At 60.7% G+C, this 41,464-nt stretch carries 38 protein-coding genes and 1 pseudogene; 16 read left to right on the top strand and 23 right to left on the bottom strand.

What is annotated here, in order from left to right; all coding sequences use genetic code 11:
- The 6 genes and pseudogenes from NKJ76_RS29620 to NKJ76_RS29595 all read right to left on the bottom strand — a co-directional run.
- On the bottom strand, window positions 1-434 hold a 434-nt coding region (locus tag NKJ76_RS29620), incomplete at its 3' end, for a Gfo/Idh/MocA family protein (protein WP_352539017.1).
- Between the two features lie 35 nt (window positions 435-469).
- Window positions 470-1,531, bottom strand: coding sequence for an ABC transporter ATP-binding protein (locus tag NKJ76_RS29615; RefSeq protein WP_352539016.1), 1,062 nt, complete (start codon window positions 1,529-1,531; stop codon window positions 470-472).
- 1 nt (window position 1,532) lies between these two features.
- A complete protein-coding gene (locus tag NKJ76_RS29610) occupies window positions 1,533-2,624 on the bottom strand; it encodes an ABC transporter ATP-binding protein (protein WP_352539015.1) in 1,092 nt (363 codons plus the stop codon).
- Window positions 2,621-3,577 (bottom strand): carbohydrate ABC transporter permease, encoded by a 957-nt coding sequence (locus tag NKJ76_RS29605; RefSeq protein WP_352539014.1) that lies wholly within the window; start codon window positions 3,575-3,577, stop codon window positions 2,621-2,623. Before NKJ76_RS29605 ends, NKJ76_RS29610 begins: the two co-directional genes overlap by 4 nt.
- A complete protein-coding gene (locus NKJ76_RS29600; RefSeq protein WP_352539013.1) occupies window positions 3,574-4,146 on the bottom strand; it encodes a carbohydrate ABC transporter permease in 573 nt (190 codons plus the stop codon). The genes NKJ76_RS29605 and NKJ76_RS29600 overlap by 4 nt, the downstream gene beginning before the upstream one ends.
- A 787-nt stretch (window positions 4,147-4,933) precedes the next feature.
- Window positions 4,934-5,989, bottom strand: a pseudogene (locus NKJ76_RS29595) (ABC transporter substrate-binding protein); the annotation flags it as partial.
- 492 nt (window positions 5,990-6,481) lie between these two features.
- On the opposite strand from NKJ76_RS29595, the gene NKJ76_RS29590 reads away from it, so the two are divergent.
- The 3 genes from NKJ76_RS29590 to NKJ76_RS29580 all read left to right on the top strand — a co-directional run bounded on the left by NKJ76_RS29590 (window position 6,482) and on the right by NKJ76_RS29580 (window position 10,089).
- A complete protein-coding gene (locus NKJ76_RS29590; RefSeq protein WP_023669472.1) occupies window positions 6,482-7,510 on the top strand; it encodes a LacI family DNA-binding transcriptional regulator in 1,029 nt (342 codons plus the stop codon).
- 419 nt (window positions 7,511-7,929) lie between these two features.
- A complete protein-coding gene (locus NKJ76_RS29585; protein WP_352539012.1) occupies window positions 7,930-8,820 on the top strand; it encodes an adenylate/guanylate cyclase domain-containing protein in 891 nt (296 codons plus the stop codon).
- A 1,008-nt stretch (window positions 8,821-9,828) separates the two neighbouring features.
- On the top strand, window positions 9,829-10,089 hold the full coding sequence (locus NKJ76_RS29580; RefSeq protein ID WP_245260004.1) for a hypothetical protein: 261 nt from the start codon (window positions 9,829-9,831) through the stop codon (window positions 10,087-10,089).
- A 276-nt stretch (window positions 10,090-10,365) separates the two neighbouring features.
- Here the strand turns inward: NKJ76_RS29580 and NKJ76_RS29575 are convergent, their stop codons facing one another.
- The gene (locus NKJ76_RS29575) at window positions 10,366-11,337 is read right to left on the bottom strand and encodes a DMT family transporter (RefSeq protein ID WP_023805137.1); all 972 of its coding nucleotides are present in this window, start codon (window positions 11,335-11,337) and stop codon (window positions 10,366-10,368) included.
- Here NKJ76_RS29575 and NKJ76_RS29570 point away from each other — a divergent pair.
- From NKJ76_RS29570 to NKJ76_RS29550, 5 genes are all read left to right on the top strand, one after another.
- On the top strand, window positions 11,324-12,088 hold the full coding sequence (locus NKJ76_RS29570) for a CGNR zinc finger domain-containing protein (RefSeq protein ID WP_156940987.1): 765 nt from the start codon (window positions 11,324-11,326) through the stop codon (window positions 12,086-12,088). The genes NKJ76_RS29575 and NKJ76_RS29570 overlap by 14 nt on opposite strands.
- 273 nt (window positions 12,089-12,361) lie before the next feature.
- Window positions 12,362-12,565: a CsbD family protein gene (locus NKJ76_RS29565; RefSeq protein ID WP_023669466.1), complete on the top strand. Its 204-nt coding sequence runs from the start codon at window positions 12,362-12,364 to the stop codon at window positions 12,563-12,565.
- 174 nt (window positions 12,566-12,739) lie between these two features.
- Window positions 12,740-14,227: an ATPase domain-containing protein gene (locus NKJ76_RS29560; protein WP_023669465.1), complete on the top strand. Its 1,488-nt coding sequence runs from the start codon at window positions 12,740-12,742 to the stop codon at window positions 14,225-14,227.
- Window positions 14,224-15,264, top strand: coding sequence for a sensor histidine kinase (locus NKJ76_RS29555; protein ID WP_023669464.1), 1,041 nt, complete (start codon window positions 14,224-14,226; stop codon window positions 15,262-15,264). Before NKJ76_RS29560 ends, NKJ76_RS29555 begins: the two co-directional genes overlap by 4 nt.
- 578 nt (window positions 15,265-15,842) lie before the next feature.
- On the top strand, window positions 15,843-16,034 hold the full coding sequence (locus NKJ76_RS29550; protein ID WP_023715431.1) for a DUF3606 domain-containing protein: 192 nt from the start codon (window positions 15,843-15,845) through the stop codon (window positions 16,032-16,034).
- Window positions 16,035-16,047: 13 nt separating this feature from the next.
- Here NKJ76_RS29550 and ligD read toward each other — a convergent pair whose 3' ends face one another.
- The 13 genes from ligD to nanR all read right to left on the bottom strand — a co-directional run bounded on the left by ligD (window position 16,048) and on the right by nanR (window position 28,892).
- Entirely contained in the window at window positions 16,048-17,817 is a 1,770-nt protein-coding gene (gene ligD, locus NKJ76_RS29545) for a DNA ligase D (RefSeq protein ID WP_023805135.1), read from the bottom strand.
- A 96-nt stretch (window positions 17,818-17,913) separates the two neighbouring features.
- Window positions 17,914-18,273 (bottom strand): DUF4112 domain-containing protein, encoded by a 360-nt coding sequence (locus NKJ76_RS29540; RefSeq protein ID WP_032905106.1) that lies wholly within the window; start codon window positions 18,271-18,273, stop codon window positions 17,914-17,916.
- Window positions 18,274-18,328: 55 nt separating this feature from the next.
- Window positions 18,329-18,823: a YidB family protein gene (locus NKJ76_RS29535; protein WP_023682271.1), complete on the bottom strand. Its 495-nt coding sequence runs from the start codon at window positions 18,821-18,823 to the stop codon at window positions 18,329-18,331.
- A 36-nt stretch (window positions 18,824-18,859) separates the two neighbouring features.
- The gene (locus NKJ76_RS29530; protein ID WP_023689441.1) at window positions 18,860-19,165 is read right to left on the bottom strand and encodes a DUF6894 family protein; all 306 of its coding nucleotides are present in this window, start codon (window positions 19,163-19,165) and stop codon (window positions 18,860-18,862) included.
- A gap of 97 nt (window positions 19,166-19,262) precedes the next feature.
- Window positions 19,263-21,236 (bottom strand): D-apionate lactonase family protein, encoded by a 1,974-nt coding sequence (locus tag NKJ76_RS29525; protein WP_023689442.1) that lies wholly within the window; start codon window positions 21,234-21,236, stop codon window positions 19,263-19,265.
- A complete protein-coding gene (locus NKJ76_RS29520; RefSeq protein WP_023669457.1) occupies window positions 21,233-22,327 on the bottom strand; it encodes an ABC transporter ATP-binding protein in 1,095 nt (364 codons plus the stop codon). The genes NKJ76_RS29525 and NKJ76_RS29520 overlap by 4 nt, the downstream gene beginning before the upstream one ends.
- A gap of 12 nt (window positions 22,328-22,339) precedes the next feature.
- Entirely contained in the window at window positions 22,340-23,188 is an 849-nt protein-coding gene (locus NKJ76_RS29515; RefSeq protein ID WP_031203317.1) for a carbohydrate ABC transporter permease, read from the bottom strand.
- Window positions 23,188-24,129, bottom strand: a complete 942-nt coding sequence (locus NKJ76_RS29510; RefSeq protein ID WP_352539011.1) for a carbohydrate ABC transporter permease — start codon at window positions 24,127-24,129, stop codon at window positions 23,188-23,190. The genes NKJ76_RS29515 and NKJ76_RS29510 overlap by 1 nt, the downstream gene beginning before the upstream one ends.
- A gap of 83 nt (window positions 24,130-24,212) precedes the next feature.
- Window positions 24,213-25,868 (bottom strand): extracellular solute-binding protein, encoded by a 1,656-nt coding sequence (locus NKJ76_RS29505; protein ID WP_023689443.1) that lies wholly within the window; start codon window positions 25,866-25,868, stop codon window positions 24,213-24,215.
- 120 nt (window positions 25,869-25,988) lie between these two features.
- Entirely contained in the window at window positions 25,989-27,041 is a 1,053-nt protein-coding gene (locus NKJ76_RS29500; protein WP_352539010.1) for an NAD(P)-dependent oxidoreductase, read from the bottom strand.
- 14 nt (window positions 27,042-27,055) lie between these two features.
- Window positions 27,056-27,832 (bottom strand): HpcH/HpaI aldolase family protein, encoded by a 777-nt coding sequence (locus NKJ76_RS29495; RefSeq protein ID WP_023807875.1) that lies wholly within the window; start codon window positions 27,830-27,832, stop codon window positions 27,056-27,058.
- A gap of 47 nt (window positions 27,833-27,879) precedes the next feature.
- Complete coding sequence (locus NKJ76_RS29490; protein WP_023669450.1) at window positions 27,880-28,185, bottom strand: putative quinol monooxygenase; 306 nt, start codon at window positions 28,183-28,185, stop codon at window positions 27,880-27,882.
- Window positions 28,185-28,892 carry a transcriptional regulator NanR gene (gene nanR / locus NKJ76_RS29485; RefSeq protein WP_023682279.1) on the bottom strand — a complete coding sequence of 236 codons (708 nt, stop codon included), beginning with the start codon at window positions 28,890-28,892 and terminating at the stop codon, window positions 28,185-28,187. The genes NKJ76_RS29490 and nanR overlap by 1 nt, the downstream gene beginning before the upstream one ends.
- A 575-nt stretch (window positions 28,893-29,467) precedes the next feature.
- On the opposite strand from nanR, the gene NKJ76_RS29480 reads away from it, so the two are divergent.
- The 8 genes from NKJ76_RS29480 (at window position 29,468) to NKJ76_RS29445 (ending at window position 38,404) form a co-directional block, all read left to right on the top strand.
- Window positions 29,468-29,650, top strand: coding sequence for a hypothetical protein (locus NKJ76_RS29480; protein WP_156936023.1), 183 nt, complete (start codon window positions 29,468-29,470; stop codon window positions 29,648-29,650).
- A gap of 353 nt (window positions 29,651-30,003) precedes the next feature.
- Window positions 30,004-31,641, top strand: a complete 1,638-nt coding sequence (locus NKJ76_RS29475) for a methyl-accepting chemotaxis protein (RefSeq protein ID WP_023689447.1) — start codon at window positions 30,004-30,006, stop codon at window positions 31,639-31,641.
- Window positions 31,642-31,664: 23 nt separating this feature from the next.
- The gene (locus tag NKJ76_RS29470) at window positions 31,665-32,132 is read left to right on the top strand and encodes a chemotaxis protein CheW (RefSeq protein WP_352539009.1); all 468 of its coding nucleotides are present in this window, start codon (window positions 31,665-31,667) and stop codon (window positions 32,130-32,132) included.
- Window positions 32,129-33,370 (top strand): CheR family methyltransferase, encoded by a 1,242-nt coding sequence (locus tag NKJ76_RS29465; RefSeq protein WP_352539008.1) that lies wholly within the window; start codon window positions 32,129-32,131, stop codon window positions 33,368-33,370. The genes NKJ76_RS29470 and NKJ76_RS29465 overlap by 4 nt, the downstream gene beginning before the upstream one ends.
- Window positions 33,370-34,074, top strand: a complete 705-nt coding sequence (locus NKJ76_RS29460; RefSeq protein ID WP_023705671.1) for a chemotaxis protein CheW — start codon at window positions 33,370-33,372, stop codon at window positions 34,072-34,074. The genes NKJ76_RS29465 and NKJ76_RS29460 overlap by 1 nt, the downstream gene beginning before the upstream one ends.
- Window positions 34,071-36,344, top strand: coding sequence for a hybrid sensor histidine kinase/response regulator (locus tag NKJ76_RS29455; RefSeq protein WP_352539007.1), 2,274 nt, complete (start codon window positions 34,071-34,073; stop codon window positions 36,342-36,344). Before NKJ76_RS29460 ends, NKJ76_RS29455 begins: the two co-directional genes overlap by 4 nt.
- 22 nt (window positions 36,345-36,366) lie before the next feature.
- Window positions 36,367-37,386, top strand: a complete 1,020-nt coding sequence (locus NKJ76_RS29450) for a chemotaxis response regulator protein-glutamate methylesterase (RefSeq protein ID WP_352539006.1) — start codon at window positions 36,367-36,369, stop codon at window positions 37,384-37,386.
- A 64-nt stretch (window positions 37,387-37,450) separates the two neighbouring features.
- A complete protein-coding gene (locus NKJ76_RS29445) occupies window positions 37,451-38,404 on the top strand; it encodes a response regulator (RefSeq protein ID WP_023669440.1) in 954 nt (317 codons plus the stop codon).
- A gap of 13 nt (window positions 38,405-38,417) precedes the next feature.
- On the opposite strand, the gene NKJ76_RS29440 is transcribed toward NKJ76_RS29445, so the two are convergent.
- The 3 genes from NKJ76_RS29440 to NKJ76_RS29430 all read right to left on the bottom strand — a co-directional run bounded on the left by NKJ76_RS29440 (window position 38,418) and on the right by NKJ76_RS29430 (window position 41,246).
- Window positions 38,418-39,107, bottom strand: a complete 690-nt coding sequence (locus NKJ76_RS29440) for an RraA family protein (RefSeq protein WP_023682289.1) — start codon at window positions 39,105-39,107, stop codon at window positions 38,418-38,420.
- Window positions 39,100-40,272 carry an alpha-hydroxy acid oxidase gene (locus tag NKJ76_RS29435; protein ID WP_352539005.1) on the bottom strand — a complete coding sequence of 391 codons (1,173 nt, stop codon included), beginning with the start codon at window positions 40,270-40,272 and terminating at the stop codon, window positions 39,100-39,102. Before NKJ76_RS29435 ends, NKJ76_RS29440 begins: the two co-directional genes overlap by 8 nt.
- A gap of 68 nt (window positions 40,273-40,340) precedes the next feature.
- Window positions 40,341-41,246 carry an SMP-30/gluconolactonase/LRE family protein gene (locus tag NKJ76_RS29430; RefSeq protein WP_023693321.1) on the bottom strand — a complete coding sequence of 302 codons (906 nt, stop codon included), beginning with the start codon at window positions 41,244-41,246 and terminating at the stop codon, window positions 40,341-40,343.
- Between the last annotated feature and the right edge of the window lie 218 nt (window positions 41,247-41,464).

Here is a 41,464-nt window from a genome sequence, read left to right as displayed (position 1 = left end):
GACTGGTCGTAGCGCATGTTCTGGTTGACCGAGAGGATCTTGCCGGACTTTGATGCTTCGTCGCGCAGCTTCACGGCTTCATCGACCGACAGCGCCAGTGGCTTCTGCGCCAGGATCGCCTTGATGTGAGGCTGCTTCAGCGCATGGCGGATCAGCGCCGGCTGCTGGTCGGGCGGAAAGGCAAGGTCGACGATCTCGACCTCAGAATCCTCGATCAGCTGTTCCGGCGTGTCGTGCACGGTCGGGATGTCCCAACGCGTGGCGACCTTCTGCGCATTGGAACGGGTCCGCGAGGCGATCGCCATCACGTTGAACCCCGCTTCGCGATAGGCTGCCAGATGGCACTCGGCCATGATCATGCCGGCGCCGATGCAGCCGATACGGTATTCTTTCGTGCGGACCTTCACGTCCGGCTCGAAGCCTTCGCTCGCCATGTCTTCCTCCCGCAATTCTGTTTTCGCAGCCGCGATCATCTCGCCAACGCGCCTCCGTCCTGCCCGAAATAATGCACCCGGGCCGGCTCGCAGGATATCGCTACCGCCGCATCCGGCCTGATGTCGGGCTGGCCGCGCAGCAGCGCCTTCAGCCGCGCCTCTCCGGCGGCGAGCGTTACCACCGTGTAGCCGCCAAGCGGCTCGACCTCGAACACGCGTGCCGGGCGGCCAACGCCCCCGTCGACCCAGGGCCGGACCTTGATGTCCTCCGGCCTCAGCCCGATTTCGATCGCGTCGGCCGGAGCAGCGCGATCGTCGATGCTGACCGCGCCTTCGGCGGCCTCGATGCCACCGTCGCCGCGAACGGATTTAAGGATGTTCATCATCGGCGAACCAAGCAGTCGCGCCACATAGGTGTTCGCCGGGCGGTCGTAGATCTCGGACGGGGCGCCGATCTGTCGGATCCTCCCATTCTCCAGAATCGCGATGCGGTCGGCGATCGACATCGCCTCTTCCTGGTCATGGGTGACGTAGATCAGCGTCTTGCCGAGTTCGCGCTGGATGCGCTTGAGCTCGACGCGCGTTTCCTCGCGCAGCCGCGCATCGAGCGCAGAGATCGGGTCGTCCATCAGATAGGCGTTCGGGTCGCGCACCAGGGCGCGGGCTATGGCCACGCGCTGCCGCTCGCCACCGGAAAGCTGCGCCGGCGGCTTGTGCAGGATATGGCCGATGTGGAGCTTGGCGGCCACGTCGGCGACACGCTTCTCGATCTGGGCCTCGGCGACCTTGCGCTCGACCAGCGGGAAACGCACATTTTCGCGCGCGCTCATATGGGGGAACAGCGCCAGGTTCTGGAACACCATGGCGACATTGCGCTCGGCCGGAGAGACGGTGTTGACCGGTTTGCCGCCGATCAGGATCTCTCCGGCGTCAGGCGTCTCCAGCCCGAGCACCAGGCGCAGGATTGTCGATTTGCCCGACAGCGGCGGCCCGAAGAAGCAGAAGAATTCGTTGTCATTGACGGTGAACGACGCGTCGTCGACGGCGAGCGTCGTGCCGTAACGCTTGCTGACATTGCGAAAGACGATATCGGCCATGTCAACCTGCCTTCATCGCAATGCCGCTGCGGGCATCGAAGACACGCACGGACGATGCCATGGGGGCGACGACGGCAAGCTCGCCGATCGACAGTCCGACAGCATTGTCGAACACCGCCTTCACGGCGGTCTCGCCATCGCCGAGATGGACGATGGTCCTCGCGCCGATCCGCTCGACGAAGCTCACCGGCATGGCGAAGCCCTGCCCGCTCTGCACCAGCGACACCTGTTCGGGCCGGAAGCCGTAAAGCACCTCAGAGCGCGATCCGCGCAAGGTGGCGGCCAGCGCATCCGGCAGCGTCGGCGTGACCCCCAGTGGCCCGAGATCGACCACCAGGCCCAGGTCGCTCTCCGCCGGCCTTCCCTTCAGCAGGTTCATGCCCGGAGCGCCGATGAAGCGGGCGACGAAGACATTGGCTGGATTGTTGTAGACTTCCAGCGGCGTTCCCACCTGCTGCAGCACGCCGTGATCCATGACGGCAATGCGGTCGGCCATGGTCATGGCCTCGAGCTGGTCATGGGTGACGTAGACCATCGTCTGCCTGAACTGGCGCTGCAGCTGCTTGAGCTCGGTCCGCATTACCGCCCGGAAGGCGGCGTCGACATTGGACAGCGGCTCGTCGAGCAGGAAGATGGCCGGCTCCATGATCGCCGAGCGTCCGATTGCCACCCGCTGCAGGATGTTGACCGAGAGCCGGTCGGCCTTGCGGTCGAGCAGCGGCGTCAACTGCAGCAGCTCGGCGGTGGCGCCGACGCGGCGGTCGATCTCAGCTTTCGCCGCACCACGCATCCGCGGCCCATAGGCAAGGTTCTGGCGCACCGTCATATGGGTGAAGATGGCATAGTTCTGGAAAACGAAGCCGACGCCGCGGCGGCCCATGGGCACGCCGGCCATGTCGCGCTCGCCAAACAGGATCTTGCCGCTGGTCGGCTCCTCCATGCCGGCTATCATGTTCATCGTTGTCGACTTGCCGCAGCCCGAAGGCCCGAGCAGCGCCATGAACTCGCCATCGGCGATGTCGAGGTCCATGGTCTTCAGCGCCGTGAACTCGCCAAAGGTCTTGACCAGGTTGCGCAGCTGGATCGCACTCATGCCGGCACCAGCCTTGCGCGCGCCATGCGCTTCATGGCGAATACGGCAACGATCGAAAGCACGACCAGGATGGCCAGTGCGATCGCCGCCACATAGCCCCAGATCAGGTCCTGCGTCGTGACCTTGTAGATGTAGACGGAGATCGTCTCCGTGGCGACGCCGGGGCCGCCGCCGGTCATGATGTAGAGCGTGTCGAAGATCTTGAAGTTCTCGATGACACGGATCGCCAGCGCGATGATGATGATCGTCTTCATCTTCGGCAGCACGATGGTGACGAAGCGCTGCCACGGATTGGCGCCGAGCAGGGTCGCCGCCTTGATCTGGTCCTGCGGCACGCCGACCAGGCCGGCAAGCAGAATCAGGAACATCAGCGGCGTCCATTGCCAGATATCGGCGATGATCACCGCGATCAGCGCCAGTGTGGGGTCAGACAGCCAGGCGATGGTGACGCGGGAACCGCTGAGTGCCGACAGGATGTCGTTCAGCGGCCCGCCCGACTGGAACAGCATGAAGAACATGTAGCCGGCCACCGCCGGAACCACCATCATCGGCATCAGCAGGATCGAATAGAAGATCCGCTTGCCCGGAAAATCGTCCGCGAACAGCGTCGCCAATGCCAGGCCAAGCAGGAATTCGACAGGCACGCACACGACCATGACGATGGCCGTGCGCCTCAGCGCGCTCCAGAAGCGCGCATCGGCGGCAAGGTCGGTGTAGTTGGCGAAGCTGTTCCACATCTCCCATGCGTTCCACCAGCCCAGGCCGGAGAGGGGCGACCAGTCGGTGACGCTGATGTAGAGCTGCATCAGCAGCGGGAAGGCGGAGATGAAGAGCACCAGGATCTGCGCCGGCAGCGTCAGCCGGAATCCCAGCCGCACTCCCTCGTCCCGCAGCGCGGGCTTGCCAAGCGCGGCCTTTGCGTCCTTTGAGACAGTCACGGTCACCGCGCTCATTGCTTGAGCGCGCCGAACGTCAGCCCGCGCACCAGATGGCGCTGGATGGCAATGCCCATGATGACCGGCGGCACCGCGGCCATAAGACCGAGCGCGGCCTTGGCGCCATAGAGCTGCCCGGTCATCGAGGAGGACAGCGAGGCCATGTAGACGGGGATCGTCACCCATTCACGCGTCGTCAGCAGCAGCGCGATCAGATAGTCCGACCAGTTGAGGATGAAGACGAAGAGGGCGGCGCTGGCCAGCGGTGCGCGCATCATCGGCAGCGTGATGCGCGTGAAGACGCGCAGCCGCGAACAACCTTCGACAAGCGCCGCTTCCTCGATCTCGCGCGGCATGTCGTCGAAGAAGGTCTTCATGAGCCAGAAAGCGAACGGCAGGGTGACGATGCCGTAGATCAGCGCCAGGCCAAACCAGCTGTCGGTGAAGTTCAGGAAGGCCCACATGATCATGACCGGGATCATCACCGCCATTGGCGGAAACAGCCTGAGCTGGATCAGCGCCAGCGGCAGGTTCTGGCCCGAGCCGAAACGCGACAGCCCGTAGGCCGCAGCCGTGCCCGCCGACATTGCGATCGCCGTGCCGAACACCGAAGACAGCAGCGACGACAGGATCGGCTTCAGCGCGGTGCGGTCGAGCGCCACGATCAGATTGTTGTTGGACTCGCCGAAGACGAACTGGAAATTGCCCAGCGTCGGGTTCTTCGGCCACCATGTCAGGTCGGCGCCGGTCGCCGACCATTCGGCGATCGGCTTGAAGGCCATCGACACCATCCACAGGATCGGTACCAGCGTCACCGCCATCGCCGCGAAGATCGCGGCGTAGCGGAATATCTCGAAGGGGACGGAACGCTTCATCTGGCTGCTTTGCTGGTGGCGTTGACTGCGGCGGGGAGGAACAGATGCTCCTCCCCTCCAGCGCTGATCCAGGGAGACGGATCAGCTGATCGGGTCGAGAACCGTCGGCCAGGCCTCCTTGTTCGTCCTGATGGCTTCGAGCAATTTTGTCCTCGCCGATGCGGCGGGCGATCTTCTTCCACTCCGCTTCCGTGTCGGCCATCGCCTGTTCCGCTGTCTTGGCCTTGGTCAGCGACGCCATCAGATTTTCGTCCAATGCGTTGTGGAAGGCGGTGGCGCCGGGATAGTTGATCGTCGGCACCGTGCGGGCGACGGTCTCGCGCACCACGTCGATGTGGTAGGCGTGGTAGGTCTGGCGCACCAGCGGATCGGAGAAATCCGAGAGCCGGAACGGATCGAGATAGCCGCCCGGATTGGCGCTCATCCAGGCATAGATGCGGGCGGAGCCCAGCCACTGCAGCAAAAGGTAGGCGACCTCCTGGTTTTTCGACTGAGACGAGACCATGCCGGTCAGCGAGAACCACAGCACGGAACGGCTGATCAGCTTGCCGTCGACTTCGCGGCCGGGCGGCAGCATCGAGCCGATCTTGCCGGTGACGGCGGAATCCTTGTTGCCGGCATTGTCGAGGAATTTCGGCAGGTTCGAGAAGGCGCAGGTCATCGCCGCGCCGCCCTTGGCGAAATTTCCATACTGCTCCGGCCAGCCCCAGGAGATCGCGTCCGGCGAGTGATGAACGAGCGAGCCGACATATTCGTTGGTGGCGGCAATGCCGTGCTCGGAATTGATCAGCGGCTTGCCGTCGTCGCCGAACAGGAACTGGTTGGGCGATGCCATCGAGACATAGCGCTGATACCAGTTGGTGTAGCCCCAGCCCTGGTTGCGCAGGTCGGTGGAGCCGAACAGGCCCTTGTCGGGGCGCTGGAAGAAGCCCGCGATGTCACTGTGCTGCTTCCAGGTCTTCGGCGGCGCCAGATCGTAGCCGAATTTGTCCTTGAACGCCTTCTGCTCGGCAGCGTCGCCGAACAGGTCGGTGCGGTAGACCCAGGTCTGGAAGTCGCCGTCCAGCGACACGCCATAGTTGGACCCGCGATATCTGTTGAGCAGCGACACGCCTTTGGCGCCGTCGACATAGCCGGTCTTGGGATCGTCCCATTCGGGCTTGTACTGGGCGACGAAGTCGTCGAGCTTGGCGATGCCGCCGGTCTCGGCAAGGTCGCCGAGGCGGTTCCATTCCGTCGAGTAGATGTCATAGGCCCCACCCTTGGTGGAGATGTCCTGCATCGTCTTCGTGAATTCCTGGCCGTTCGGCAGGCCGACGATCTCAATCTGGATGCCGGTTTCCTTTTCCCACAGCTCCTTGATCGACGGCGCACCCGCCGGGAAAGGCTGTGTGAGTTGACCAATCGAGCCATCCGACAGGCCAAGCACGATCTTGGCCGGCGCCTTGCCTGCTCCCTTCAAGGCCTTGGCCGCCTCAACGGCACGGCCTTCCGGCGTGTCGGCGCCATATTGATAGCGCTCGGCGCCCTCGAAACCGGTGGGGCCGCCTACCATGCCTGGCGCCAGCGCGTCGGCCGCAACGGCACGGCCGGGACGGATGAATTGCGGTGCGATACCAGCCGCAGCCACGAACGCCGCCGCCTTTCCTCCGGACGCCAACAAGCCGCGTCGCGATATGCGGATCAAATCAGACATTGGAATTCCTCCCTCAGGCCCGATGTTTCCTCCACGAGCCCATCTGAGGGATATTGACGGCAGCACCGGAAGGCTGTCAACATCATAAATACTCAAAATACATCGTAACACCGCAACTGCGGAGAAAATACGTCATGCAAAGGTCGACACACCGGCTCAATGCCTCGATTTGATGGGAAATCTGCATTCGTAGCACGGGACGTATCACGACGCGATTTAGCCCAACCTCCTTGCGCATCGGCTAAGGCTGGATACATCATTTTCCATCAGAATCGCTGATGGCTGGCAGCTGTGGCCGTCGGACGGGCTAGCGGCATTGTGCGATCTGATGCATTGAGGAGATGAAAGACGGTGCGTTCCACCTTGACTGACATAGCCCGGGAAGCCGGCGTTTCCGCCGCCACCGTCGACCGCGTGCTCAACAACAGGCCCGGTGTGCGGGCGCGCACGCGTGAGATAGTGCTCGAAATGGCGCAGCGCCTCGGCTACATCGCGGAGGGCCCGAACGGAGCGCCGCCCAGGCCCTCACCTGGAGAGGTCATCCGTCTCGACTTCGCTCTGCCGGCCGGTACCAATTCCTTCATCAAGATGCTGCATCGACACATCGAGGCGCAGGCCCTAGCGCGCCCCGATCTCGACGTCCACATCGCCACCATAGAGGGCTTCAACCCCGACCGGCTCGCCCGCCTGCTGCAAGAATTGCGTGGACAGACACAAGGCGTCGGCGTGATCGCGCTCGATCATCCAACGGTGCGCGAGGCGATCCGCTCGCTGTCGGCCAATGACGTCAAGGTGGTGACCATCGCCTCCGACATCCTGCATGTTCCGAGAGTGGCCTATATCGGCATCGACAACCGCGCCGCGGGGCGGCTGGCCGGCTATCTGCTCAACCGCTTCATGGGATCGGAACGCCCAAGCAAGGTGGCGCTGTTCGCCGGTTCGCTGTCCTACCGCGGCCATGAGGAACGCGAGATGGGATTCCGGCACATCTTGACCGAGGAGTCGCCCAATCTCAAGATCGTCGAGATGCGCGAAATGCTGGATGACCGAGAGAAGGCTTATTCAGAAGCATCGGCGCTTCTGGACCGGCACCCCGATCTTGCCGCGATCTACAATGTCGGCGCCGGCAACACCGGCATCGCTCGGGCGCTCAAGGAGCGTGGACGCGCCAAAGACATTCTCTTTCTCGGCCACGAGGTGACAGACGGCACCAAGGAACTTTTGTTGGATGGGACGCTCGATGCGGTCATAGATCAAAATCCGCGCGTCGAGGCGCGGGAAGCGCTCAACATTTTAAGCCACTCTGTCAGGCACCTGAACTATGAACCGCATCAACCACGACTTCAGGTCATCTTCAAAGAGAATATACCTGAAATCTGATCAATGGATCCGTGATCGTATCGCAAAGCACAGCGTTGGCGTCGCCACCGGTCCCAAATACGAACGAGAGCCCGAATGATCTCGTCAAAGCCGCCGATCTGGCACTATTCCGTGCGAAGTCGGAGGGCCGAGATCGGGTCGTGGTTGATGGTGCATGAGAAGGCCGTCGCCCGTTGCAACTCGGTCAGCCTTTCCGAACCTAAAAAGACCAAGTCCACTCATAGCACCGAAGTCGCGAACGATTGGGGCGAAGACGGTTCTGGATGTCGCCGGCACGAAGCCGACGAATGGCATACGCCCGTCCGTCCGCCACGATCACCTGAAGCATCGCCCCGATCAAAGGCGCTCGAGCAGATATGTTGCAGGCGACCTCGTGTGTTATACACGCACGCTGAGTTTTCGGGTCGGACACGAGATCGATGGATCAGGAGACGCTTCTTGCCGCAGTCCTCTTAGCTGATGTCGTGGGCAGCACGCCGCTCTATGAGCGGATCGGAGACGATGCCGCTCTACAGCAGGTCTCGGATTGCCTGGACACGATGCGCGAGATCGTCGCCAAGCACGGTGGTGATTTCATTTACTCGAAAGGCGATGACATACTCAGCCTCTTCGAGAGCCCGGAAATGGCGCTGAGGGCCGTCTGCCAAATTACCCATCAACTGACTAAAGGTCCGTTAAGCGCCCGTATCGGATTGCATTTCGGGGCGGTCATTCGCGCGCGGGGCGCGATATTCGGTGACGTTGTCAATGTCACCGCAAGGTTGTCCACCACGGCGAACCCCGGAGAGGTGCTGATCAGCCAGAGCTTCTGCGAAGCCCTTTCCCCGAGAAGCCGCAAGGGCCTGCGGCTCCTCGACAAAATGGCCTTGAAGGGGAAGCAAGAGTTCTTCGATGTCTATACCCTGTGGAGCGACGATGAGGCCCCCGGTACGCAGATCACCAGCCATGGCGCCACTACAGATAGACGCTCGGTCCTGCCGCGGCAGATTCATATGGTCATCCGCTACAGAGATCAGCTGCGATCCTGTCGAAACGGCGAATCCGTGACAATCGGCAGATCGGCGGAATGCGACATCATCGTCGAGCGGCCCTGGGTATCGAGGCGCCACGCCGCCTTCACCATATTGAATGGCAGAGCTCGGCTTCTCGAACGAAGCTCTTCGGGCACATTTGTGTCCATGGGACTCGGCCATGAAGTATTCGTACGCCGTGAAGATATTATCCTCTTCGGCTCCGGCGTCATCTCGCCTGGAGTGAAGTCGGCACTCGACGAAGCCCAGCTTCTTCACTACGAAATTGTCTCGGATTGACCCGGCCCGGCTACTAGCTCGACCGGTTTAGAGCTGGTTCGCTGGCGCCCTCAATGTCGCGCCGTACTCTTTGACAGCCATTGGAATCGACCGTTCATAAATGTGCCAAGGCCAATCCAGGAACGCTCTCGAAGTTGGGCTGCGAAGAGCTGACTTCCGTTTCCCTCGCTGAGTTCGACGGAGCCGCGGCCGGTGCATCTCCCTCGCAGGATGCGGAGTTCTACCTGCTCCTAGGCGACATTCTGCAGGTGGATGGCTTCGGCAGCAAGCTGGCCCGCTCGATCGGTGACGCGATAGGTCTTGCCGCGAGGGGATTGTGCTGGACTGTCGGCCAGACAATGAGCTGGCGACGGGAGCGGCCGGCTGAAGCGGGATGCCCGGACCATCCCTGCCCTGTGTCGCCTCGATATCCCCAGGTGCTGAAGGTCAGCACAGGCTGTTGCAGCCCGGGGTCGACGAACGCTTCATCAGACCATTGCGCCGCAATAGCTCCTCGACCACCTGCGAAGGCTCGCGATTGGGCTACCGTCACGAAATTGGCGCAGAAGCGCAGACCACTGACATATCGCGACGTCGAGATGGAGCTCGATGCCACCGTGTTTGCAGCACCGGGGAGATTCCTCTTGGGCCGATCGAGTTCAAGTTGCTGCGCCACATGCTCGACAATCCTGAAAGGTGATCAGCCGTGATGAATTCATCGCAGCTGGCTGCTCGCAGAAAGCCAGTGTGAGCGCCCAGGTGGTCGACGTTCACATGAGCCAGTCGCGAAAGTTGTTGAAGCAGTCGTCGCAGAGTTGCCATTCGCACCCTGCGGCTTGCCGGCTATTCTCTCGAAGACACTGCGGGCTGACGATCTCGGCGATTGGGTTCAGAAAGGTCGCTGCGTGAGGCCGCAAGGGGACCGACCCAATGGGAAAGGTCTTGGCAGCTAGGGGACTTAACGCGACCGACATTGCAGCCGGGCGCTGCTCTAATCGAGAGAAAGTCTGGGCGTATAGAACAAGCGACATGAGCGTGTCGGATTGTTTGCATTCAAACGACCTTTGCGACGTTATCCGTGCCTTCGCCTTGCTGGTGCCGGAGGAAATCATGACGTCGCCCGACAATTCGGTCGAACTCGTTCGCGACAAGAAGTGGACGGTCCGCATCACCGCCTACGGCAGCACCCTGACGTTTCCGTTCGAAGCAGAAAGCTATGCACGTTCTTATGCCGATGGTCAGGCATTCCGTCTCGGCGTTCAGGTGGCGGAACTGAAGCGATGCGGCTGACAGTTTGTCGACGCGTTGGCGGATAGCCTGCATCGCCATCGGAACGAATAAGTCGCTGATTGCAGCCTCGCGATTTTTCCATCAAATCCCGCCTGCAATCTTGACAGCAACTCGGCAAAATCCCTCGCCGACTAGTGTTGTCGTATGGGCTGGAGCTTTCCTCGCCGCCGGTGGTAGGCGGGATACGCTGCCGGGAGAGCCCTCTTTTCGCATAGACGCGAACCTTGTGCTTTTCCATCTCAAGGCTGATTGGCGGCTGGATGCGCGCGCCGTCTTTCATATTCTGCCATCAGCCCGCGCGGAGCGTGGAATCAACGGCGGGGAAGCGGATGATGTTTCCTGTTTGCGCTCGCGTAGCGCAAGAAACGCTGCGAAGAGCATGATAGCCATGCCGATGATGTCGATCAGGCTAACCTCCTCGCCGTAGGTGATGATGCCAAGCACGACGGCAATGACGGGTGAGACGAAGGCAAATGCTCCGGCGCGCGAGGCGCCGATTTCGTGCAGGAGCCGGATAAATAGAGTGTAGCCTATGAACGAACCAAACAGCACGAGGAACAGCCACCCGACCCAGGCCGGCCAGCCCCAATTGCCTTTTAGAGCCGCGGTCGCGCCTGGCTCCACAACGAGTGAGATGAGAATTAGGAATGCGCCCCCGAAAAGGGTGGTGAAGCCGGCGATGAAGTCCGATGAATATACCTCAAGAAGCGGCCGCGCGAGCACCGAACCCCATGCATAGATTAAAGCTGCCGACGCCACCGCTGTCATCGCCAGCAGCCGGAGCCCCCTGCCCTGCTGGTCTGCGTGTGTCCAACTAGCATAGGCTTCGGGCCCGAACAGGACGCACAGACCGGCCGCACCGAGCAAAATCGCAAAGAGCCTGCGGCCGTCATAGCGTTCGTCCCCCAGAAGCAACGCAAACCCAAGCAGCGTGACGGGGGTCAGCGAAAGCTCAAGAACAGCCGCGGTGCCCGTATCGACGTAGAGCATGCCCCAAAAGAGTGGGCCATAGCAAAGCGGAATCATGAACAACGTAACAACGAAAAGACGCGGCCAACTCCTTTTCGCCACCCGTGGTAGAGCAGCGCCCCTTAGGCGCGTCGCGCTGAGGATCAGCAAGCCGGCTACTGTAAAACGCGTGCCTGCGAACATCAGAGGCGGCACGGTGGCGATCCCTGCCTTGATACCGATCCACGTGGTGCCCCAGATCACACATAAAACCAGAAATGTCGCTGTGTTGCGGTTCATCGGAAGCAGCCTTCGCTGGGCGTTGTTGGTTCGTCGTAACGGCCAAAAGACGTTTATTTCGTTACAACGGCCTCTTGCCAATACGGTTCCGCCAACCGATGTTTCCGGGATGGATGGTGCGAAGACTATCGTCGACATGCGCATGGTTGGCGGTCACCCCTGCTTGGACTTCGTCAACACGGTCGACGCGCGACGCGATGTGTGGGGGCCAGACCTCTTGCAGACCTATGCCGACCTGGTCGTCTGGGCTGGACGTGCCGATTTGATCGACGTCGATGAGGCGCGAGCACTGCTCGCGGAGGCTTCCGCCCGCCCGCTCCTTGCGGAGGCGGCATTGGAAAAGGCCAAGATTTTGCGCGAGGCCGTTTACGCGGCTCTCCAGGCCGAGGCGGCAGGCGCCCGGGTGCCGGACGATGCCTTGCAAATCGTGCGCGATGCAGTCGCCCTAGCCCTGCCGAAGCGCTCGCTTTTCCCGTCCGGCGACCGCCTCGCTTGGCAGTGGACCGACGCAGCCAGTCTGAACACGATCGGCCACCGCGTGGCCTTTGAGACAGCCGAGTTTTTGGTGTCCAGGAATGACCGCCGCCGCGTGCGCGAGTGCACCGGGCCGAACTGCGGTTGGCTTTTCATCGACACCTCGCGTGGCGGGCGCAGACGGTGGTGCTCGGATGAGAGCTGCGGCACACGCAGCCGGGTAAGGCGCTTCAGGGCAAAAGCCGCAGGGAACATGGCTCCCGACAGCAAGAATTAGTATCTGACGCCAGGCTTGGATGACCAACGCAGCATAGTTGGCTTCACGCTATCCCTGTCGCTGTTTGTCCAACGAAGCTGGTCTCGCGAGCGACTGTGGCCAAGAGTGTGGAGAACACAGCCGGCGCGGCAAGCCATCATCGCGTTCCAGAGCGGGTTGCTTCGGGGCCGCCTACCTCGCCACGCTTCGATCGGTCGATCTGCTCAAACTTGACGGGAACTCCGGTAGCGTTACGGCGTTTTTCTCAGTCCGAAACAAACAAGGATAGGTGCCATGGACTGGAACCGTGTCGAAGGCAATTGGAAGCAGGTAAAGGGCAAGGTCAAGGAACAGTGGGGCAAACTCACAGACGATGATCTGGACCGTATTGCCGGTAACCGCGATCAGTTGGAAGGCAAGATTCAGGAGCGCTACGGCATTGAGAAGGACCGCGCTCGGCGCGACATCGATGACTGGTATGGCCGGCAAGGCTGGTAGGTCGCCGGTTCCAAACTGAACTTGAAAAAGGGCTCCGAGAGGTACGGCGCCCTTTTTTGCCGCGTTTCTTGTCGCCTTTTCGTGAGTCTCACGACAAGGGCGCTCACCGAGAGACGTGGAACCGCGAAAGGTGCCCGTCGTTATCTGGTTCTCGAAATTACATTGGGGGATTAGTTGGACAGAGACGACGCCTCGGCGATCACAACTGGAGTTAGCGGCCTCGACTACATTCTTCGTGGCGGCTACGCCAGGAACCGCTCCCATCTCATCGAAGGGAAACCAGGTTCTGGAAAAACCACTCTTGGCCTCCAGTTTTTGATCGAGGGCGCCAAGAATGGCGAGACATGCCTTTACATCACTTTGTCAGAAAGCAAGCGCGAACTGCTCTCGGTTGCTGGCCGTCACGGCTGGGATCTGAAGGGGGTGCAAATTCTTGAACTTGTGCCGCCGGAGCTCAGTTTCGATCCTGCGCAGCTACAGACATTGATCCATTCCTCGGAATTGGAACTCGGCGAAACCGTGCAGTCTGCCATGGCCGAGATCGGACGCGTCAGACCCGATCGCGTGGTGTTCGATTCGCTCTCTGAAATTCGACTTTTATCGCAAGGGTCACTGCGGTATCGGCGCCAGGTGTTGGCATTGAAGAGCTTCTTCATGCTCAACAATGTGACGGTGCTTATGCTCGACGACCTGACCGCTGAGCAGGATGACCTCAATTTGCATTCGATCAGTCACGGCGTCATTCGGATGGAGCAGCTGTCGCCCGTCTATGGTGGAGAGCGTCGGCGGCTACGCGTGATCAAAATGCGCGGCGTGCAGATCCGGGGCGGCTTTCACGATTTCGTCATTCGCCCAGGCGGCGTTATCGCCTATCCGCGGCTCGTTGCAGCCGAGCATGAGGTGGCCGAGCATGATACGCCGGCCATGAGCAACAACCGGATCGACACCCTGCTTGGCGGCGGGCTGGCCCGTGGTACCAGCACGATGCTGATGGGGCCGTCTGGCGTTGGCAAGTCTACAATTGCCTGCACCTATTGCTATGCCGCACTCGAGCGTGGCGAGCGTGTGCTGGTGCTGTTGTTTGACGAGACAAAGCGCATCTTCTTGGCGCGCGCCGCCGGGCTCGGCATGGACCTGGAGCCGTTTGCCGAGGACGGCACGCTGATGCTTGAATCTGTCAATCCGGCTGAGCTTTCACCAGGCGAATTGTCTTCGCGCATCCAAGCGGCCGTCGAAGAATCCAATGTGCGGATCGTCGTGATCGACAGCCTAACTGGCTATCTCAATGCCATGTCCGAAGAACAACATCTGGTGCTTCAGATGCACGAGATCCTCACCTATCTCAATCAGAAGGCAGTGGCGACGATCCTGCTGTTGGCCAATCACGGGCTGTTTGGGCAAACGGCAGCGCCGGTCGACATGACCTATCTCTGCGATTCCATCATGCTTCTGCGCTTCTTCGAGAACGCAGGTCAGTTGAGACGCGCGATTTCCGTTGTCAAGAAACGTGTCGGCCCCCACGAAGAGACGATTCGTGAGTTTAAAATCGGCGGTAACGGCGTGGCCGTAGGTGAGCCACTGGAACAATTCCGCGGCATCCTGATGGGATCTCCGGAATTTGAAGGCAAGCCGACAGACCTTCTGAGGGACAAGGCGTTATGATGTCGTCCAGCCCCGCCGTTCTCGTGCTGGCGCCGCTTGGCCGTGACGCGAGGATCGCGGCCTCCATCCTGGCTACAAACCAGATTGCCTCGCGTGTGTGCGGCAGCTTGGAAGAGGCAGTGCCGCTTCTCGACGAGGCTCAGTGCCTTGTCGTGGCCGAGGAGGCCCTGCTCAGTTCCGATCGAACGCAGTTTGCGGCCTGGCTTGAAGCCCAACCCGCATGGTCGGATTTTCCGATCGTGCTTCTGACGATGCGGGGGAACGAAGTCGACACGCGGATGGCATTTCTGGACCGCTATCTGATCGTGCTTGAACGGCCATTTCTGGCTTCGAGCCTCGCCAACTCGGTGCGCTCCGCCTTGCGTGCCCGCGCCCGCCAGCGTGAGGTCCAGTCCTACATCGAACAGAAGCGGGAGGTCGCCGATCGGCAGAAATTGCTCATCCGCGAGCTGCATCACCGCGTCAAGAACACGCTGGCCAACGTTCGCGCCATGATGGGCGCGACGGCCAAGTCGAGCGGCAACGTCGATGATTTCGTACGCGATTTTTCAGCCAGGCTCGTTTCCCTGGCCCAGACCCATTCGATGCTTACCGACGATTATTGGCAGACTGCCTCCCTGCACAAGCTGCTCGAAAGCGAGCTTGACCACTATGAGACGCGCGACAGGCCGCGTATCGTTCTGGAAGGCCCGAACGTAGCGCTAGTCGCCGACATTGCGGTCCCTGTCGGGATGGCTTTCCACGAACTGGCCTCCAATTCGTCGAAGTTTGGCGCGCTTTCGCAAACGGGAGGCCGCCTTGATGTCCGCTGGTCGTTAGGCGGGTCCGGCGATACACAGATCGTCAATCTTGACTGGCGGGAACGAGATGGGCCGAAAGTCGAGCAGCCCAGTCGCCGGGGGTTTGGCACGACACTTCTGGAAAAAGTCGTGACCGTGCAATGCAACGCCAAGATCGAATTGAACTACCATCGTGACGGCTTGCAGTTCACCATGGCCTTGCCGTTGCGAAACACGCGCCTTGTGCCGGCTTACTGAGCGGCAACGGAAAGGCTGGCTGGGCGCCGCGATAGGGATTAACTGAGCGTCACTCGGCAGGCTGGTCTAGCGCTTTAGCCAAAACATCAGTTCCGAAAAAGACCGCCTCTATATCTCCCATATGCCTCTGCAACATTGCGAGAGCTCCGGCGTGGTCTATGCGGCCGACCTTGGTGATGAAGTCGAACTCGTGCCGCGGCGCTGTGACCCGGGTCATGCGTCCTAGACGAAACTTTGGGCTCCCGGAGCGCAGTTTTGTCGCCTTCGTGGTCACCCCCCGCCATTTTGCTCACGATCCTCGTTGATAGCCCGGATGCGCATCTGAATCATCCGCGACCCGTCTGGGTTCCGACTGGCGTCGTAAAAAACCAAGAGGCCCGCAGACAGGCTCGATCGACGGTCAGCTATCCCGAACAGCAAACGAAACACCCTCGCCTTTGGCCAACCAACTTTCGCCAGATCACCTTCGCAATGCCTGCGGCCCCAGTACGGTCGGACAGCCCGCGCTCTGGCGGCCGAAGTGAGGCGCCGGGAACATACAACGTCGGTCGTTGTTTCTCTGATCAGGAGGAAAGATGATGGCAGACGATAAGAGCAAGCGTGATTTTCGAGATCGCAATCGTGTATCAGTCGATGAAGATTATGAGGTTCGCTATTTCGCCAAACAGCATCGTATCACGCCAGAACAGGTCCGCGAACTAATCAGAGAACACGGCAACGACCGGAAGAGGCTCGAACGCGAGGCAAGAAAACGGGCTGATATCGGCTGATGGTCGCGACGCATCACGCGGCTTTTCGACGAGCGGGCTTGAAAGGCTGCGCGAGCGTGAAAACGTCTGGCCGGATGCCCGCCTCGACTTGCTTCCATGTGACCGGGTGGGCAATTGGGAAGCCGGGCCGCGCTCGCGGGGAAAAAGCGCCTATTGCGGTATTGCCCCGTCCGTTGCGGAGATAGTCGAGAAAGATCCGGCCTCCTCGGGCTGCGGGGTCAGCTGACAACAGGTATCGGTCAGGATAGGTATCAACCAGACGGTGGGCGAGCGACTTGGCCAGTTTCCGGGCGCTGTCATGGGTCATCTTCGCAACGAGCGGGGCCATCAAGTGGATGCCTTTGCCGCCAGTGACCTTTGGCCAGCTCTCCAAGCCTGCCGCTTCCAAGATGCCCCGTAGCGCCAGCGTGGCCTCGATCACAGCGTCCCATGGCACGCCTTCTCCGGGATCGAGGTCGAGGACGAGCCGGTCCGCATGTTCGATGTCTTCAATCGTCGCGTTCCAAGGATGAAGCTCAACGGCATCCATCTCGACCAAGCCAAGCAGACCATCCATGTCATCTATCCATACCCGAACGCCTTCGCCGCCTTCGCGCTTTTGAACGCGGAGCTGGTGCACGGACGACGGTATCCGAGGTAGCGGTCCCTTGTGATAGAAGGTTGCGCCGGAGGCGTGGCGGACCAGCTTCAGCGGTCGCCGAACGAGATGAACTAGAACTTGATCAGCGACCCGCCGCCAATAGTCTGCCAGCTCTTCCTTGGAAGGTGCAACCGCATCGGGTAGCAGCTGGAGAATGTTCTCGCGCGGGACGCCGTGTTGTCCTTCCGACCTCCGCTTGGACGGCGATGGAGGCTTGGGCGGGATTGCCTGAAGGTCCTCGCGGAGTCCCTTGAAGACCGCCTCACGCAAGATGCCCCGGTCCGACACGCCACTGAATTGCACCTCGGCAAGAACGTCTGGTTCGACCCATGTCGCCTTGGGCTTCTTGATCGGCTCCGACAGCGGTGACTTGGCGATTACAAGCGGATCAAGCCGCTCCCTAACGCGCCGGGCTGCGTCCAGCGTATAGCCGGTCTGGGCCTTCCCGGCATAAAGCAGCCGGTCGCCCTCTCGCCTGCCGATGTACAACGATGCGATGCGGCGCGGCTGCGCGCCAAGTTTCTCGACGAAAGCCACGATTGGAAAAGTGTCGCTCTTGACACATTTGACCTTGACCCAACTGGTCTGGACGCCCGAGCGGTAGTGAGCATCCGCTCGCTTGGATACGATTCCCTCTATGCCCATCCGGCAGGCATGGTCGAACATATCCTTGCCGTTCACCTCCAGATGCTCGGCATAAGTCAGGGTTGGCTCGGTTTCGGTCAGCAGCTTCTTCAGCGCAGCCTTGCGCTTCACTAACGGTTGTTCCCGTAGATCACGGCCATCGAGGTACAGGAGGTCGAAAGCGTAGAGAGTCATCCGCAGCGAACTTGGGTTGCCCAGCTCACGTTCCAGGGCTTGATAGTCCGGCAGGCCGGTGTCGCCCAGGACGACAGCTTCACCATCGATGATAGCGGATTTGACCGGCAGGCTTGCCGCGGCCTGAACAATCCTCTTGTAACGGTGGGACCAATCGTAGCCGCGACGCGTGAATGCTCGCGCCTTTCCGCCTTCAACGACCAGCTGCGTCCTGTAGCCGTCATATTTGATCTCGTGAAGCCAATCTCCGCCTTCGGGAGCTTTCTCGACCAGTGTGGGCGATTGGAACTCGATGAACGAAAGCCGGTCAATGGCACTGGTCATATGCTCGCGACTCCAGGAATCGCGACTCAAGCCCCAGCGCCCCTGTCGGTTCCGAGCCTTTTAGAAGAATTGCATCGCGACGATTGGTTATCCGCCTCACTTGTTGATGTGACGGCGCAGCAGAGTGATGTTGCGATTGTTCGCCTTAAAATAGACGTCGAAGATCGAGCCGAGAATTGGGACACTTCCTACGAGCGTATCCAGCAGCACGTTGCCTAGCATGCGGGCGACCAACCCATTTCCGGCACCGACGTTTCGAGCTCGCAAGACGATGTAGGCCGAGACAATGCCCGTCGCCGCATCTCCGAGTACGGGAACCAGACCTACGAGCGCATCCAGTCCAAAACGAATTGATGTGCCTGGAATGCGCCAGCGGGAATCGAGTAGCGCGGCCAATAGATCCAACTCGGCAAGTACGTTTGCTGTATGACCATCGTGACCGCCCTGCCCGATCATGCCAACTCGCGCGCCAGTACGATTTAGTATCTCTCCCTGATGGATAGCCGTCACCTTAGATATCGCTTTGACCGCCTGAATTCGCTTGCGTCCTGTGCGATGGCACGTCGTCGAGCAAGGTCGTCTCACCGGAGCTTTTCGGCGCCTCAACGGGCAATTCACCAGTAGGCGTCATCTTGCTGACGGCCTCAGGCAAATCTCGCGTGATCCGGCTTATGAGCTCCTCGCGCGATAGGCCGGTCTGCATCGAGAGGGAAGTCAGGGTGTCTTCGTCTATGGCTGCTTCCACCTCGCTTGGCTGGATCGGCTCGTTCGGCCCGGTGCCTACCCACGAATCGACCTTCGATCCGGCGCCTGCCCCTCTGAACCGGTCGAGAATATCGCCAAGCGCGGTCCCCGAAACGCCTTTTGAAAGCTGATCCAGAATCCCGCCTTGCGGATCATTTGGGTTGCGATCGCCCGCTCCACGGATCATGTCGCCGATCTTGTCGCGATTTTGGTATGCCAAGACGCCGAGCATCGCGATCGCCAATTTTCCCAGGTTAGCCATTGGTACCTCCACTGTTCAATGGACAAGGGCTCAACATCACAAAAGTTCCGACCGGCGACGATCTAATTGAATAAGGGCCGGCATATCGACACAGACGTGAGCGGTGCTGCCTAACCGGCTTGTTTCCGTTTGCGGTGCGGCTTCGGCCTCGCAGACGTTGATCGTGCAAAGCTCGTTGCCTGCCTGATCGCGCATGCGCACTAACCATCCGGTCATATCGTCATCGCCCAGATCAGCCAACAGGCCGATTCCGCAACGGATCGCTTCGGCGCGAGCGGCCTCAAAACTTGGCGTCTCGGCAGGCGGAACCTGGCGAGCCTGGTCGCCGTCGCGATAGTACAACGTATAAGCGAGATGGATTCCACGCGCTGCCTTAGAGTATGGAACTACCACCCTCATCTTTACGGGGGTTTGGCCAAACAGCGAACATCGGCTAGGCCTAAGACGATCGATCGAGGTCGACTCGCGCGACGGCGTAGGCGCCAAGCGAGATGCTTTGATCATCCAGCGGTCTTGCGGAACTTTCCATGAAGTCGGGATCGGTTGCCGCCCGCTCGAACTGCTCGGCGCCGAGAAGAGCAATGCGGGCGCTGCTCGGCGAATCCGAAAGCCGCACAGATTGCGTCTTGGCGGTAAGGTTAGCGACCCACAGGGTCACGCGGCGATCTTGTTCAGCCGCGATCGTGGCGACGCCGTCAGCGCCGGAAGTTCGTACGGACAGCAAGGTGGCTCCGCCGAGCTTTGAGAGACCAGCCAAGACATGGAAAGCGGGATAGACCGTTGGGCCATCCTGCTGGTCATACCATGGCTGCACGAAATCAGCCTTCCTATGGATTTGGCCAAAGGGGCCGGCGAAGTCACCGAACGCGACGGCCTCGATTCCTTCGCGAGCGCAGGCCGCGAAATATCCGACAGTCCAAGCCGCATTGAACAGCCCGCGCTGACGAGGATCAATGCGCGATAGACAGACGCGAGCGTTCGCTTCATTCGGCGCAGTGGATTTTCCGTATGGGTTCTCACGGCAGCCGAGCTGGATGGGACCGATACGCAGTGGCAAGCGTTCCCCCATGAAAGCATGCGCGGAGCGGATTAGATGGGGGATTGCCTGAAGTGTCTCCATCACCGAGACATCATCTGCGGCGTGCACGCTTGGACAGGTGGTGAAGGTCACGTAGTCGAGCGCTTCGGCTGGCGGACGCTTGCGGTTGAGTTCGGTGAAGTAAGCGGCCATGCCGCCGCCCAGCGCGATGCCCGGGAAAGCCCGGCGAGCGGCGGAGTAGCTTTCGTGGAAGCTGGGCATAGTCGGCCACGGTGCTCCCGGCTGTACGGATGTCATGTCCTGCGCCGGAAAGACGGAGACAGCTTCTAGTTTGAGGCCGAGTGAGTGGACAGCATCCGCGACCGGCGCCAATTCGCCGAATGGATCGCGCGTGCCCTTGGTGATAATCTCGAGGACCACTCCAGCGCCGGTCAGCCGTGCGAGCGCGGCGTAGCTTTCTAGTTCGTCCTGGCCGTGTGCGATCCGGAGATCGACCTGGCAGACCATCCACTGGGGAGCCATTCGTCGTAGGAGCTCGGGGGTTTCGAGCGCGTGCTTTGCCTCGTCGGCGGCGACGCCGACGCCAGTGCGGGGCACTCGGCCGACTGGTCCGCCGATCGTCAGGTTGATGAGTGGATTGCGATTTTCAGACGTCCCGGCAGGGAGCGTTCCTGACACGTGAAGCCGGACGGCCTGCGTGAATTTCTGGCCCCTGGGCAGTCTGTAAGGCCACGGGCGACGCAGAGGGCGGACATATGTTTTATACGAGGCGTCAGACCAATTGCGTTGGTCCTCCATCTCAAAGGCATCACCCTCCATGGTGCATGTCGCCCAGATCCCAGGCGCGATCTCGTGCGACAACGCCCGGATGTCGGTGAACGGACATTTTGGATCGATGTGGTCCGGCAAGAACGATAGCTCGTCGTGACCATCCTCATGCAGCACCTTTATCGGCTTGCCGGCTAAGCCCTCGATCGGATGAAGGACGACGAAGCCGGTCCGATTCGTCAAAAGGTCGGTCTCGGGCTCTGCCTCCGCCACAAACGACAGCGCACCATCGCCACGGCCTGAGACGCGCGCCCGGTAAATCAGGCGGCCGGATGTTGCAGCACATGTTGCACGGTATTCAATGGCGAACGCATCCGGCCTCTCGTCGATCCGCAGATCATCGAGAACGGTGGTACATGTTCCCCAGTTTTCGTCCCGTACAAGAAACGAGATTCCGCGCAAGACCTCGATCGTCCCAACGTGGATGTAACGCAACGCCCCATTGTCGAACGCGACCGACAAGGATCCGGCGCGCAGCGTGCGCAGCGGTGCCTCGAGCTCTTCGGTGCCACACAAGCGGACTGCCAGGGAAGCTGCCGAGGTCAAATTGCGCGCTCCGTCGTGGCGTCGAAGATCGAGGCCCGGTTCATGTTGATGTCGATCGCAAGCTTCTCGCCCGGACGGCTGACATCGTGCGCCTGCAGCTCAGCCATCACCGGCGCGCCGGCCAGTCGGAATGTCGCGTAACTGCGCGAGCCGGTCGGCTGCAGCAGGTCGATCGTTGCCTCATAGCGAAACGTGCCCTGCTCCGGCGTTGCAGTGTGCGCACGAGTGAGGTGTTCTGGCCTCAACCCGAGCAGCACCTGCTGTCCGTCCGCGACGCCCTTCAGCCCCCTGCCGCGCGCTAAAGGCAGCAGTGCATCCGCGAGCCGGATGGCAGCGGCGCCTGCGTCCAAGGCAAGGGTACCTGGCAGGAAGCTCATCCGCGGCGAACCCAGGAACCCAGCGACGAACGTTGAGGCCGGGTGCTCGAACAACTCGAGTGGCGCGCCCTGCTGCTCTATCAACCCGTCGCGCATCAGCACGATGCGGTCAGCCAACGTCATCGCTTCGATCTGGTCATGGGTGACGTAGATCATCGTTGTCGCAATGTCCTGGTGAAGGCGTTTGATTTCGCCGCGCATTTCGTCGCGAAGCTGTGCGTCGAGGTTGGACAGCGGCTCGTCGAACAAAAAGATGCGCGGGTTGCGGACTATGGCGCGGCCGATGGCGACGCGCTGGCGCTGGCCGCCGGATAATTGGCGCGGAAAACGCCCCAGCAAGGGAGTGATGCCAAGCATGCGTGCCGCCTCGGCCACGCGCACCTCGACCTCTGGCTTCGGCATCTTGCGAGCCTTGAGGCCGAAGCCAATGTTCTTGGCCACGCTCATATGCGGATAGAGCGCATAATCTTGAAACACCATTGCCACGTCGCGATCGCGCGGCCGGAAATCATTGACCACCTCGCCGCCGATCTCGATCGTGCCTTCCGATATCTCCTCCAGGCCGGCGATGGTCCGGAGCAGCGTGGACTTGCCGCAGCCGGACGGTCCAACCAGAACGGTGAACTGGCCGTCGCGAATGTCCAGGTCGATCCCGCGCACGGCATGGAACGCGCCGTAGCGCTTGTGCAAGCCGGTAATTTTGACTTCGGCCATGCGGGAGCTTTCCTAACCGCGAACGGCGCCGAGCGTCAGCCCGCGCACCAGATGACGTTGAGCAAGCACCCCAAGGGCGATCGATGGCACAAGGGAGACGATGGCAAGGGCCGCGGCTTCGCCATATTGCGCGCCCTGGAAGCCGATGAAGGCGCGGAAGACCGTTGGCAGTGTAAAGGCAGTTCGGCTGGTCAAGATCAGAGCGAAGAAGAACTCCGTCCAGCATGCAATGAAGGCGAAGACAGCCGCCGCGACGATGCCCGGTGCTGCGAGCGGCACGGCAACGCGCCAGAACGCCTCCCATCTCGTGCAGCCATCGACGAGGGCCGCCTCCTCCATCGACTTCGGCATGCCGCGGAAATAGGCGAACATCATCCACACCGAGACCGGCAGCGTGAAGACCGTATAGGCGATGATCAGGCCGACATGAGTGTCGTAGAGCCCGACCTGGCGATAGATCAGGAACACCGGCAGCACGATCCCGATCGGCGGCAAAAAGCGCTGCGACAGCACCCAGAAAGACAGATGCTTGCCGCCGGTGTCGTAGCGCGCCAGGCTATAGGCCATCAGCGTGCCGAGCAGCGCCGAAAGCACCGTGGCCGAAAGCGAAATAATCAGGCTGTTGATGAGCCCGTCCAGACCACGATAGGCGAACAGCGCAGCTTTGTAGTGGACAAGCGTCGGAGCGGCGGGGAACCAGACAGGCGGTACGGTGAGGTAGTCGTCGCTGGGCTTGATGGAGGTGTTGAACATCCAGTAGAGCGGCCACAGCACGAACACCAGGAAGAACCCCAGCAGCACAATTCGGCCGATCGGCAACGACCGGCGTTTCCTGCGGCGGGCGGGCGCGACGGCGGCCATCAGACCGGTTCCACCTTCAAGAGCCGACGCACCAGCAACGTCACGATGAGCGCCGTAAAGATCAGGAACAGCCAACTTCCTGCTGTTGCCTGCGACAGATGAAACTGCGTGAAGCCTGTGGTATAAAGATAATAGGAGGCCGTGTAGGTTTGTGTTCCTGGGCCACCCCCTGTCATGATGAAAATGGTATCGAACATACGGATTGCGTCGAGCAGACGGAAGGTCAGCGCCAGCAGCATCATCGACCCGAGATGCGGGAGCGTGATCGCCCAAAAAACCTGCCAGGCGTTGACGCCGTCGAGTTCTGCCGCCTCATAGAGATTGGGTGGGATTGCGGTCAGCCCGGCGAGCAGGATGACGAACATGAACGGCGTCCACTGCCAGACATCGGCGATGATCAGCGAGACGTAGAGCCACGGGCGCTCCGTCATCCAGCCGATCGTAACCTCCTGCCCCAATAGTTGCGTCAGGACATAGTTGGTCGGTCCAAAAGGCCGCTGTAAGAGCAGCGTCCAGGCTTGGCCAACGATGACCGGGCTGATGAACAGCGGCACGATCAGGATCGACATGATCACACCGCGGCCCGGAAAGCTGCGCACCATTGTCAGCGCCACCAGGAGACCGAGCACGAATTCTATAGCGACGCTGATGCCCGACAGCGATGCTGTCAGCAACAGCGACCAACGTGCTACGGGATCGAACACGACCCGCTCGAAGTTCTTCAATCCGACAAAGGCGTGGCCCGGCACCTGGAAGTCGTAGTTGATGAAGGATACCACCAGCGAGAACAGAAGCGGATAGATCGACAGTGCCAATATCAGCAGCACAGCGGGGGCGACCAGCAGCCACTTGAAATGACGGTCAGCCCATTGGGCAAAGGCAGACAGCCGGGGCGGTGCGCCGGCGGCCTTCAAATGGCGGATCGTGGCTGTGGGCTGCATAGGCGTATCCAATCGCCGCTTAGCGGGGGGTGTTGCGAGCCAAGCGCCCGCAACACCAATTGCTCCAGAGAGTCCGCCTCCCTTCAGAGGGTGACCGCCATGCCAAGTTTTTCCACCGTGTTGTCGGCGGTGGCGCCAGGCAGTTTCAAGAACTCGGTGTAGAAGCCCTTCTGCGAATCCACACCCAGTCGGTCGGTCGTCTCGTTCCACTCGGCGGCCGCCGTTTCAAGCGACGCCTTCGGATCCGCACCAGCCCACACCGCCGTGCACATGCGATCGATGCTCAAGAAGTAGTCCTGCGCGCCTGGCATGATCGGGTCGAGCAGACCGACGTTTGCCGAGTTGTTGAGGTTGGCAAGGTACTCCTTGGCACTCGGGAAGAGCGCGCCGTAGAGCTCGGACTTGAAGTGCGAGATGCGGTACGGGTCGCGTAGCGCGTAGGGCAGCATGCAACGTGCCAGCGAGACGGGTGGCGAGCATACCCACTGCATGAACAGATACGCCGCCTCAGGGTTGGGCGAGTCGGCCGACAGTGCCTTGTTGTAGCCGGTGGCATGTTCCGGATTTCCCGGAACCACGGCATAGCCGACCTTGCCGGCGATTTGGGACTGCGGAATGAAGTTGATTGCCGTGGCCGACTGCGAATAGTTCGCCGCCATACGGCCGCTAGGAGGCCAGGAATAGATCATCGCGACTTTGCCGGTCAGGAAAGCCGCCCACAAGGAGACGGCGTCGAGCTCGTTGTTGCCGGGGATCGAGGCCTTGTTTGCGGCGAGCATGTTTGTCAGCGTCTTGACGCCGGCATCCGAAACCAAACCTGCCTTCATGTCGTCGCCGAAGAGTTTTCCGCCGTTGGCCCGGTACTGCTGCAGAAAGTCGAACTGATTGCCGGGGCTGCCCGCCTTGCGGAAATGTCCCGCGCCATAGACCTTTGGCGCCATCTGGTCGGTGATGAACTGGGCGATCTGGGCATATTCTTCCCATGTCTTGGGCGGTCCAAGCTTGGTGTTGAACTTCGCCTGGTAAGCCTCCATCATTTTCGGATCCTCGAAAATGTCCTTGCGGTAGTAGAGAGCGAACATGTCGCCGTCGTCGAAGAACCCCCAGATCTTGCCCTTGTAGGTCGGCAGCGCCTTGTACAGGGGATGATAGTCCTCCAGGTCTGCCGGGTTCATGTATTTGGCGATGTAGTCGTCTAGCGGGGCGATGACGCCGCCATCGGCAAGCGACGGCGTCCAGGCCGGCGAGATGTCGAGGACGTCATAGGCACCCGAGCCGGCGATGTGCTCGGCGACCGCCTTGGAGTACTGGTCCGGGTTCGACAGCTCGACGACATTCGACTTCATCCCGGTAAGCTGCTCCCACATCGGCCCGCTGAAATTGCGCGGGTCGAGTGCCTGCAGGCCAGCCTCGTAGGTCATGTTGAGGGTGACGCCCGAATGCGCCTTGGCCGCCTCCGCCGCGCGAAAGGCGGAACCGTCCGCAGGCCCTTCCTTCGATGCTTTCAGGGCTGCGGCCTGCGCCTGGCCGAGCGGCGACGTGCCGTCCGCCAATTCCAATGTTTGCTGCGCCAGCGCCCAATCGGTCATCATCCCCAGCAGCGGGCCGGACACGGCCAACATGCCGGTCATCTGACCGAAGCGGGTGATGAAAGTTCGGCGGGTGGTTTCGCCGCGCATGAAGGCGTCGACCTCTGCTTCGAGACCTGCCTGAAAGTCACGTTTTTCACGATCGTTCATAGTGCTTGGTCCTCCCATTTTCCTTTTGCTTCACTCGTCCGCCGGCGCAGCGGTCAAGCATTTCCTCCCGTAAGGTCGCCGCAAACAGGCCGCGGCGGCGCGCCGAAAATCAGTGTCCTCCTAGGTTCCAAAGCGGGCGGCGAGCCCAGACAGCCTGGTCTTCCACAGCTCGCTCGAAAGCACCTCGCGATTGACCACGCCGCGCGGCTCGCGACCGCGCTGCACCTCCATTACCGCTTTGACGTCCGCGGCACCGTTGCCGGCAAAGCACTGGTCGGTCCAGCAAAGCGCGTGCGGCGCCAGGATGACATTGTCGAGTTTGAGGATCGCATCGTCTGCCTCGGGAGGCTCTTGTTCCAGCACGTCGAGACCGGCGCCGGCGATGCGGCGCTCCTGCAGTGCTTGCGTCAGAGCTTTCTGGTCGACGATCGGGCCGCGCGCGGTGTTGATCAGGTAAGCTGTCGGCTTCATCAGGGCGATCCGCTCGGCATTGACGATGTGGTGGGTCTGGGACGACAGGGGGCAACTCACCGACAGCACGTCGGCGCGGCGAAACAGATCCTCCAGCCCTACCAGCTCGACGCCCAGGTCGGCAGCGACCCCCTTGTCGGCAAACGGGTCATGGGCAATGAATTGCATGTCAAAGGGCTTCGCCAAGCGGAAGACCTCGGCACCGATGTTGCCGATGCCCAGCGACCCAAGCGTACGCCCGACGAGGCCGACCCCCATATGTTCGGAGCGCTTCTCAAAACCAACAGACCCTTTGCGGGTGAGCGCGTCCTTTGTCAGCAGCTTGCCGGTCAGCGCCAGCATGAAGGTGACGACGGATACGGCGACGGGCCGTCGCACGCCATCGGGCGTGATAACCAAGGCAATACCGGCTGCGGTGCATGCCTCAACGTCGACAGTGTCGTAGCCGACCCCGAAGCGGGCAACGACGGCCAGGCGGCCGCTCCTGGGGACACTCGTGGCATCGAAACGATGGGCGAGGAGGATCAGCGCATCGAAATCCTCAAGTTGGTCGGCGCGAAGCGGACTGTTTGACTCCAGGAACACCATCTCGACAGCTGTCGCATTGCGCAGCGGCTCCAGATCGAAATCTGGGTAGGTCGGCGAGCCGTCCGGCCTGCGGAAATCACCGGAAAGCGCCACCCTGAATTTCACGCTGTCCATCGTCTCCTCCGCTCCTATTGGCACCCGGCCCGGATCTTGGAAACCGCGTCGGCGATCGCGTCGTGCAGGACCCAAACGTCGCCTGAATAACAAATGAAATCGAAGCCCTGTGCGTAGAACTCGTGTCCCTGGGCGACGTTGGGCACCAAGCGTCCAAGCGATTTGTTGTGCTTTTTGGCGGCGGCAACGATTTTGGCCATTGCAGCAGTGAAAGTGGGGTGGGCGAAGTCGCCAGGAATGCCGAGCGAGACGGACAGATCGAAATGTCCGACCCACAGACAATCGACCCCGTCCAGTCCCGCGATGCCGTCAATGTTCTTGACGCCGTCGGCGGTCTCGATCAGGCAGATGAACGTCGAGCGCTTGTTGGCGGCATCGAATTTGTCAGCGACCGAGCCTGGCCGGTAACGGTCATGAGCGATCTGCAGCGCCACGCCGCGGGCGCCGGCAGGGTGGTATTTCATGGAGTTGATGATGTGCTGCGCCTGTTCGACGCTGCTCACCATCGGCGCGATCAGGCCTTCGGCGCCCATGTCCATGGCGCGGGCGAGGAAATGGTAGTCCTGCGACGGCACACGCACCATGACCGGCAGATCAGCCGCCTCGAAATAACGGATCGCACTCTTCAGCGTTTCCAAGCTAAATCCCGAATGCTCCATGTCGAAAAAGACGAAATCGCAGCCAGCGGACTTCAGGATGTGACCGATTCCCGGCGTGGCGAACTCGGCGACGAGCGTACCGAGCTTGACCCGCCTGTGAGAAGCTAACGCCCTGAGACTTGGCTCCGACATGCACTTCCTCCCGTTCGCCCCAATGGGCCAATCCGCCTATGTTCGCTTCAATGCGTGGCTTCAAGAACGAGGTCGCAGGTCGTCACCAACTTGGTCACGACGAGCGGCGCGCTCTGCGTATTGAATTCGTCGAAATGAGCGGTGCGGCAGTGGTCCTCGAATGCGGCCTCGCTATCGTAAATCTCATAGAGCAGGACCCGATCCAGTTCGCCGCGCGCCTCCGTCACGTCAAAGCGGCGACAGCCGGCCTCGGTGCGCATCGAGGCGGTCGCATTGGCGTCGACAAGTTCTCGGAATCTGTCCCGGGCACCAGGCCTCAGGCGGAAATCGACCCAGACGACAAATCCGGTCATCACTTGGGCCTCGCAAGTTGCAGATACCGCTTGGCCACATATTCGAGATGGCTGCGCATGGCCGTCTCTGACGCGTCTGGATCGCGCGCGGCGACGGCCTCGAAGATTTCGCGATGAGCCTGGTAAGCCTTGCGGTCTTCACCCTTGGCCAATGTGGTGCGACGCTGTTCGAGCAACCATTCAGCCAAGGCCGCGTGAATAGCTGTAAAGATCCGATTGCGGGTGATTACCGCCAGCACGTAATGGAAGTCTACGTCCGTGCGCTCGAAGCGCGCCAGATCGCCGATCGACTGCCGGTTGAGTTCGAGCGCCTCCTTGAGGCTGTCAATGTCTTCCGGGGTAGCATGCACAGCGGCGTTGCGGGCAAGACCGACCTCGAAAAACAAGCGCGCGCTCTGGAAGTCGTGAACCCCTCCCGGCGCCGAAATCATGTGCCGAGCCGGCCCTGAAAGGGCGTCAATCACGAATTGAGGAGTGGGTCGAGTGACGCGGGCACGCTCCCCCGATTTTACCTCGACAAGGCCCATTTTGCTCAGATGCAGCAGCGCCTCACGGATGGAAGGCCGCCCTACCCCGAACTGCCGCATGAGTTCCCGTTCAGATGGGAGACGGTCGGCTTCGGCCAACTCTCCCTCTCGGATCATCCGTTCGAGGTGCGCTGCCACCTCGTCCGAAAGCTTCCGCTGCTTGATCAGAACTCCGATCATGTGGCATACCTGTTATACCAGTCAGGTACGTTATGATCCCATAGCACCCTTGTCAACGATGTCTAAGCATCCGGTAGCCGAGCCGTTTAATCACTCCGCCGATGTCGAGGCGTCCTTTGCACACGCCTTCAACGTCTTCACCAAGGATATCGGTGACTTGAGGAGCGCGAGCACACTCTGCTCGGTGTTCCGATCGGGGACCGTCTTCGAACCCTGGGTCGGGTGGTCAGTTTCAACTGCGGTGTGGACCGCAGTGAGTGCCACCGGGCCGTGTGCTGGCCGAGACCTACCCAACCGCCTGCTTATGAGCCGCAACATGAGCCCTCGATGGCAAAGTAGACCTCGACCTGAGCAAGACCAGCGAATGGAAGTGGGGTTCACAGCCGAGGCGGAAAACGCGAACTCTCGCTGGTGGACCCATTTGGCAATACGCCTGCTCCATCTCGTAATCTTTTTGCGCCGCCGCAATGCCGCAAAGGAAGGTGGTGTCGGGTCAGTTCTCTCTAGGCTCCAGAGCGCTCGTCACGTTGTGCCCATCCTCGTGCGGTGGGCGGCCGCCGCTTGAGGATGCGCATTTGAAACTGGTTTTCTCAAGATCTTTTAGTCCTGAGGGCCTCAGGCGGGGGCGCTTGCCATTTAGTTATCGTCACCTGCAAATGCCGAACCCGCACTCGACGCCAATCTACGCGCTGGCCAGTTTGCGACATCTGGCTTCGGCGATTCCGCTTTCAGTAGCGACGATCATGCTGGACGGCTGATATGAGGCGCGTTCCCGCCTGGCAGCTTAGGGGCAGCAAGCAGGACGTCGGCTTTCTTGCCTCGACCTGGCCTAAGCAGTCATTCAATTCGTGGCCTCAAGCAGCTCATCCACGCTCCTCCTGACGCGGCGTGCCATCCAGCCGATCTCGGGCTGATGTGCGTGGACGGCAGTCGTCCTTTGACCACCGCTTCTGGCGGCGCCGATTGGCGAGCCGCCTCGCCATCATTAGCTATGGAACGGAAAAGAAACCATTCAGCATCAGACTACCGCTTTTCGACGCACCTTTTCGAATATGTCGGAACGAGCGCTTGTCGCGCAGCCCACGATGCCCCCCATTGGTGAACCGGTTCCATGAAGAGTCTGACAATACGCCACCGCATCCTCGTCAGTTTCGCAGCCGTTCTGGTGGTCATGTCCGTGATAGCCCTCATCGCGTACGCCTGGTTTCTTCAGGCGGGGGAGGAGGCGACTGAGGTCGAGAAGGGCATCCTTCCGGACCTTTATCACAGTACCGAGATCATGACGGGCCAGATGGCGGCCCATAGTCTGCTTCAGGAATATGCCCTTCAGGACAACCCGTCAGACAGAAGCACGGTTGAAAACGCGATCACGACCAATCGCAACCAGGTGCAGCGGTCGATGGACGACTATGAGGCAACGATCGTCTCCGATATCGACAAGCAGAATTATGCAGCCGTCAAACAACTCGCCAACCAATTCCGTCTGGCTGAAACTGCTGTGCTGGAAACAAGCCGGGCTGCCTTGTCGAAAGGTGAAACTCCCAATGAAAGCCCAGCTATCAAGAACGAAGTAGAGCCGATCTTTGTAAAATTGCAGTCCGCTCTGCAGGCCATGGTTGAGGATCACAGAGGCGAGGCAAACAGCGCGACGCAGCGGATCAGCTCGATCGTCAGAACGGCCGAAGTCGGTTTGAGCGTTGGCTTGTTGATAGCCCTCGGGCTAGCCCTTCTTTTGGGTTACCAGCTGTTTCGCGCCATTACAGGTCCGCTCACCCGTTTGGTCGACGCGGTTCAATTGATGCGGCAAGGCGACTTCAGCGAACGGCTCGATCTGAGGCGCCGAGACGAATTCAGCGTGCTTGCCGACGGCTTCAACGCAATGGCGGACGATCTCACAACCCTCATTGGTCAGGTTCAAAGGTCCAGCATACAGGTCGGCACGTCGATAACTGAGATCGCCGCCACCTCCAAGCAACAGCAGGCAACTGCGACTGAAATCGCAGCGACCACAACAGAAATCCGAGCGACAGCCAAGGAAATCTCCGCCACATCAAACGAACTGGTCCGCACGATGAACGAGGTCTCCACAGTTGCCGAACAAACCGCTGCCGTGGCTGGCGGGGGGCAAGCGGGGCTGACCCGTATGGAAGAAACCATGCAGCAGGTCATGGAAGCGGCTGGCGCGATCAATTCCAAACTGGCGATCCTGAGCGAGAAAGCCGGCAGCATCAATCAGGTGGTGACGACCATCACCAAAGTGGCCGATCAGACGAACCTATTGTCGCTCAACGCTTCCATCGAGGCGGAGAAGGCAGGCCAATATGGCCGGGGTTTTGCAGTGGTGGCGACGGAAATCCGAAGGCTCGCGGACCAGACAGCTGTCTCCACCTACGATATCGAGCAAATGGTCAAGGACATCCAGTCGGCAGTCGCGGCCGGGGTGATGGGCATGGACAAGTTTTCCGAGCAGGTCCGTCGGGGTATGCAGGACATCCAGCAGGTCGGCGGGCAACTCTTCGAGATCATTCAGCAGGTTCAGGGGCTGGTGCCACGTTTCGAAGTCGCCAATGAAGGCATGCAAGCACAGGCGACCGGCGCGGGGCAGATCAGCGACACGCTAACCCAGCTAAGCGAGGCAGCTCAGCAAACAGTCGAGTCCCTTCAGCAATCGACGCTCGCGATCGACGAGCTCAATCAAGTCTCAGGCGGCATGCGAAGTAGCATATCGAGGTTCAAGCTACGAGCATAGCGAGCCGGCAGTAGGAGGTGACAATGCTATTCCTCGCCTTCAGCATGGGTCCGGATCGCTACTTGATCGATGTCCACAAAATTGAAGAGGTGCTGCCCTATATCGACGTGAAAGTTCTTCCGGGTGCGCCAACTGGTGTGGTGGGTTTGGTCAGCTATAACGGAATACCCATCCCCCTGATCGATGTCACCCTTCTTGCGCTTGGCCGACCATCGGAGCGCCTGTTGAGCACCCGGATCGTTGTGACGCGCTATCCGGCGGATGATGGCGAGCGACGCCTGCTGGGGCTGATCGCGGAACGGGTGACGGATACGATCGAGCGAGACCCGGCCGATTTCGCGCCGTTCGGACTGGAACCAGGAACCCCGCCCTATCTTGGGCCGGTGGCTTCCGATGGTTTGGAGATCATTCAGTGGGTCAAAGTGGAAGCGCTGCTTTCGGAAGAGATTCGTAACGCTTTGCTCCGCCAGGCGGCAATAGGTGATCAATGACCGGAGCAATAGAAAAGCTCCTGACGGAAACCATTGGACTGGACAGTGCCAGCGTTGGTCCGACAGTGGTTCGTCAGGCGGTCAGAGAACGGATGGAAGCATGCCGGATAACCAACCCTCAGGCCTATAGGCAACACTTGGCCGGTTCCTCGCAGGAGCTGCAGGAGCTGATCAATGCGGTGGTGATCCCAGAGACCTGGTTCTTTCGCGACCGAGAAGCGTTCACGATGCTGGCGCGGCATGCGCGCGCGCACAAGCCTGCTCAGCCGATAAGAATCCTGAGCCTGCCATGTTCAACCGGCGAAGAGGCTTACTCGGTCGCCATGGCCATGTTCGATGCCGGCTTTGAGGCGCATGAGTTCAAGATCGATGGCGTGGACGTCAGCAGCCGCAATATCGCGACGGCTGAACACGCCATCTATGGCCGCAATTCGTTTCGCGGCAGCCATTTAGAATTCAAGGATCGCTATTTCGAAGCGGCCGAGGGCGGGTTGCGGCCTGTTGCTGGGGTGCTGAAACAGGTTCGGTTCATGGTAGGAAACCTGTTCGGTTCTCACGCGCCTTTCGGGCAAGAGGTCTATGACATCCTGCTTTGCCGCAATTTGCTGATCTATTTCAATCGAGAGCTGCAGGATCGCGCATTGATCTGCCTGAAGGACCTGCTGGCCAAAGACGGACTTCTTCTGGTCGGTCCGGCGGAAGCAGCTCTTCCAAGGGTGCATGGCTTTCTTTCCGCTGAATGGCCATTGGCCTTCGCCTTTCTGAAATCGGAGCCCGTCAAGACCACGGCACCGAAGGTTTCGGCCGCCGTCCCGGTGCGGACGCCAAGCCCTAAGGTCAACAAGAGCGAGCCTCTTCGTCCGTTCCGACCGACAATTGGCAATGAACGCCGCGGGCAGGCTCCGGCCAAGCCGCTTGCACGCGCCTCGGAAAGCCTCATCGCGGTTGAACGGATCGCCAATGCAGGACGCGTAAAGGAGGCACAGGAGGTCGCCCTGGCGCATCTCAGGGAGTTCGGTCCTTCCGCAGAAATCTTCTACCTGCTGGGCCTCGTCCAGGATGCGGATGGTTCTGCACCCGAAGCCGCGCAAAGTTATCGCAAGGCGCTCTATCTCGCGCCAAATCATCGAGAAGCTCTTGTCCATCTGGCCTTGCTGCTTAGCAAGCAAGGCGACCATAACGGCGCCGAGGCGCTGGCCGGCCGGCTGGGTCGGGTCCAGAAAAGGAGCGGCAGTTGATGGCGGCTTCGACAAGGATCGCTCAGCCGGTGGAGGAGATCGAAATCAACGACTGCTGGCGGCAAATAGGCGTACGGGGTGACAAGTCATGTCCGCTACTAGAGCAGCATCTCCACTGCCGCAATTGCCCGACCTACAAGAAGATCGCACGACGCCTCCTCGACCGTGCAGCTCCCTCGGCATCTCGCGACGAATGGCCTGACAAGGCTGGTCGTGCAGGGATCGATTCGGCAGACAGCGACGCGCTGCAGACGGCCGTTCTCTTCCGTTTGGGGGAGGAATGGCTGGCACTTCCGGTCGGTATTTTTCATGAAGTGGCTGAATCTCGTCGCGTTCATTCACTTCCACATCGCAGGAACAGTGCACTGCTCGGCATTGCGAATGTCCGTGGTGAATTGCTTATTTGCCTGTCCCTGGCCGAATTGCTCGGGATAGACGAGCGCAAGGAAGGGGAACAAGGCACACGAACCAAGGTATTTCGCCGCCTTGTCGTGGTAGGCGAGCGCGACAAGCGGGTTGCTTTTATGGTTGATGAGATCCACGGCTTACATCGGTACCAGGAACGCGACACTCTCGCTGTTCCGGCCATGATTGGCAAGGCACTGTCGGCCGCTACGGTTGCCGTGCTGCCATGGCAAGGACGAGCCGTTGGCTGTCTCGATCCACGACAACTGCTCACGATGCTGGATCGGAGCATCGCATGACAGATGAAGACTTCAGCCAGGTTTCGATGCTCAGCCTCTTCCAGGCCGAACTGGAGACGCAGTCACGGGCTCTGACCTCTGGACTTCTGGCACTCGAACGCGATCCTATCGCCGCCGACGCCCTGGAAGCATGCATGCGTGCCGCGCATTCCCTGAAAGGAGCTGCCCGCATCATCGACCTGATGCCCGCAGTCAAAGTTGCAAATGCGATGGAAGACTGCCTGGTCGCAGCGCAACGCGGGCATCTGAGGGTGCGACGGGAGCATATAGACGCGCTTCTGCAAGGTTCTGACCTTTTGAAATTGATCGCATCGGGATCATCGAGCGAAAGCGCCAACTCAGAAGTCGAAACCTTTCTCGCGAAGTTCGAGGGGTTGTCCCTCCCCCAGGCAAAGCCCGGGCCCCAAGATTCTGCAGCTGATTTCGCAACTCCAGATCATGCCCAGGAGCAACTGGCGACGACCTCTTCAGCGAACCTCCTCGTTGGGGCGGTGCCGCAAGCCCACGGCAGCATCAGCTCTGATAGAATGGTTCGGGTGACGGCAGACAGCCTGAACCGATTGCTCGGGCTGGCTGGCGAGTCGCTGATGGAAGCTCGGCGGCTCAGGCCATTCGCTGACGGGCTGCTACGGCTGAAGCGACTTCAATCGGACCTCGCAAGTGCATTCGACAATCTTCATGCAGTGCTGCCGCCGGTTTCAAACGATGCGGCGGCGGTGGAGGCGCTGGCTGAAGCGCAGCGAAAGCTTCGGTTGAGCCAAGCGTTCCTGGCGGAGCGTTTCGATGAGTTGGATTCAGTGGATCGGAAAGCGACCGATCTTGCCAACAGATTGTACGACGAAACGTTGGCGAGCCGGATGCGGCCTTTTGAGGACGGCGTGCGACACTATGCGAGAATGATCCGCGACCTCGGTCGTACCCTTGGCAAGCGGGTGCGACTGGAGATCGTAGGCGGCTCGACCGGCATCGACCGCGATATCCTCGAGCAGCTCGATGCCCCTTTGGGGCACCTTCTGCGCAACGCTGTAGACCATGGGCTTGAACCGCCTGAGGAGCGCCTCGCGATGGGCAAACCCGAAGAGGGGCTCATCAGGCTCGAAGCGAGGCACAATGCCGGGCTGCTGCAGATAGCCGTGGTGGACGACGGCAGGGGGATAGAGCTCTCGAAGCTGCGCGAGGCCGTCGTCGCCCGGCAACTTGCAACCAGGGAAAGTGCTGAAACACTCAGCGAAAGCGAATTGCTCGCGTTTCTGTTTCTGCCAGGCTTTTCCATGAAAGCGGGCCTTACCGACGTCTCAGGTCGCGGTGTGGGGCTCGATGCAGTGCAAGCCATGACGAAGGAAGTCCGGGGAGTCGCAAGCGTCTCCTCAGAATTTGGCCACGGAACCCGATTTCAACTGCAATTGCCGCTGACACTGTCGGTCCTCCGCACGCTGCTCGTCGATGTCGATGGAGAGCCCTATGCTTTTCCACTCGCTGCCATTTCCAAGACTTTGAAACTGCAACGGACGGAGATCAACGTCCTGCAGGGCCGGCCGCATTTTCGATTGAACGATCGACAGATCGGGCTGGTCACCGCTCGCGAGGTGCTCGATCGAGGTGAGCCCGGATCGGAACCGAACGAACTATCGGTCGTCGTCGTGGATGCGGGTCGGGGCGATGCGTACGGCCTGATCGTTGACCGTTTTCTCGGGGAACGCGAGTTAGTGATCAGACCTCTCGATCCACGGTTTGCCAAGATCAAGGACATCAGCGCAGCGGCCCTGATGGAAGACGGTTCGCCTGTTCTGATCTTCGACGTCGACGATCTGATCCGATCGGTGGAAAAGCTTGCATCGTCCAGCGGATTTCGAGCTCTTCGGCGCGCCGCGGGCGGTCCCGAAGCGAGCAGGCGCAAGCGCGTGCTCGTGATTGACGATTCACTGACGGTTCGCGAACTCCAGCGCAAGATGCTCGGCAATTACGGTTATGAGGTCGAAGTGGCGGTAGACGGCATGGACGGGTGGAATGCCGTCCGGTCTGGTCCTTTCGATCTCGTCGTCACCGACATCGACATGCCTCGCATGGATGGCATCGAGCTGGTGAGTTTGATCAGAAAGGATGCTGATCTCAAGAACACACCCATTATGATCGTTTCATACAAGGATCGGGAAGAAGATCGCGCGCGCGGGCTCGACGCAGGTGCGGACTATTATCTGACCAAGAGTAGTTTTCAGGACGAGGCGCTGATCCATGCCGTCGTGGACATGATTGGCGAGGCGGCTGAATGAGATCGAGATTGGAAGCCAGCGAATGAGAATCGGCGTAGTTAACGACATGCCGATGGCGGTTGAACTTCTGCGTCGACTGGTTCTGTTGACCGGCGAACATCAGGTCGCGTGGATCGCGACTAATGGGCGTGAGGCGGTCGAGGTCTGCAGACGTGATCTGCCGGATCTGATACTCATGGATCTAGCGATGCCAGAGATGGACGGCGTGGAAGCGACCCGCAGAATCATGGCGGAAACCCCGTGCTCAATCTTGCTGGTGACCGCCAGTATCGAAGCCAACCTCGCCGACGTCTACGAAGCAATGGGTCATGGCGCGCTTGACGCAGTCGATATTCCGTCAGTGGGCATCGAAGGCAACGCGTCCTCGCAATCCGCCCGGCTTTTGACGAACAAGATACTAACGATAGGCAAGCTGATCGGTGATGCGCCTACCCAGGCAAAAAGGCGGATGTCACGTGCGGCTGAGCCGTCAACTCGACGCCTGATAGCAATCGGCGCCTCTGCGGGCGGGCCGGCTGCCGTTGCCGCAGTCCTGAGCGCGTTTCCCGTTGATTTTGGCGGCGCGATTGTGCTCGTCCAGCATCTCGATGCTCAGTTCGTTCCAGGCCTTGTTGATTGGCTAGGGCAGCATACGCGTCTCCCGATCCGTCCGGCGGGGGAAAGGGATAGCCCTCAAGCGGGCACCGTTCTCGTTGCCAGTTCTGCGGATCATCTGGTTTTCAAGTCAGCTCAGCAACTTGGCTATACGCCCAGCCCCAAGGACAATGTTTATCGGCCGTCCGTAGATGTGTTCTTCGAAAGTGCGGCGCAATGGTGGCCTGGCCCGGTGATTGGTGTTCTGCTCACAGGCATGGGCAGGGATGGTGCGCGCGGGCTGAGACAGCTCCGTGATAAGGGGCATCTCACAATCGCGCAGGATAGAGCAACCAGTGCCGTCTATGGCATGCCGAAGGCCGCCGCCGACATCGGCGCGGCTGTTGATATTCTTCCTTTGGGTGCGATCGGCTCACGTATAATCGAAGCCTGCGAGCGCTCCACGTGAAAGGCCCCTTCCGATGACGCAAGAACCAGAGTTGGTCCCGCCACTCGCAGATAACTATTCATCCATGGTTCTGCTCATCGATGATCAGATCATGGTTTGCGAGGCGGTCAGGCGCGCTCTAGCCAACGAGCCCGATATTTCCTTACACTTCTGCACCGACCCGTTGAGAGCGATGACGGTCGCGGATGAGGTAAAGCCAACCGTTATCCTGCAGGATCTCGTGATGCCAGGGGTCGATGGGCTGCATCTGGTGCGAGAATACAGGAAGCATGCGTCGACACGCGCGGTGCCAGTCATTGTGCTGTCGAGCAAGGAAGATCCAGCCACCAAGGGCGAAGCCTTCGCTGCGGGCGCGAACGACTATCTCGTCAAACTGCCGGATCGTATCGAGTTGATTGCACGCATTCGATATCACACGCGGGCCTATCTGGATCACGTCCAGCGAGACTCGGCACACCGAGCGCTGAGGGAAAGCCAGCGACAGCTGATCAGTGCAAATCTAGAGCTTGAACGTCTGACGCGGATCGATGGCCTGACGGGTCTCGGCAACAGGCGCTATTTTGACGAATATCTGGCGGCTGAATGGAAACGCGCTTTTCGCGCACAGTCCCCACTGTCGCTGTTGATGATCGATGCCGACAACTTCAAACGATACAACGATACCTATGGCCATATGGCCGGCGACGATGTGCTCAAGCAAATCGCCCGCGTAATCCAGAGCGGTTCCGGCCGCTCCACCGATCTCGCTGCGCGGTACGGAGGCGAAGAGTTCGTCATCGTGTTGGTCGACACTATACTGGAACAATCCAGTGCGATCGCCGAGCGGCTCGTCCAGAGCGTGCGGGAGTTGAACATACCCCACGGCCCGGATCGCGTGACCATCAGCGTCGGCGTCGCAACAGCGGTGCCCACCGAGAACGAGACGCCAAACGATTTCGTCAATGCCGCCGATTTGGCTCTGTTTCGTGCCAAATCGGAAGGACGAAATCGTGTTGCGCTTCATATGTCCCGCAGCTAGAGAAGCTCACATCTCAGTCAACGAAGCGCGCCCTGTTCGATTTGAGGACGACCTTGGCAAAGTCGGGCATCTCGAGACCTTGCCGCACCAGGCCATCAAGAGTTTTCTCAGCCGCCCTGATGGCGGAGAGCCGGGCCAGCACAGTCTCAGCCTCCAGGCGAGGCACCACGGCGACACCGTCGCGGTCGCCGACCAGTATGTCTCCCGGCGAGATAGTCACTCCTCCCAGCACCACCGGGAATCCGACCGTGCCTGGACCATTTCGCGCAGGCGAATTCGCAATGACCCCGGCACAGTAAACCGGCAACCCGACCGCCTCGATCCCGACAACGTCGCGCACCAGGCCGTCAGTGATGAAGCCGGCGACCCCCTTGTTGCGCGCCATGCCGAGCACGAGATCGCCAGTTACCGCGGTACCGGCAAAGCTGTCGGTGGCCGCGACGATGACATCGCCACTTGCTGCGGCATCCAGTGCTCCAAACAGGGCGAGGTTGTCGGCGGGACCGCAGTGACAGGTCACGGCGACGCCGACCATCGTCGCAGTAGCTGGCGACAGTGGCTTGATCGCATAATGCAAGGCGCCGCGTCCCCCCATCGCGTCTACGACCTGGCTAACCGGCACGCCCGCAAAAGCACTGATGATTTCTGCTGCGGGCCGTTCGAAACGGCGCTTGATGGTGAGCAGTGGTGGGTCTTCAATCATGTAGCGGCCCCATTCCCTGAACGAACGAAATACAGTCCGGCCCGAGGTCGCGCAGGCTCCGCGCGCCCATCAGTCCCATGACGCGGTCGATCTCCTTGCGGTAGAGTTCGAGCACGTGGCGTACCCCCTCCTCGCCGGCGACCGCGAGCCCCCACAACTGCGGCCGCCCGATCAGACAGCACGAGGCGCCGAGCGCCAGGGCCTTGACGACGTCAGAGCCTCGCCTGATGCCGCCGTCGATAAGCACTGGTACGCGGCCGGCGACAGCCGCGACAACCGCCGTCAACGCGTCCAGGGATGCGGCGGCGCCGTCAAGCTGACGTCCCCCATGATTGGATACGATGATGCCGTCGATTCCTCGGGCTACAGCCTCGGCGGCTTCGCTGGGATGCAGGACGCCTTTCAGCAACAACGGTCCGGACCAGACAGTGCGCAGCCAGTCGACATCGGCCCAGGAGAGTCCGGGATCGAGCATTGCGGCCATTCGGCCCGCCAATGCACCGACCATCGCCGTATCTCCGGGGCGCGCGTAGTTGCCGAAAGTCAGTTTCGGGAGTCGGGTGCGCATACGAAGAAGCCACGCCGCCTTGGTGGCGGCCGCGAGGGTTCCGGCCACACCGAAGCGCGGCGGGATGGCAAAACCGTTGCGGATGTCGCGTTCACGGTTGCCAAGCATCTGGTTATCAATGGTGAGCACCAGCGCGTCGTAGCTTGAGGCACGCGCCCGATCCACCATTTCTCGGGTGAAGCCGCGATCGGTATAGACGAACACCTGCATCCACCGTGGGCTACTTCCGGTGGCTGCTATATCCTCCAGCGTGCAGACCGATCCGTGGCTGGCGCAGTAGAATGTCCCTGCGGCCGCTGCGGCTCGGGCGGCTGCGCGCTCGCCGTCGGGCCAGAACAGCCCAGCCAGGCCGGTTGGCGCTATGCCCAGCGGGATGGCAAGTTTCGCGCCGAAGAGGTCAAGGGAAAGGTCTCGCGTCGTTGCACCGTTGAGTGGTCGCGGCAGAATGGCAACCTCGTTAAAAGCTTGCTCGTTCCGGCGCAGCGTTCGCTCATCCTCGGCACCGCCATCGGCGAAGTCGAACACCGGGCGTGGCAAAGTCCGCCGCGCGGCGACGCGGACCGCGGCCACGCTGTACAGGCACTTCAACGCCGCCATCGAAGCAGACGATGCCGCACCGCCGGCACCGCGGTCATCGCCTGTGTTTGAGGCGGACGAGGAGCTACTCACGGTTGCTTTCCGCCGATGCGACCATGATGCGTCGGTCCACCGCCTCCCGGAACACGCACGCAGGAGAGTGTTCCCTCAAAGGAGGGATCGCTGCCGGTCGCCAGCACGCCGGCATTTGTCACCCAAAGCATCTCGCCCGAGAAGACGCAGTTGGTCGTTGCCTTGCCGCAGACGAAGAAACCCTCCGCTGTGCCGTTGGGCTTCAGAACGTGAATGCCGTTGGCGGCAATATCCGTGACATAAAGGCGGCCATCGGCTCCGACCTTCAGCCCGTCCGGGATCGGATTGGCCCCAGGCAAGCGGCCCAGGTCTTCGACGGAACCATCCGGACGCTGCCGCTTGACGCGCCCCGTATAGGACTCCCCCCAAATGATCGAGCCGTCGGCTTCGATCGCCACACCATTGGGGAAGGTCGGCTTGTCGAAACCGAGAGCAAGGTAAGCACTGCCATCGGGGTTGACGGCAAAAATGTAGCTTGGGTCCGGATTCCCCGGGTTGTATGTGCCGGGATCGCTGAAGATGAGCCGGCCGTCAGCAGCAAATACAAGATCGTTTGGCCCATTGAGCCGAATGCCCGCGACTTCGCTCAGCAGGATTTCCGGCTTTCCGCCTTCGGCAACCCGCTGGATCGATGGCGTCGTCATGTCCGCGGCCCGCCAAGGTCCGGTCGTGCCGCCGTTCTGGCAGACATAGAGCAGGTCATCCGATCCGAGAACGCAGGCGTTGGGCGCTCCGGCAACATACGCGAACTGGCGAGCACTTCCGTCGCGATCTATGGCCGTCAGCTGGCTGCGATAGCTTTCGACGATGACAATTCGGCCATCGGGCAGCACCGTCGGGCCCTCGGGCCAGCCAAGGCCGGTCGCGACAACCTCGACGGCCAGCTTTTCAACCTCGTTCATCGTGCGACCCCCAGAACGGCAGCCTAACAAGATTTGTCGGGTATAATCCAGCCTGGCGGTCTCCGGACCCGGCGAGTCAAAGATAGCTTGGCTGACGTGCGCGTTGCTGGGCCCCCTAGGTGTTTGATCCCAGGCTTTGATGGCGCATACTTTTCGTCCGAATCAAAGGATGCGCTATGGGCCAGGTTCTTCATGGGAGCGCCACGACGACAGAGGCG

The organism is Mesorhizobium sp. M0029 (assembly GCF_040323735.1).
Lineage (GTDB): Bacteria > Pseudomonadota > Alphaproteobacteria > Rhizobiales > Rhizobiaceae > Mesorhizobium.
Note: the sequence above shows the minus strand (reverse complement) of the source record. Positions and strands in the feature narration are given on the sequence as shown.

Coding starts and splice junctions, on each gene's coding strand:
- NKJ76_RS29615 (WP_352539016.1), bottom strand. CDS start 1,531: ATGGCCGATATCGTCTTTCGCAATGTCAGCAAGCGTTACGGCACGACG.
- NKJ76_RS29610 (WP_352539015.1), bottom strand. CDS start 2,624: ATGAGTGCGATCCAGCTGCGCAACCTGGTCAAGACCTTTGGCGAGTTC.
- NKJ76_RS29605 (WP_352539014.1), bottom strand. CDS start 3,577: ATGAGCGCGGTGACCGTGACTGTCTCAAAGGACGCAAAGGCCGCGCTT.
- NKJ76_RS29600 (WP_352539013.1), bottom strand. CDS start 4,146: ATGTCGGCGGGCACGGCTGCGGCCTACGGGCTGTCGCGTTTCGGCTCG.
- NKJ76_RS29585 (WP_352539012.1), top strand. CDS start 7,930: ATGGATCAGGAGACGCTTCTTGCCGCAGTCCTCTTAGCTGATGTCGTG.
- NKJ76_RS29580 (WP_245260004.1), top strand. CDS start 9,829: ATGAGCGTGTCGGATTGTTTGCATTCAAACGACCTTTGCGACGTTATC.
- NKJ76_RS29575 (WP_023805137.1), bottom strand. CDS start 11,337: ATGAACCGCAACACAGCGACATTTCTGGTTTTATGTGTGATCTGGGGC.
- NKJ76_RS29565 (WP_023669466.1), top strand. CDS start 12,362: ATGGACTGGAACCGTGTCGAAGGCAATTGGAAGCAGGTAAAGGGCAAG.
- NKJ76_RS29555 (WP_023669464.1), top strand. CDS start 14,224: ATGATGTCGTCCAGCCCCGCCGTTCTCGTGCTGGCGCCGCTTGGCCGT.
- NKJ76_RS29550 (WP_023715431.1), top strand. CDS start 15,843: ATGGCAGACGATAAGAGCAAGCGTGATTTTCGAGATCGCAATCGTGTA.
- ligD (WP_023805135.1), bottom strand. CDS start 17,817: ATGACCAGTGCCATTGACCGGCTTTCGTTCATCGAGTTCCAATCGCCC.
- NKJ76_RS29540 (WP_032905106.1), bottom strand. CDS start 18,273: ATGATCGGGCAGGGCGGTCACGATGGTCATACAGCAAACGTACTTGCC.
- NKJ76_RS29535 (WP_023682271.1), bottom strand. CDS start 18,823: ATGGCTAACCTGGGAAAATTGGCGATCGCGATGCTCGGCGTCTTGGCA.
- NKJ76_RS29520 (WP_023669457.1), bottom strand. CDS start 22,327: ATGGCCGAAGTCAAAATTACCGGCTTGCACAAGCGCTACGGCGCGTTC.
- NKJ76_RS29515 (WP_031203317.1), bottom strand. CDS start 23,188: ATGGCCGCCGTCGCGCCCGCCCGCCGCAGGAAACGCCGGTCGTTGCCG.
- NKJ76_RS29510 (WP_352539011.1), bottom strand. CDS start 24,129: ATGCAGCCCACAGCCACGATCCGCCATTTGAAGGCCGCCGGCGCACCG.
- NKJ76_RS29505 (WP_023689443.1), bottom strand. CDS start 25,868: ATGAACGATCGTGAAAAACGTGACTTTCAGGCAGGTCTCGAAGCAGAG.
- NKJ76_RS29500 (WP_352539010.1), bottom strand. CDS start 27,041: ATGGACAGCGTGAAATTCAGGGTGGCGCTTTCCGGTGATTTCCGCAGG.
- NKJ76_RS29495 (WP_023807875.1), bottom strand. CDS start 27,832: ATGTCGGAGCCAAGTCTCAGGGCGTTAGCTTCTCACAGGCGGGTCAAG.
- NKJ76_RS29490 (WP_023669450.1), bottom strand. CDS start 28,185: ATGACCGGATTTGTCGTCTGGGTCGATTTCCGCCTGAGGCCTGGTGCC.
- nanR (WP_023682279.1), bottom strand. CDS start 28,892: ATGATCGGAGTTCTGATCAAGCAGCGGAAGCTTTCGGACGAGGTGGCA.
- NKJ76_RS29475 (WP_023689447.1), top strand. CDS start 30,004: ATGAAGAGTCTGACAATACGCCACCGCATCCTCGTCAGTTTCGCAGCC.
- NKJ76_RS29470 (WP_352539009.1), top strand. CDS start 31,665: ATGCTATTCCTCGCCTTCAGCATGGGTCCGGATCGCTACTTGATCGAT.
- NKJ76_RS29465 (WP_352539008.1), top strand. CDS start 32,129: ATGACCGGAGCAATAGAAAAGCTCCTGACGGAAACCATTGGACTGGAC.
- NKJ76_RS29460 (WP_023705671.1), top strand. CDS start 33,370: ATGGCGGCTTCGACAAGGATCGCTCAGCCGGTGGAGGAGATCGAAATC.
- NKJ76_RS29455 (WP_352539007.1), top strand. CDS start 34,071: ATGACAGATGAAGACTTCAGCCAGGTTTCGATGCTCAGCCTCTTCCAG.
- NKJ76_RS29450 (WP_352539006.1), top strand. CDS start 36,367: ATGAGAATCGGCGTAGTTAACGACATGCCGATGGCGGTTGAACTTCTG.
- NKJ76_RS29445 (WP_023669440.1), top strand. CDS start 37,451: ATGGTTCTGCTCATCGATGATCAGATCATGGTTTGCGAGGCGGTCAGG.
- NKJ76_RS29440 (WP_023682289.1), bottom strand. CDS start 39,107: ATGATTGAAGACCCACCACTGCTCACCATCAAGCGCCGTTTCGAACGG.
- NKJ76_RS29435 (WP_352539005.1), bottom strand. CDS start 40,272: ATGGCGGCGTTGAAGTGCCTGTACAGCGTGGCCGCGGTCCGCGTCGCC.
- NKJ76_RS29430 (WP_023693321.1), bottom strand. CDS start 41,246: ATGAACGAGGTTGAAAAGCTGGCCGTCGAGGTTGTCGCGACCGGCCTT.